Below are 55274 nucleotides of genomic sequence, written 5' to 3' on the forward strand. Positions count from 1 at the left end.
CCATCACAGTTGATCGGCCCCGGAGCTCCGGTGGTGCTGTAACGTGGTGGGGTCGCTGGGTTTACAGTCTTGGGAGGGATTCGAAGTGGCTAAGAAGATCATCGCACTCGTCGTGGTTGCCGGTGCGGTCCTGTTCTTCGTGAAGCGCAGCCGTTCGGCCAAGGCCGATGCGGACCTGTGGCGCGAGGCCACCGCCCCCACCGACTGATCTCGCGGGCGGCTTGCCGCCCCGGATCTTCGGGGACGTAGCTCAATTGGCAGAGCACCGCCTTTGCAAGGCGGGGGTTAGGGGTTCGATTCCCCTCGTCTCCATCTGCTTTCACTGAAGCCCTGTTCGCCGCCGCAGCGAACAGGGCTTCAGTGTGTTTGCAGCAGACGTCACACGTTGGTCAGCGACTTCTTCGACGACTTGCGGAGTTGGTCGATGCTCCACGCGCCGGCGCCTGTGAAGACCAGCAGCAGGAAGGTCCACGAGTAGACCGCTGCCAGCTCGCCGCCGTTCGCGATCGGCAGCAACGCCTTGGGCTGGTGCACCACGAAGTAGGCGTAGGCCATGGCGCCGGAACTGATCAACGCCGCCCACCGCGTCCAGAGGCCGATCAGGATCAGCGTGCCTCCGACCAACTCGATGAGGCTCGCGGGGCCGCCCGGCCACGAGAGCAGCGGCGTTCCCTTCATGACCTTCTGCACCCCGTGCATCACGAAGAGCAGGCCGACCACGATCCGAAACAGGGCTAAAGCCTGGTCACGTCGTTGCTCCAGAAACTGCATGGTGAGTGGTCCTTCCGGGCAGGGCGAAAGAAGTTGAACGATCATCTACTCTGCCGGACGGATGGCTTTCACGGTCTGGTTGACTGTTGCTCCTATGAAACGCGCACTGTTGCTGCCCTTGCTCGGCGTACTCGCCGCGTGCGGTGCGGAGGTCGTTCAGAGCACGCCGGTTCCCGCGCCTCAAAGCAAGCAGGCAACCGCTACGACCAGCGCCGCTGCGACCGTGCCGGCCGCGCCGCAGCCCGCGAAGGACGGTGCCTGTCCGTACCTGGCGACGACTTACGTGGCCGAGGCCAACGGTCAGCGTGTGCCGAAGGTGAAACTGTCAACGGACGAACCGCACCCGGCGTGCTTCTTCTACGCCAACGCGACTGAAATTCAGTTGAGCGTTCGTGTCTACGTCGGTGACGAGCGAGTCGCAAAGCTGATCGTGAACGAGGCGGCACCGGACGGGTCGCAGCCCGCGAGCTCACCTGCCGGATGGACCGGAGGGTACGTCAGCAACGACACCGGTGTCGTGTACGCCGTCTCAAAGGGCACTGCCGCCGTGGTCGTGACGAGCAACCAGAAGCAGTCGATCAAGGCTCGCCGCATCGCGGACGAGGCGATCAAGGGCCTCAAGCTCTGAAGACGCGCGAACGGGTGGTCTTCCAGACGGAAGACCACCCGTTCTGCTGTTTCTCGACCTACTTGACGGGTTCCTTCTGGGTCGGCACCTGCCCGTTGAGAACCGGCTCCGGCAGCGGGGCCTGCTCCTCGTCCTGCAGGTGGACCTCTTCCGGCCTGCGCGTCAACGCGACGTAGCCGGCCACCGCGGCCGCGATCAGGAGACCGACGACCCACGGCCACTTGCGGCTCTTCGGTGCGTCGGCGCCGAGCTTGCCCGCAGCCTTGCGGATCTCCTTGGCACGCGCCTTCGCGTCCTTGCGCGCGTGCTTGGCGGCCTTGCGAACTTCCTTGCGTACTTCTTCGGCCTTGCTCATGAGCTCAGCGCGCGTCTTCGCGCTCTTCTTGGCGAGGCGCTTGCGGGAGCGGCGGGTCTGCTTCTCCCAGTCCTCGGCCTTGCCCATGAGCGTGTCTGCCCGCTCGACGAGCGCGCCGCGAACCTGGTCAGCCGTGATGCCACGCTCCGCGAGCTTCACCTCAGCGGCGTGACCAGCGCGAACGACACCCTGACGCGCGGCCTTCAGACCGGTGCCGACAGCCTTGCCAACGGACTCGCCGGCACGGGTCATGACGTCCACCTCGTCCATTCTGTGCTCCACACGTTGTCGTCCGGTTATGTGCTGCAAGTACCCCATGGTGCCCCTTTCTGAACATCCCCGCCCGTGGATGGCACGATGGGGTGGTGGCTGACAGCAACGAATCCTTCGTCGGGACCAAGGTGACGGCGACCCTGCACACCACGCAGGGCGACATCCGTCTCAACCTGTTCCCCGACCACGCCCCCAAGACGGTGGCGAACTTCGTCGGGCTCGCCGAGGGCACGAAGAACTACACCGAGGCGAACGCGAGTGGCACGAACTCGGGCCCGTTCTACGACGGCACCCTGTTCCACCGCGTCATCGCGGGCTTCATGCTCCAGACCGGTGACCCGACCGGCACCGGCCGCGGTGGCCCCGGCTACCGCTTCCAGGACGAGTTCACCTCTGACCTGCAGTTCAACAAGCCCTACATCCTCGCGATGGCGAACGCAGGGCCGAACACCAACGGCTCGCAGTTCTTCATCACCGTGGCGCCGACGACGTGGCTGAACTTCAAGCACACGATCTTCGGTGAGGTCGCGGACCAGGAGTCGCGCGACGTCGTCGACGCGATCGGCAACACCTCGACCGGTGCGGGCGACCGTCCCGTGAACGACATCAAGATCGAGCGGATCACGATCGAACGCGCGTGAGCGACGCCCTCGTGCCACCGGACGGGCCGATCGGAGCGGAGCCGGAAACCCCGGTCTGCGCACGTCATTCCGATCGGCCCACCCGGCTGCGCTGCACCAGGTGCGACCGTCCGGCCTGCCCGGACTGTCTGCGCGACGCCGCGGTCGGCTTGCAGTGCGTCGACTGCGTGAACGAGGGCAAGCGCACGGTCCGGCGCGCGCGCACGATGGTCGGCGCGGAGCAGTCGGACGGGCGTCTGATCGTCACGCCGGTGATGATCGCGTTGAACGTGATCGCGTACCTGCTGACCGTGGCGCAGTCCGGCAGCCTGTTCACCAACCAGACCTCGGCGATCTTCCAGGCGACCGTGCTGGATCCCGTGCTCGCGGCGAACGGCGAGTGGTGGCGGATCCTCACGTCCGGCTTCATGCACTACGGGCTCTGGCACCTGGTGCTCAACATGGGCGTCCTCTACATCGCCGGGTACCACGTCGAACCGGAGCTGGGCAGGCTGAGGTTCAGCGTCGTGTACTTCCTGGCGCTGCTCGGAGGCAACGCGGCCGCGTTCTACTTCGGCGGCGTGTGCGACCGGCTGGCAGGCGCCTCCGGTGCGGTGTTCGGCATCATGGGCGCGCTGCTCGTGGTGTGGCGCCGCAAGAAGCGCGACATCTCCACGGTCGTCGTGATCGTCGTGATCAACCTCGTGTCGAACCTCTTCACCGACGCCTCACTGCTCGGGCACCTCGGTGGTGTCGTGGTCGGTGGGCTGGTGACGCTCGCGATGGTCAAGGCGCCGCGCGAGAACCGAAACCTCTACCAGATCGCTGCCGTGGTGGCGGCGCTCGTGCTGATCGGTGGCATGTTCGCGTTGCACGCGAACAGCCTCATGAACGTCGTCTGCCTCTAATTCACGGCCGCAGTGCGTGCAGCACGCCGGCGACTTCTTCCGGGTCGGCGCCGAGGTCCAGTTTCGTGAGCACCACGAGACGGTCGTCGGCGTCGAGTTCCAATGTCTGCTGTTCCCTGCCGAGGCGCCGGGTGGTCTGCAGCTTGACCTTCACCTCGTGCCACGGCAGCAGCGTCGTGCTCGCGATCCCGCGCACGGCGAGCCCGTTGACGTCGGCGGTGAGTCGCGGGCGAGCGATCGTCGCGAACGCCGCGAGGTAGCTGACCAGCAACGTTGCCAGTCCGACGAGGAGACGGCCCCCGTTGTCGTCAGCGAGGAACGTCGCGACGGCGAGCAGGAGGGCGAGCGCCCACGCGACGGCGACGAGCGGGGCGGGAGTCGACCAGGTGCGAGTCACACCGTCGAGTGTCCCGCATGAAATGTGGACAACTGAACGGGTCCGCATGAGGGGAAACCGACGCTTGTGCAATTTCGCGCAAAGTTGTCCACAGGACTTGTCCCCAATGGGGATGACTTACAGCCGTGTGCTTCGGTGACGCTCGGATGAACCAGGTGAACTCGGTGGAAACAAAGGTCGGCCCGGACGTGTGACGTCCGGGCCGACCTCTACGAACAGTGAGCTGATGAGCCTCGTGCGTGGCTACCGCCAGCGCATCGTCATGAGCAGACCGATGATCATCAGCGCGAAGCCGATGGCGAAGTTCCACGCGCCCAGCTCGAGCATGAACGGGATCTTCTCGGCCGCGATGTAGTTGACGACCAGCCACGCGAGACCGAGCAGCATGAAGCCGAGCATCACAACGACGTAGACCGGGTGAGACGGCCCCGCTGCCTTGACCTTGACCGGCGTGCGGCGGTCAGTGGGTGCGGTGTAGACCGCCTTCTTCCGGACCTTCGACTTGGGCATGCTGTCCTCGCCTGACGTGGATATCCGTGAGTGACGCTAGTTTACGTGCACTACTCGGGAGACACGTTAACGTAGCGAAGGTGGTCAGCGAACCACCTGGAAGACGCAGTTGTTTTCAGTTCACAGTCCGCGCGGAGGTTCTCAGGTGAACTCGGGACCGCAGCAGCCGCCTCCAAGGCGTCCTGCACCCCGTCGTGACGACCTGCAGCACGTGCGGGCCACACCGTCGCCGCGCCCGTTACCTCCGCCCGACGCGACCCAGTTCACCAGTGCATTCTCCGGCAGTCTGCCCCCTGCAGGTGCCCCGCCGCGCCGTCCACAAGGCCCGCCGCCGCAGGCCCCCGGCACGCCGGCGCGCGGAATGCCGCCCCAGGGCGTGCCTCCTCGCGGAACCCCTCCCAGGGGGATGCCGGGCCAGGGGATGCCGGCTCGGGGAATGCCGCCGCGTCCTCGCCCGGTCGATCCGCCCACCGAGGTGATCCCGCGCGTTGAGGACGACTACGACGACGAGTACTACGACGACGACTATTACGACGAGGACGAGAAGGACGCCCTGCCACCGGAGAGCCTCGGGCGCAAAGCGGTCCGCGGCGTCGGCGAGGCCCTCATCACGATGGGCCTGGTCGTGCTCCTGTTCGTCGTCTACGAGGTCTACGTGACCGACCTGCTCTCGGCCGAGAAGCAGCAGGACGCCACTGCCGCGCTCGACTCCGAGTGGAGCTCGAACACCGTCACGCCGCCCCCGGCAGACCCGAACCGCCAGTCGAAGCTGAACCTCATCGAGGGCAAGGCCTTCGCGAAGATGTACATCCCGGTCTTCGGCAGCGACTGGAAGTTCTCGGTGGTCGAGGGCACGACCGACAAGCACCTGGAAATCGGCCCGGGCCACTACAAGGACACCGCCCAACCGGGCGAGGCGGGCAACTTCGCCATCGCCGGCCACCGCGTCGGCAAGGGCGCGCCGTTCAACGACCTCGACCTGCTCGAGTCCTGCAACGCCGTGGTCGTGCAGACCCAGACCCAGTGGTTCGTCTACCGCGTGCTCCCGATGAGCAGCGAGGTGGCGGGCTGGGCCTCGAACCCGAAGGCGAAGCAACCGGCCTGCGCCGGCGTGGCCCCGCTCTCGACCACCCTCGGCGACGCCTACGCCAAGACCGTGGGCCAGGAGATCGTGCTGCCGACCCAGGGCGAGGTCATCGCCCCGATCCCGTACCAGACCGCCGCCGCGGTGCCCGCCGACAAGCAGGCCCGGCTGCTCACCCTGACGACCTGCCACCCGCGCTTCTCCGACCGGCAGCGCCTGATCGTGCACGCCATCGAGACCAAGAGCTACCCGGTGGCCGACGGCTTCGTGCCGCCAGAGATGACGGAGGGCTGATGTACGGCTGGATCTGGCGGCACCTGCCGGGCCCGCTGTATCTGCGAGTGGTCGAGGCCGTCGTGCTGGTGGTCGGCATCGTCGCCCTGCTGATGTTCGTGGTGTTCCCGTGGGCGGAGCCGAAGCTGCCGTTCAACAACGTCACCACGCAGTGATGCGGCTCGGTTTCGTTCGCAGGTTTGGGGCCGGTTTTCTAGGATCACGGGGCTGAGCTGCGGGCGGGACGCTTCACCGCCACCGAGGAGTTGCTTCGGTTCGTCGAAGGCCATCGGCTTCAGGCCCAGTTCGACGAGCATCTGCCTGATGACCAGGTCGGCGTCGTTCGCCTCCAGACGCGTGGGGGACTCGCCGGCGAGGTCGCACAACGCCGGTGAGCCGAACCCCGCCACCCGGGAGGTCGCAGGCGAGGAACACGGCCTGCGCCGGGTCGAGCGCGTACGTGACCCGGTCCAGGTCGAGGCGCAGCAAGCGGTCGCGGAGCTCGGGGTTCACCGAACCAGTGTCCGTGCCGCCGCGAGCGAAATGGTGAAGCCGCCACCGCGCCCGCGCGATGGCGGCTTCATCGGGGAACGGCCGTTCAGCCGTTCGAGATCGAGGTCATCTCCTCGCGCGACACGACCTTCACGCGCTCCCGGCCGTGCGCCGCGCCCAGGGCGATCTCGTGCGCGTCGAGCCGGCTCCAGCCCTCGTTCGTCACGAACGGCACGCCGCGCTGCGAGAGGAACTCGACCACGGCGGAAGGTGACGGCGAGGCACAGCGGGGGAGCGACGGGACGTCCTCGAGGAGGCTGGTGATGGTTTCCAGCGCGTCGCCCTTGGTGTGGCCGATCAGGCCGATCGGGCCCCGCTTGATCCAGCCCGTCGTGTACACGCCGGGCATCGGCACCTCGTCCAGGTCCAGCACTCGGCCGGCGAGGTGCGGGATCGTGCCGGACACGTGGTCGAACGGGATGTCGGTCAGGTGCGTGGAGAGGTAGCCGACCGCGCGGTACACGGCTTGGACGTCCCAGTCGGTGAAGACGCCGGTGCCGCGGACGTTGCCATCGCCGGTCAGCTCCTGCGTTTCGGTGCGCAGGCCCGTGACGTGGGACGTGCCCAGGACCTCCACCGGTGCCTCCAGGAAGTGGAGGTGCAGGCGGCGGGGGCGGGTGCCCTCGTCGCGGATCGCCCACTCCTGGAGGGTCTTCACGATCATCTCGACCTGCTTGTTCGAGCGGATCGCGGCCATGGAGGCCTCGTCGAACTCGATGCCCTCGGCGTGGACGATCACCTCGACGTTCGGCGAGTGGTCCAGTTCGCGCAGTTCCAGGGGCGTGAACTTCGCCTGAGCCGGGCCGCGACGGCCGAAGACGTGGACGTCGGTCACCGGTGACGAGCTGAGGCCCTCGTAGACGTTCTGCGGGATCTCGGTCACCAGGAGCTCGTCCGCGGTCTTGGCGAGGATTCGCGCGACGTCGAGTGCCACGTTGCCGACGCCCAGGACTGCCACCGACGTAGCGGTCAGCGGCCAGGTGCGCGGGACGTCCGGGTGGCCGTCGTACCAGGACACGAAGTCCGCAGCGCCGTAGCTGCCGGGGAGGTCGATGCCCGGGATGTCCAGCGGGCGGTCGGACGACGCGCCGGTCGAGAAGATGACCGCGTCGTAGAACTGGCGCAGGTCGTCGAGCTTGATGTCGACGCCGTACTCGACGTTGCCGAAGAAGCGGACCGACGGCTTGTCGAGCACCTTCTGCAGTGCCGTGACGATGCCCTTGATGCGCGGGTGGTCGGGTGCGACGCCGTAGCGGACGAGGCCGTAGGGCGCCGGGAGCTTTTCGAAGAGGTCGATCTGCACGTCGACGTCGGACTTGGTCAGGATGTCGGCCGCGTACACACCGGCTGGGCCGGCGCCGACGACGGCGACGCGCAAAGAACTCATGACACCTATTTTAGGGTAGCCTAACCTCAAGGAAGACGAGAGCTAACTCACTCGACTCGACCGACTAGGCTCTGTCCATGCGCGTGCTCGTGGTCGACAACTACGACAGCTTCGTCTACAACCTCGTCCAGTACCTCGCTCAGCTTGGTGCGGAGTGCGTCGTGCGGCGCAACGACGAGGTTGACCTCGACGAGATCGACGATGTCGACGGCGTGCTCGTGAGCCCCGGCCCCGGTACGCCGGAGCGGGCGGGCGCGAGCATCGACGTCATCAAGAAGTGCGCCGACACCGGCAAGCCGGTCTTCGGCGTGTGCCTCGGCCACCAGGCGATCGGTGTGGTGTGGGGCGGAACGGTCGACCGCGCGCCCGAGTTGCTGCACGGCAAGACGAGCATCGTCTTCCACGAGGGCAAGGGTGTGCTCAAGGGCGTGCCGCAGCCGTTCATCGCGACCCGCTACCACTCGCTGACGGTGCTGCCGGAGACGATCCCCGCGGAGTTCGAGGTCACCGGCAAGACCGAGACCGGCATCGTGATGGCCATGCGCCACAAGGAACTTCCGGTCGAGGGTGTGCAGTTCCACCCCGAGTCGGTGCTGACCGACGGCGGCCACCGGATGCTCGCCAACTGGCTCGCGGTCTGCGGCTTCGAGGTGCCGGAGGCCACGGTCGCGCAGCTCGAGACCGGCATGCGCACGCTCGCCGCCGCCGCCCGCCAGTAACGAAAAAGGGCGGCTTCCGCAGTGGAAGCCGCCCCGATTCGAAAACCCGCTACGTCGTCACGACGCCGAACTTGCCGATCGTCAGCGTCACGGTCGACCCCTTGGTGAACGGCTGACCCTTGCCGGGGTTCTGCGCGACCACCTTCTTGTCCTGCGAGACGTTGGTGACCGGCTGTTCCTCGATGTTGAGGTTGCCGTTCCAGCCCAGCGACCTGAGCTTGTTCTCGGCTTCCTTCTGCGACAGGCCCGTCAGGTCCGGCATCTCGAGCTGGTTGCCCTTCGAGACCCTGATCGTCACCTGCGTGTCCTTGGCAGCCTTGCTGTTGCCGGTCGGGTTCTGCGAAACGACCCGGCCCTCCGGCTGCGCGCTGTCGACCTGCTCGACGTTGACCTTGAAGCCGGAACCCTCGAGCGTCTGGCGCGCGTCGTTCACGTCACTGCCCACGACGTTCGGCACGTTCTGCTTCTCCGGTGCCTTGCCGAGCTGGATCGTGATCGTGCCGCCCTTCTTGAGCTTCAGGCCGTTCGCCGGGTTCTGGCTCGCGACCTTGCCGACCTTGGTCTGGTCGTCGACCTCGACGGCGTCGGCGCTCTGCTGCAGCTTGAAGCCGTTCGGATCCTTGTCCAGGATGGCCTGCGCCTCCTGCGGGGTCTTGCCCGTCAGGTCGGGCACGGTGCCCTCGCCGGGAGGCGCACCGATCGAGATGGTGACCGTCGAACCCTTGCTGACCTGGCTGCCCTCGGGCGGGTTCGTGCCGACCACCTTGTTGATCTGGTCGGCCGTGCACTTGGCGGCAGCGCCGTTCGGGCCGGGCTCGCAGGCGACGTCCTCGGTGGCGGCCACCAGGCCGGCCTTCTGGATCTTCTCCTTGGCGTCCAACGGGCTCAGGCCGACGATCGACGGAACGGGGACCTTCTCCGTCGCCTTGTTGCTGGTGTCCATGATGCTCGAGGTGATCCACGCGGCGAGGCCGAGCACGGCCACGCACAGGATCACCACGAGCGTGATCATGATGGCCTTCTTGCGCTTGGCGCGCCGCTCTTCTTCCTCGTCCGCGATCGGGTCGTAGTCGTCGTCCGGCTCCGACTTCAACGCCGCGGGACGGTGCCTGCCGCCACCACCACCGGAGATCACCTGCGTGCGCGGGGTGCGCGACGCCTGCTCGTTCATCACGGCGGTGCGGTCCTCGGCCGTCATCACGGCCGGCGCGGACGGACGCTGACCCGACAGCACGCGCACCAGGTCGGCCCGCATCTCCGCGGCCGACTGGTAGCGGTTCGCCGGACCCTTCGCCATCGCCTTCAGCACGATCGCGTCGAGCTGCGGCGACACCTTCGGGTTCAGCGACGACGGCGCCTTCGGGTCTTCCCGCACGTGCTGGTACGCGACCGCGACGGGGGAGTCGCCGGTGAACGGCGGCTCGCCGGTCAACAGCTCGAACAGCACGCAGCCGGCCGCGTAGACGTCGGACCGGGCGTCGACGGACTCGCCGCGCGCCTGCTCGGGCGACAGGTACTGGGCGGTGCCGATCACCGCGGCGGTCTGGGTGACCGCGGCCTGGCCGTCGTGTATCGCACGGGCGATGCCGAAGTCCATCACCTTCACGGCACCGGACTTCGTGATCATCACGTTGGCGGGCTTCACGTCGCGGTGGACGATGCCGTGCCGGTGGCTGAAGTCGAGGGCGGCCGAGACGTCGGCCATGACCTCCATCGCGCGCTTGCCCGACAGCGGGCCCTGCGTCTTCACGATGTCGCGCAGCGTTCGCCCGTCGACGAACTCCATGACGATGTAGGGCAGCGGGCCGTACTCGGTCTGCGTCTCGCCGGTGTCGTAGACGGCGACGATCGCCGGGTGGTTCAGCGCCGCGGAGTTCTGCGCCTCGCGGCGGAAGCGCTCCTGGAACTGGGCGTCGCGGGCGAGGTCAGCGCGCAGCACCTTGATCGCCACGTCTCTGCCGAGGCGGACGTCCCGCCCCTTGTGGACCTCGGACATGCCGCCGTACCCGAGGGTCTCACCCAGTTCGTAGCGGTTTGAGAGCAGTCGCGGAGTGCTCATCGGTGCTTCGTCCCGCTCCTAGTCGACGGTGTTCCCAGCTCGGTTCTTGTCTTGCTCATGGCGCGCACGTCACCTTCACCTGCGAGCCAGCCGGCACCCCGCCTGTCGGCGAGATGGCGGTGACCCTGCACTTCTTCAGGTCGCCCGGCGCTGTGCCCTGGGGGCTCTGCACCCTGGGATCCAGGCCGTGGCCGATCAGGTCTGTCTTGACCTCGTCGCCGGAACGACCGATGTAGTCGTCCTCGTCGACTTGCATCAGCGCGTTGCCCGGTATCCGATCAGCCGAGTCGGGCTTCCCCTGTCCGTTCGCCGGCGGGTTCACCGAGCTGGACGTGGTCGGTCGGTCACCTTGCCCGTTGCCAGTGTTCGGCTTCACTGCCCACTGCCACACGAGGACCACGCCGAGCACCAGCAGCACGGTCACCAGGAAAGCGACCATAACCCAGACGACGGTCCGGTTTCTCCCCGGTGGTGTCGGCATGGGGGTGAACGTGCCGGTCTGGTGCGCCGGTGGCATCGCCGGGTGGGTGCCGGGACGGCCCTGGTGGTGGGCCATCTGCGGTGGAATCGGCAGTGGCTGCGACACCTGCGGTGGCGGCGGAGGCGGTGCCACCTGCTGCGGCGCGACCTGGGGCATGGCGAACCCGGACGGCGTCGGCAGCGGCTGGCCCACCCGCACCGCGCTGACCGCGGCGGCGAACTCCCCACCGGTCCGGTAGCGCTGCCGCGGGTCCTTGACCAGCGTCGCCTCGATCAACGCACGGGCACCCGGCGGCACGTCCGGCGGCAACGGCGGCGCCATGTCGCGGATGTGCATCATCGCGACGGTCACGGCGTTGTCCGACAGGAACGGCCGGTGTCCGGCCAGGCATTCGTAGCCACACACGGCCAACGAGTAAACGTCGCTCGCCGGTTCGGCCTCTCCACCAAGAGCTTGTTCGGGCGCGATGTAGTGCGCGGTGCCCATCACCATGCCGGACCGTGTCACGGGTGCGGCGTCCACGGCCTTCGCGATGCCGAAGTCGGTGATCTTCACCTTGCCCGACGGCGTGACCATGATGTTGCCCGGCTTGACGTCCCGGTGCACGAGCCCGCGTTCGTGGGCGGCCTGCAACGCGTTGCCCGTCTGCTCCAGCAGGTCGAGCGTCACGTCGGCGGTCAGCCGGCCGCGCGAGATGATCGTCGCGAGCGGTTCGCCCTCGACGAGCTCCATGACGAGGTACGCGGTGTCCTCCGGTCCGTCCGTGACGGACGCGGTCTCGCCGTAGTCGTGCACCGACGCGATGCCGGGGTGGTTGAGCGACGCGGTCATCCGCGCCTCGGTGCGGAAGCGGTGCAGGAACTCGGGATCGCCGGACAGCTCGGCCTTGAGGACCTTCACGGCCACCCGCCGGTCGAGCCGTTCGTCGGCGCCTTCCCAGACCTCGCCCATGCCACCGACCGCGATCCGCCTGGTCAGGCGGTAGCGGTCGGCGAGGAGCTGGCCCGTGGTCAGCATCAGCGACCCGCCAGGTACGCGTTCATCACAGCGCGCCCGATCGGGGCGGCGACCTTGCCACCGGTGGCACCCAGACCGCGGTCGCCGCCGTCCTCCACGATCACCGCGATCGCGATCTCCGGCTTCTGCGCCGGCGCGAACGCGATGTACCAGGCGTGCGGCTTGGTCTTCAACGGGTCGTTGCCGTGCTCGGCGGTACCGGTCTTCGACGCCACCTGGACGCCGATGCCCTGGCCACCGGTGTTGATCTCCGACTGGATCATCATGTCGCGCAGAGCGGTCGCGTTGTCCTTGCTCATCGCGGTCTCGACCTCGTCGGGCTCGGTGTCCTCGATCCCCTTCAGGTCCGGGCCGAGGATCTTCGACACGAGGTACGGCTGCATGCGCTTGCCGCCGTTGGCGATCGTCGCGGCCACCACGGCGTTCTCCAGCGGCGTGATCTGCACGTCGCGCTGGCCGATGCCGGTCTGGTAGAGCGCCGCCTCGTCCGGGATCGCGCCGAGCGTCGAGGTCTCGACGGGCAGCGGCACCTTGAGACCGGGGTCGTTGAAGCCGAACTTCTCCGCCTGCCTGCGCAGCTTGTTCGCGCCGAGCTGGCCCGCCATCTCGCCGAACGCCGTGTTGCACGACTTGGCGAGCGCGGTCTCCATCGACACCGTCTGACCGGGGCCGCACGGGGTGCCGTTGAAGTTCGGCAGGTCCGTCTGCGTGTTCGGCAGCTTGATGGTGCCGGCGGCGGTGTACTGCGTGTCCTTGTTCTTGCCGTCGGCGAGCGCGCCCGCGGCGACGATGACCTTGAGGGTCGAACCGGCCGGGTAGAGGGCCTGCGTCGCGCGGTTGACCAGCGGGTCGTTCGAGCCCTCTGCGTTGAGCTGCTTCCACGCGGCCGCCTGCTCGTCCGCGTCGTGGCTCGCGAGCAGGTTCGGGTCGTAGGACGGCGTGCTCACCATCGCGAGGATCTCGCCGGTGTCCGGCTTGATCGCGACCACCGAGCCGGTGAAGCCCTTGGAGGTCAGCTGGTCGTACGCGACCTGCTGGACCTTCGGCTGCAGGGTGAGCTGCACGTTGCCACCGACCGGGTCACGACCGGTGATCAGCGCGGAGATCCGGCGCGCGAACAGCCGGTCGTCCGAGCCGTTCAGCAGGTCGTTCTCGGCGCGCTCCATGCCGGAGGTGCCGTAGGTGACCGACAGGTACCCGGTGACCGGCGCGTACGCGGGGCCGTTGCTGTAGGTGCGCAGGAACTTGAGACGGTCCGTCGTCTCCTTGACGTCCGCGATCGTCGTGCCGTCGGCAGCGATGATCAAACCGCGCTTGCGGGCGTACTCGTCGAGCAGCACCCGGCGGTTGTACGGGTTCTTGCGCCACTCGTCGGCGTTGATGACCTGCACCCACGTGGCGTTGCCCAGGAGCAGCAGGATCATGACCATCATGGCCATGCCGACGCGGCGGAGCGGTGTGTTCATTTGGGACGCTCCACCATCACAGTGTGCTGGTCGGCGATAGCCGGTTGTTGCGGTTTCGGCTTGGGAGCCCGCTGTGGAGCCCGTGCCGAGGCAGAAATTCGCAGTAGCAACGCGACCAGGATGTAGTTCGCGAGAAGCGACGAACCGCCGTAGGACAGGAACGGCGCGGTGATACCCGTCATCGGGATCAGCTTGGTGACACCACCGACGATGATGAACACCTGGAAGCAGAGCGCGAACGCGAGACCGCCGCCGAGCAGCTTGCCGAAGCTGTCGCGCACCGAGATGGCTCCGCGCAGACCGCGCAGAGCGAGAACCATGTAGACGAGCAGCACTGCGGCGAGGCCGACGAACCCGAGTTCCTCACCGATCACGGCGGTGATGAAGTCCGAGTTGGCCTCGGGGATCATCTCCGGGCGGCCGGCACCGAGGCCGGCGCCACCGATGCCCCCGGTCGCAAGGCCGAACAGCGACTGCGAGATCTGGTAGCCGCCGCCGATGGGCAGGTCGTACCGCGCGATCGGATCCTGCCAGTTCGCCACGCGCTGTTGGACGTGGCTGAAGAGTTTCCAAGCGATGACCGCGCCGACGGAGAACAGGCCGACGCCGAGCACGACCCATGCCGCCCGTTCGGTGGCGATGTAGAGCAGCACGAGCACGATGCCGAAGAACAGCAGCGATGAGCCGAGGTCCTTCTGCAGCACCATGACCGCGACCGTGACGCCCCACGCCGCGAACAGCGGTCCAAGGTCACGCGCACGCGGCAGATCCATGCCGAGGAACCGGCGGCCTGCCGTGGTGAAGAGGTCCCGCTTCGACACCAGGAACGCCGCGAAGAAGACCATCAGCAGGACCTTGGCGAACTCACCGGGCTGGATGGACAGCGGCCCGATGCGCAGCCAGATCTTCGCGCCGTTGATCTCGGGCGCGATGAAGCCCGGCAGCACACCGGGCAGCATCAGCGCGACGAGACCGATGAGGCCGAACGTGTAGCCGAACCGTGCGAGCGTGCGGTGGTCCGACAGGAACTTCAACGTCGCCGCGAACAGCAACAACCCGATCGCGGTCCATATGACCTGCTTGAACGCGACCGGTTCCCAGGTCGAGCCGTCCAGGTACTTGACGCCCTCCAGGGCGAGGTCGATCCGGTGGATGGTCACCAGACCCAGCCCGTTGAGCAACGCGACGCACGGCAGGATCACCGGGTCCGCGTACGGCGCCCACCTGCGGACCGCGAGGTGAGCACAGGCGAAGAGGCCCAGGTAGGCGAGTCCGAGGTAGACGATCCTCATGCTCAGCGACCGCTCCTGGTTGAGTTCGACCAGGATCAGCGCCAGCGTCACGAGACCGGCTGCGAACGACAGCATCACCAGCTCGGTGCCGCGCCGCGTGGGCGGTCGCAGTCCCGGCGACGTGTTCGTCGCCACCGACGCGCCTGGCGAGCCTTCCCCGGTGGGGACGGGCGAGCTCAACTACGGACCCTCCCGGCATTCCACGCCGACCTTCTGCGCGGTCGAGGAGGGCGGCGTCTCGGTGGGCCCGGTCGTCCCGGTGTCGGGTGAACCGTTCGCAGGCGGCGGGCTCGTCGTCGTGGGGGTGGTCGTCGTCGTGGTCGTGGTGGTCGACGTCGACGACGTGTCCTTGCACAACGGCAGGATGTACTCGGTGCGCAGCAACCTGACCGCGGCGCGCGCGCCGTCCAGGCCGTTGTCACTGCGGATGCCCGCGGTGATGGTCTTGCGGCCGGCTTCCTGCAGGTCCTTCAACGTGATCGGGCTGCAGCCCGTCGACCCGGGCGGGCACGAGTCCTCGACCTTGGACGACAGCTTGAAGCCGAGCACGGTGCCGTTGAGGCCGCGGAAGATCGCGACCTGGCCGTCCTCGGTGGCGCCGACGTAGTACTGCGTGTTCAGCCACAGCTTGCCGCCGACCGCCACGACGGCGGTCAACAGGAGCAGCACGAAGATGATCGCGAACGCCTTGAGCGCGTTCCTCTTCTTGCGCTTCGGGTCCTGCGGCGGCGGAGGTGCCTCCACCCGCTGCGGCATCGGCGGGCGTTGCTGCGTGAGCGCGCTCGCCCGCGAGGCCGCGGAGTCCGGCGGGGTGTTGTGCTCCTCGCTGCCATCACCGGCCGCGCCGCCGAGGATCGGGTAGTCGTCGCCGAAGTCGACGTCCTCGACGTCCGCCACGATCACCGTGACGTTGTCGGGTCCGCCGCCCTTCAGCGCGAGCTCGATCATCCGGTCCGCGCACGACTGCGGGTCCGGGATGCGGATCGCCTCGTCGAGCGTCTCCAGGCTCACGACCCCGGACAGACCGTCCGAGCAGAGCAGGAACCGGTCGCCGACGCGTGCTTCGCGCACGGTGAGGCTGGGCTCGAAGTCGTGGCCGGTGAGCGCACGCAGCAGCAACGAGCGTTGCGGGTGCGTGGCGGCCTCGTCCGGCGTGATCCGGCCCTCGTCGATCAACGACTGGACGAACGTGTCGTCGTGCGTGATCTGCGCGAACATGCCCTCCCTCAGGAGGTACGCGCGCGAGTCGCCGATGTGCACGAGCCCGAGGCGGTTGCCCGCGAACAGGATGGCCGTGAGCGTGGTGCCCATGCCCTCCAGATCCGGGTCGCTCGTCACGAGCTCGGAGATGGCGCCGTTGCCGGCCGCGACCGCGTCGCGGAGCTTGCCGAGGAGGTCGTCGCCAGGCTCGTCGTCGTCGACGTGGGCCAGCGAGGCGATGACCACCTTGCTCGCGACTTCACCGGCGGCGTGGCCACCCATGCCGTCGGCGACTGCGAGCAGGCGAGGGCCCGCGTACACGGAGTCCTGGTTGTTGGAGCGAACCAGGCCCCTGTCGCTGCGGGCCGCGTATCGAAGAACCAAGGTCATGAGCGCAGCTCGATCACCGTTTTGCCAATGCGGATCGGGGTGCCGAGCGGTACACGCAGGGGTGCGGTGACCTTGGCTCGGTCTAGATAGGTGCCGTTCGTGGAGCCGAGGTCCTCCACGTACCAGTCGGTACCGCGCATGGACAGCCTCGCGTGCCTGGTCGACGCGAAGTCGTCGTCCAGGACGAGAGTGGAGTCGTCAGCGCGGCCGATCAGGATCGGCCTGCCGTCGAGCGAGATGCGGGTGCCGGTCAGCGCCCCGTGGGTGACCACGAGTTGCCGAGGCGCCTTGCTTCCCCTCGCCGACTTCTCGGACCTCCGGAAACCGGGCAGACCTGACGCCCGGAGCCCTGAGGCTGCGTAGAGATCAGAGCGGACCACACGTAGGGCGGCCAGCACAAAGAGCCAGAGGAGCACGAGAAAGCCCGCTCTGGTCAGCTGCATCACCAGCTCTGGCACCGGTTGTAACCGCTCCTGCCTTGAGTTGCTTACCGACGCCCGTATCGACCTCTAGCCCGCGGTGCGGAAGACCAGTGACGAGTGGCCGATGCGGACGACGTCGCCCTCCGCGAGCTGCCAAGTCTGCACTGGCGTGCCGTTCACCGTGGTCCCGTTGGTCGAACCGAGATCAGCGAGCATCGCATTCTGCCCGTCCCACGAAATTTCCAGGTGGCGCCTGGAGACTCCCGTGTCCGGGAGGCGGAAGTCGGCTTCCTGCCCACGTCCTACGACGTTTCCACCCTGCTTGAGGTTGTACGTGCGGTTGGAACCGTCGTCGAGGTGCAGGGTGGCGTTGAGCTGGCGGTTGGCGCCCTGGGTCGCCGGCGGGGCGTATCCGCCCTGGTTGTAGCCCTGGTCGTAGCCGCCCTGCTGGCCGTAGCCCTGCTGCTGGCCGTAACCCTGGTCATACCCGCCCTGCTGGCCGTAACCCTGGTCGTAGCCGCCGCCCTGCTGCTGCCCGTACCCCTGGTCGTAGCCCTGCTGGCCGTAGCCCTGCTGCTGGCCGTAGCCCTGGTCGTAGCCGCCGCCCTGCTGGCCGCCGCCGTAACCCTGGTCGTAGCCCTGCTGCTGGCCATAGCCCTGGTCATAGCCCTGCTGGCCGCCGCCGTAGCCGCCGCCCTGCTGGCCGTAGCCCTGGTCGTAGCCCTGCTGCTGGCCGTAGCCCTGGTCGTAACCCTGTTGCTGGCCATAACCCTGCTGCTGGCCGTAGCCCTGCTGCTGGTCGTAGCCCTGCTGGCCGTAGCCGCCCTGACCATAAGGGTCCTGGCCGGGCTGGCCCTGTCCTTGTCCGTAGCCGGGTGGCTGGCTCATGGATCGGTCTCCTGCGGTGCGAGGTGGTGCTGACCGTCGGCTGGCCGCTTTCACGTCGGGGTCGACGGACGAGCTGGTTCGGAACTGTCCGGTGTGCAGCGCCTCGGAGCGCTCCAGGGAGACTACGACGTCACCATAGGTATCCCATCCGGACTCGGCCAGGTGCTCTCGCAGGCCCTCTGCGAGAAGCTGGGTGATGCGTAGTTCATCCTGCTCGTCGCCCGCAAGACGCTCGTGGTCCTGGGCTCCGAGCAACACCTTGTAGTGGTTGGGGGCTAGCAGTCTGCCACCCGCGAGCTCGCGGATGTTGCTGTCACCCTCACGTTGCAGCGCCTGTGCCACCTCTTGGGGCACCACGTTGCCGCCGAACACGCGCGCGAAGGTGTTGCCGACCAGACCCTCCAGCTTGCGCTCGAAGCGTTGCAGGCCCATGTCAACTCCTTCCGCCCGGACTCCGCTCCTGTACCGATCGTATCCGGGTACGACGACGCCTACAGGGGTCGATTAGGAACCTGGTTTGGACGCGTGCTAGTGTTCCCAACGTCTCCAGGGGCAAGTGGCGGAATGGCAGACGCGCACGGTTCAGGTCCGTGTGTCCGAAAGGACGTGGGGGTTCAACTCCCCCCTTGCCCATCGAAAGACAGAAGGAACCCCTCTCGCGGAATCGCGAGGGGGGTTCTTTCGTTGATCGGCAGTATCGGATTCCTTGATCCAACAGGTGATGTCTGTCACTCGTTCGGGGGTCGGCATGTGGGCGATAGCGGCAGCGGACTTCGGTGCTCCGCTCGAACTCGTGGAACTTCCGGAGCCCTCGGCGGGACCCGATGAGCTCGAGGTGAGGTTGTTCGCCGCGAGCGTGAACCCGTTCGACCGCAAAGTCGTCGACGGGATGCTTCGCGGTTCCACTCCGCACGTGTTCCCTTTGGTTCCTGGAACTGATGGGGCAGGTGAGGTCGTCGGTTCCGGAGAGAGGATTTTCGGCACGTTCTTCCACCACCCCGTCGGGGTCGGAACATACGCCGAGTACGTCACAGTTCCGGCCGGGAACACGTTGGCTCCGTTGCCGGACGACCTCGATCCCGCCGTCGCGGCCGCATTGCCGACCGCCGGCATGACGGCGTTGCAGTTGGTCGAGTCGCTGGGTGACGCGGAATCCGTGCTGATCGTCGGGCCGAACGGCGGTGTCGGGTCGTTCGCCGTGCAGATCGCCCGCGCGGCGGGCAAGCGGGTCATCCCGATCGGCCGTGGCGACTCCCTCGTCGAGGCCGACGCGCTGATCGACCTCGTGAGCGCCGACCGTTCGTCGTTCGAGGCGAACGCGCGGTACGCGCCGTTGGCCTTCAACACCAACTACGTCTCCAGCGATCCGGCGCAGAACTTCGGCATGAAGGGGTCGCGGGAAACGTTGGTGCGGCTCGCGTCGATGGTGCAGGCAGGAGACCTCGAAGTCCCGATCTCCCGCCGCGTGCCCCTGCGCGAGGCTGTTGATGTTTTCGCAGGTCGTGGGCCCGGCAAGACCGTGATCATCATGTAGGTGGTCGTTCTGACGCGGTGAACGGTCGGCGGACGGTGACCGGTACCGCTGACCGGCATTTCGCGCCCACGCCTGGAGCACCCACTCTGAGCAGGTCTTTTGGTGCGTCCATCCGGATTAACGTCACCCAGACGGCAGCACCGTAGGACCGAACTCCTCGTGCCGTTCTTCGACCGGTCACCGACCGGTCGGCGCCGTCGATCGCAGGGGGTGGTTTGACCTGGGGGCGGGCCGCACGCTTCCTGCTAATCCTTATCCAGAGCACGAGTCGAAACGCGGCGGATCGCCCGCCGCGGGTGACGAGGAGGCACTGGCGTGAGCAGCACCCCAGCAAGGATCGCGGCCCTCGACAGCTCGAACGGTTTGTCGACGACCGCGGTCCCGGTTCCGGAACTGCCCGCGTCCGTCGAGGAGTTGGCAGCCGCCGCGGCGATCCGCCTCGGCTGGCACGGAGTGGTCCTCCCCGAGATGGTCCTGATGGGCCGCAAGGTCGTCGTCGTGGCCGAGCTCCTGGCCGACGCCCACGCCGAGCGCGTGTGCGTGGGTGCGGGCCCCGAGGCCGACAAGACCACCGTCTCCACGTGGGTGTGGCCCGAGATGGAAGGCCGCGTCCCGCCGGCCGCCGTCCGCATCGTCGGCGTCCTGGCCGTCGCCCGCCACTGGCGCACCGCGCTCGCGTCCGCCGTCCCCTTCGCCCGCTACGGCAACGCCGCGGTCGTCCTCCCCGAGTCGGTCGCCTTCTCGCACGACTACCTGTCGAACTGCCTGCCGCGCGTCCGCCGCTACGGCGTCTCGGTGCTGCTGGCCGACGACGAGAAGGACCTCTCGGTCGACGTGTCGGGCCGCCAGGAGAACGTGCCGGCCGAGGACACCGCCATCACCCGCTGGGTCAACGAGCTCGTCTACGAGCAGGTGCTCGCCACCGCTTCCTGATCTACGGTCGGGCTATGCGAGTAGTCATAGCCGGAGGGCACGGGCAGATCGCGCTGCTTCTGGAGCAGCAGCTGGCCGCCCGTGGAGATACCGCGACCGCGCTGGTGCGCAACCCCGATCACTTCGCCGACGTGCAGTCAGCCGGAGCCGTTCCGGTGCTGTGCGACCTCGAGTCCGCTGATCTGGACTCGGTCGCCGCCTATTTGAACGGTGCTGACGCTGCGGTCTTTGCTGCTGGCGCGGGGGCTGGGTCTGGGGCCGCTCGCAAGGACACCGTGGACTACGGGGCTGCTGCTTTGTTCGCCTCTGCTGCTGTTGAGGCTGGGGTGCGGCGGTTCGTCCAGGTCTCGACGGTGGGCATCGAGTCGGCCGACTCGCCCTCGGTGGATCGTGAGTTCGCGGTCTACCTCAAGGCGAAGAAGCTGGCGGAAGAGGATCTTCGGGGCCGGGATCTCGATTGGACGATCCTGCGGCCCGGGCCGTTGGTGAACGACGCACCCACGGGTCTGGTCACGTTGGCCGCGCCTCGGCTGCCCCGTGCGTCGGTCACGCGCGCCGACGTCGCCGCCGTGCTGGCGGAGCTGCTCACCGCACCGCAGACGATCGGCAAGACGCTGGAGCTGACGAACGGCGAGACGCCGATCGCGGACGCCGTGCGCGTCGTGCTCTGAGAGTACGCGGGGAGCTTTCGTACTCTCCTGGAGTACGCGGGGGCCCCGCGTGCGGTCAGCCCAGCACGCGGTCCAGGTACGCGTTGCTGAAGGTTCTGTCTGGGTCCACCTCGTTGCGTACCTGCAGGAAGTCGTCGAAGTGCGGGTACAGCGGGCGGAGCTGCTCTGCGGTCAGGTCGTGCATCTTGCCCCAGTGTGGGCGGCCGCCTACGGAGGCGGCGATGCTCGCGTACGCGTCGAAGAAGGCCTTGTACTGCATGCCCAGGGCCTGGTGCATCGAGATGTAGGCCGTGTCGCGGCCGTTTGCTGTGGACAGCCAGATGTCGTCTGCTTGGGCCACTCGCACTTCGCAGGGGACGATCAGGGCGTCTCGGTCGCCCAGGCGGTTGGCGACTGCTCGGAGTTCGGCGATCACGTCCATCAGCGTTTCGCGGGGGATGGAGAATTCTGTTTCCACGAAACGGACTCGGCGTGGGGTCACGAAGACGTTGTGCGAGTAGTCCGAGTAGGAACGCTCGGAGATCAGGGAGCCGCAGAGTTCGTTCAGGCGCCGGGTGTAGCGGGGGAAGGTCTTGGCCACCTTGCACACCGCGCCGAACGCGGCGTTTTCCATCACCTCGTACTCCCACGCTTGGCGGAGTTTTGAGAGGGGGCGGGCCGGTTCGGGGATCCTGTTGTTGCGCTTGAGGATCACGCGGTCCGAGTGGGTGAACCAGTGGAACTCGACGTGGTCTTCGACGGCGCACAGGTCGTCGAACTGTTCCAGGACGGCGTCCAGCCTGCCTGGGGTTTCGGAGGCCTGGAGCACGAACGAAGGGACGCACTGGAGGGTGATCGTGCTGATCACGCCCAGGGCTCCCAGGCCCACGCGGGCTGCGTTGAAGAGGTCTGGGCGTTCGGAGCGGGAGCACGTCACCACCGAGCCGTCGGCCAGCACCAGTTCCAGCTCGGCGATGGTCGTGGCGAGGACGCCCAGCTTGGCGCCTGTGCCGTGGGTTGAGGTGGAGACTGCGCCGGCGACGGTTTGGGCGTCGATGTCGCCCAGGTTCGGCATCGCGAGGCCCAGGCGGTGCAGGTCGGCGTTCAACGCGTGCAGCGGGGTGCCCGAGCGGACAGTCACCAGGCCGGATTCCGTGTCCGCGCGCACGATTCCCGTCCAACGGTCGAGGTCCAGCGCTACTTCGGGCGCTACCGCGATGTCGTTGAACGAGTGACCGCTGCCCCGCGCGCGGACACGGCCGCTGGACGTGACCGCCGCTGCGATCTCATCCGTGCTCGACGGGTGAACGACGCGCGTAGGGGTGCACGAAGCCGTTCTAGCCCAGTTCGTCCACACGCCGAACCTCCACGAGAGAGTGTGACCTGCGAGTAACGTAAGTGAAAGCTCTTCACGTTTCAAGGGTTCACGACGTACCGTCAGAGCATGCGCAGAACTCGACTCGATGCCGCGACGAAGGATCTGGATCCTCCGTTCGCGATCGTCGACCTGGACGCCTTCGACCACAACGCGGCGGACCTCGCCCGTCGCGCTGCCGGTCATCCGATCCGGGTGGCGAGCAAGTCGATTCGGGTGCGCGATCTGGTGAGCCGGGCTCTGGAACGGCCCGGCTACTCCGGTGTCATGTGCTACTCGCTGGCCGAGGCGTTGTGGCTGTCCGAGCAGAACGTCAGCGAGGACCTGCTGGTCGCCTACCCGACGGCCGACCGGGCGTCGCTGCAGAAGCTTGCCGCGAATGAAACCGCACGTCAGCGCGTTACGATCATGGTTGACTCGATGGCGCACCTCGACTTCGTGGACGCCGCGATCGGGCCGCACTCGGACATTCGGGTCTGCCTGGAGCTCGACGTCTCGTGGCGGCCGTTCCCCGGCCTGCACATCGGGCCGCGCCGTTCGCCGATCCACACGCCGCAGCAGGCGAAGGCCCTCGCCGCGCGGATCACGCAGCGGCGCGGGTTCAAGCTGGTCGGCGTCATGGCGTACGAGGGTCAGATCGCCGGGCTGGGGGACAACCCGCCCGGTCAGCCGTTGCGTGCGCTCGGGATCCGGTTCATCCAGTCGAAGTCCGGGCCGGAGCTGATTCAGCGCAGAACCGCCGTCATCAGCGCGATCCGGCAGGTCGCTGACCTGGAGTTCGTGAACGGTGGTGGCACCGGCAGCCTGGAGCTGACCGGGTCGGACCCGTCCGTCACCGAGCTCGCGGCCGGGTCGGGGCTCTTCGGGCCGACGCTCTTCGACGCCTACCAGGCGTTCAAGCCGGAACCCGCGGCGTTGTTCGCGCTGTCCGTCGTGCGCAAGCCGAACAAGCGCACCGCGACGCTCTTCGCCGGCGGGTACATCGCGTCCGGCACGCCTACGCCCGACCGCCAACCGTCGCCGTACCTGCCGGCCGGGCTGAAGACGCTCGGCCTCGAAGGCGCCGGCGAGGTGCAGACGCCGGTCACCGGGAAGGCGGCGGAGTACCTGAAGATCGGTGACCGCGTCTGGATGCGTCACGCCAAGGCCGGCGAGCTGTTCGAGCGATTCGACGAGGTGCACCTGGTGCACGGTGACCGCATCGAGCGGACCGTGCCCACGTACCGCGGCGAGCGCCGGAACTTCGGTTAGGCCGGGAGCCGGGACTTCAGGTAACCCCTGACCAGGGCCCTCGCCTCGCCCAAGATCGCCTGGTCGCCCATCGCGGTCTTGCGGAACGCCATCTTCATGACGGCGTCGGCGGCCTCGACGGCGATCGCGATCGGCAGCTGGACCTCGGTCATCGGGATGCCGAAGCGGCCGGAGATCAGCTCGGAGATCTTGTCGGAGATGACGGCGTTGTTGTCGCGCCGCTCGTCGAGCAGCCGCATGTCCACGACGTCACCGAAGTGGAGCCTCCCGAACGCGGGGATCTCGCGGTGCATCGTCACGTAGACGTCGAACACCGTGTCCACGGCGTCCCACCAGTGCTCGAGTGTCGCCTGCTCGAGCCGCTCGGTGATGCCCTGGGAGAACCTGTCGACGTTGCGCAGCGTCAGCGCCTGCACGACGGCTCTCTTGTCCGGGAAGAACTGGTACAGCGAACCGACCGCCACGCCCGCTCTCTCCGCGATCAACGTCGTGGTCACGCCGTCGTAGCCGACCTCGTCGATCAGCGTCGCGCAGGCCTCGAGCATTCGTTCGACTCTCTTGGCGCTGCGCTGCTGAACGGGCTGGCGGCGAAGCGGGGTGGTGCTCGTCACGGCGACTCCCAGTAGTTCGGGTGCTTCCATCTTGCCTGTTGTACGGCTCTTTCACTTCCCTGAACCTGTCAACACGCCTACGATCCGAACAAGTTTCACATTTGGAGGATCGATGAGCGACTTCCTCTGGGGAGTGTCGACGTCCGCGTTCCAGATCGAGGGCGCGTTCAACGAGGGCGGTCGGGGCCCTTCCGTGTGGGACGAGTTCACTCCGGTACACGAAGGTCATGACGCCAGCGTTGCTTGCGATCATTACCACCGGTGGCGCGAGGACGTTGCGCTCATGACGCAGCTCGGCGTGAACGCGTACCGGTTCTCGATCGCGTGGCCGCGCATCCAGCCCTCCGGCAAGGGGCCCGTCAACGCCGAGGGACTCGACTTCTACGACCGCCTGGTCGACGCGCTGGTCGAGGTCGGCATCGCCCCGGTCGCGACGCTGTACCACTGGGACACGCCGCTCGAGCTCGAAGCCGAGGGCGGGTGGCTCAACCGGGACATCGCCGACCGGTTCGCCGATTACACGGCGCTGGTCGCGGACCGTCTCGCGGACCGGGTGAAGCTGTGGATCCCGATCAACGAACCCGCCATGGTGACGTTGCAGGGCTATGCGATCGGTGAACACGCCCCTGGCAAGACGCTGCTCTTCGACGCGTTGCCGACCGCCCACCACCTGAACCTCGCTCACGGCCGTGCGGTCGAAGTGCTTCGTTCGTTCAACGCACAGGCCGTTGGCACCGCGAACAACCACACGCCGGCCTGGCCCGCTACTCCGAACGACGTAGCAGCCGCCGAGGCGTACAGCGAAATCCACAACTGGTTGTACGCGGACCCACTTCTGTCGGGCCGATATCCGGACGCAGTCGCCGATCTCCTGCCAGTTCAGGACGGAGATCTGCAGGTCATCCACCAGCCGCTCGACTTCTACGGGGTCAACTACTACAACCCGACGCGGCTGAAGTCCCCGTCGGAGGGCAACCCGCTGCCGTTCGAACTCGTGGAGATCGACGAGTACCCGCGCACCGGGTTCGGCTGGCCGGTCGTGCCGTCCGGGCTTTCCGAGATGATCACGACGTTGCGTGAGCGGTACCCGAACCTGCCGCCCGTCCACGTGACCGAGAGCGGGTGCAGCTTCCCCGACGAGATCGCGGACGCCGACCGGATCTCCTTCCTCGACGGACACCTCAAAGCCGCGCTGGAAGCCGGTGTCTCCGGGTACTTCGTGTGGTCACTGCTCGACAACTTCGAGTGGGAAGCCGGATATTCGCAGCGTTTCGGCCTGGTCCAGGTCGACTACGAGACGCAGCGCCGCACGCCGCGCGACTCGTTCCACTGGTACAGAAAGGTGATCAGTGGTGAGTGAGGCACTCGCGGAGCCGGTGGTCCCGGTTCGCAGGAGCTGGATGGCCTTGCTGTTCGTCGCGAACCTCGGTCTGTGGCTCGCGGTCTACGCGCCGATCCAGATCCTGTTGCCGCGGCAGGCCGAACTGCTGGACAAGGCGAACAAGACCTTCGTGTTCGGCGTGGTCACCGGTGTCGGCGCGTTCGTGGCGATGGTGGGCGTGCCGCTCATCGGGTTCCTGTCCGACGGCACGACGTCGCGCTTCGGCCGCCGGCATCCGTGGACGCTGATCGGGTCGATCGTCGCGGCCGCCGGCCTCGCTGTTCTCGCCAGTGCGCAGTCGGTCCTGGTCATGACGATCGGCTGGTGCCTGGTGCAGGCGGGAGTCAGCAGCATGCTCGCCGCGCTGACCGCCGCCGTGCCGGACCGGGTGCCCGTCGTGCAACGCGCCAAGGTCGGTGGGCAGTTCGGCATCAGCCAGATGCTCGGCACCGTGCTGGGCGCGGTCGTCGTCACGGAGCTGGTCACCGACCTGGAGGCCGGCTACCTGGCCTGCGCGGCGATCGTGCTGGCCGGAGCGTTGTTCTTCGTGCTGAGGACGCCGGACACGCAGTTGGTCGTGAAGCCGGTGCGGCCGACGTTCTGGATCTCACCCCGTGAGCACCCCGACTTCGCGTGGGCGTGGCTCGGGCACTTCATGCTCAACGTCGGCAACGCGTTCGGCACGCTGTACCTGTACTTCTTCCTGAGCGACGCGGTGCACCACCCGTCTCCCGACCAGGGCCTGCTGCAGTTGATGGTCCTGTACGGGGTGGCGCTCACCGCAGGAGCGGTGCTGTTCGGCGCACGAAGTGATCGTTCTGGCCGTCGGAAGCCGTACGTGTACGGCGCGTCGGCGGTCATGGCGTTGGCGGCACTGTTGTTGGTGGTGTCGCCGACGTGGCCGGTGGCGCTGGTCGCCGCCCCGTTGCTCGGCGTCGGCTTCGGCACTTACCTGGCCGTCGCGATCGCGCTGCTCACCCAGGTGTTGCCCGCCGCGGCCGACCGGGCCAAGGATCTGGGCGTGATCAACGTGGCCAACGCGTTGCCGCAGGTCATCGCCCCCTTGCTGACTACGGTGATCCTCGCGAACCTTGGTGGCTACCGCGGGCTGTTCGCGGCGTCGGCGCTGGCTACCGTGCTGGCGGCGGTGTTGATGAGTCGAGTGCGATCGGTGGTCTGATGCAGCTGTCGGGCAAGAAAGTTCTGGTCACGGGAGCGTCCCAGGGGATCGGCGCGGAGGCCGCGTTCAGGTTCGCGGCCCACGGCGCGCACGTCCACCTTGTGGCCCGGAGCGCCGAACTGCTCGATCTACAGGTCAAACGGATCATCGAGTTCGGTGGCTCGGCGTCCGCGCACACGGCAGATCTCGCGGACGCCGCGCAGATCAGCGCGCTCGCCGAGGAGGTTCCGGCACCCGACGTGCTGGTCAACAACGCGGGCGTCGGCCGCTGGCTGTTCCTCGACGACACCTCAGCCGACGAACTGCAGACGATGACAGCCGTGCCGTACCTGGCCGCGTTGCTGCTGACCAGGGAGTACCTGGGCTTGATGCGTGCGCGCGGCTCCGGCTGGATCGTCAACGTGAACTCGCCGGTGTCGCGGCTGCCGATTCCCGGCTGCGTGGGCTACCAGTCGTCGCGGTGGGCTCTCCGCGGCCTGACCGCGTCGCTGCGGCTCGATCTGCGCGGCACGGGTGTCGGTGTGAGCGAAGTGATTCCGGGCAAGGTGTCCAGCGAGTACTTCAACAACAACCCCGGCGCCGAGGAGCGGATCCCGGCGATCGCTCGGTTGATCCCCACGGTGACGCCGGAGCGGTGCGCGAAGGCGATCGTCGACGCGGTGGAGAAGGAACGCGCCGAGCACCTGTTCCCGTGGCAGCTCAAGGCGTTCGAGATCTCGGGCCGGCTGTTCCCGGGCCTGACGTCGTACCTCACCTGGAAGACGGGCACACACCGCTGATCTTGTCGGTGTCGCTGAGTACGTTGAAACGCAGGGGTTCCCAGCTCGGGGGGACCCCTGCGTGAGCGTGGAAACGGCCCCTTGCCTGCGCGGGAGGTGCGGACAAGGGGCCGATGTTGGTGACCGCGGACCGATGCCGGTCGGGGAGGGAAGGTGCACGTCACCGGCCCGCGGGAATCTGTGGAGTTGTGAAGCTGACCGGGGTCCGCGATGTCGCGGTCGGGGGTTCGCGCATCGCGGACCACCGGTCAGTAGGCGGTTTGCAGACCTGGTCGTGTCGGGGGGACGCCAGGTCAGACGCAAACGCCCGTTAGTGGGCTCGAGCCACCGCGCGGCGGGTCCGGGTGACAGGAGGAGTCACCGGGGCCTCGCGCAGGTGGCGAGCCGGGCGCGGGGCGAGTCCGCCCGCAACCAGGTGTTCGTACGCGGCGCGCCACACCGAGCAAGGTGACTTCTGCTGGCGCCAACGGCCGGAGCACTCAGGGCAGTTGCCCTTCTCGTCCGGCTCGTGCGCTGCCAGCAGAGCACGCCATCCCTCGGTCAGCCGAGGGAGCTCGGATCGAGCCACCGACAGGAGGGACGGGGCGTCCGCGCGGCTCGCCAGCTCCGTGAGCAGGTCGAGGCGTTCCCACACAGCGTTGCGAAGAACCTGTCCGAGGATCGCGTCCATCGAAACGTCACCGTCACCTTTCCGCCTGGTCGGCGGCTTCGCGTAGCGCAGCCCTGAGCTGTACGAGCTGGTCGTGGGACAAGACTGCCGTCTCCCCGGGAGGTCCGACCAGAACCACTTGGCCCTGAACGACCTTCACGGTGAGCTGGCGGTCCCGGTCGACCACGTCGCCGCAGCTGATCTGCCACGTCCGACGCTGCCCGGTCGTGCCGCGCCATGTGGATTCGGTGTCACCCGTCTCCACAATGGAGGTGGAACTCGGGGAGGAGCTGTCCACTATCGGTCGTTCCTCTCCGTGCTCACTCGCTTACCGGAATCTAGATTGCGATGATTCATGCCGGAACGGGACGTCACAGCGCTGACCGGTGGAAGTCTTACGGTGAGCGGTAAGCGGTGTTCGGCAGGGCCGATCAGCCCTGCCGAAGAGGACTTCTCGGGCTCGGGGACCTGCCCCTAGTCTGCCGATGACGCCCAACGGACTGTGAGGGTGCGCGATGAACACCATGAGTTCCCAGGGCTCTCCGATCCCACCTGAGGTGTGGGACCACCAGGAGATGCGGGACGCACTGGCCCGACGAGAGATCAGCTCGGTCTACCGGCTGCTCCGACGGCACGGCGTGTCCCAGCGCCAGATCGCGGCGCTCACGGGCCAATCACAGTCCGAGGTCTCGGAGATCCTCAAGGGACGCCAGGTGATGGCTTACGACGTCCTGACCAGGATCGCCATTGGCTTGGGTGTCCCACGTGGATACATGGGTCTCGCCTATGACGAGACAACGGCAGTGAGGGTGGCCGCAACCGCGGACTCACCCCATCCTGAGGAGGACGAGTCGGTGAAGCGTCGGAAGTTCCTCGCGCACGCCGCCGCCGTGACAGTCGGCGCGGCCGTGTTCGGAGCGGACTCCGGGTCGTGGGTTTCTCACCCCACACAGACTCCGGCTCCGGGACGCATCGGCATGACCGATGTGCGCCAGGTCGAAGCGGCGACGCGGGCTCTGCGCGCCCTCGACTACCAGTACGGCGGCGGTTCCTGCCGCGACGCCGTCGTCGCCCAGCTGTCCTGGGGACAGCAGATGCTCGGTGCGAGCTCCACGGACATCGTTCGCCAGCGCCTCTACGTCGCGCTGGCCGACCTGCACAACCTCGCCGGCTGGACGTCGTTCGACACGGGCCTGATGGACTCGGCCCGCAACCACTTCGGTCAGGCGCTCGACCTCGCCAAGCAGGGCGAGAACGAGGCGCTGATGGCGAACATCCTGTACCGCATGGGCCGCGTGTACTTGCACCAGAACGCTCCTGACGACGCGCTGAAGGTGTTCCAGCTGGGTCAGCTGGCGGCGCAGAACTCCGGTTCCGAACTGGCCGTCGGCATCCTGTGCGCGAACGAGGCCTGGGCCTACGCGAAGATGGGCTCCGACGAGCAGGCGCTCAAGCTGCTCGGTCGCGCGCGCGACGAGTTCTCCCGCGCGAACGTCGCCGAAGCCCCCGCCTGGGCCAAGTTCTTCAACGAGATCGACCTGTCGTCCATGATCGGCACGGTGCACACGGAGCTGGCACAGACTGTGGATGCCAAGTACACGCGGACCGCCATCCCGGCGCTGTCCAAGGCGATCAACAACTTCGGTGACGAGTACGCCCGCAGCCGTTCGTTCAACCTGACCTCGATGGCGATCAACCACCTGCTCGAGGGCGACATCGACCACGGCGCCAAGATCGGCCGCCAGGCCGTGGACCTGTCGGAAAGCCTCAAGTCCGTCCGCACGAAGCAGCGCATGGAGCCGCTTCGCCAGGAGGCCGAGAAGCGTCGCAACAATCCCGAGGCCCGCGAGCTCGCGGACCGCGTCGCCCGCTTCACCGGTGCCGAGTCGGCCGCCTGACCCGATCTCGTTTGGGCCCCATAGCATCTCTTTCGGATGGTGTGGGACACGAACCGGTAACGCCAGGGCCTCCGCACACGAATGCAGCATCGACGGGTGTGAAATCCACGCCTAAGGTGCGGCAGGTCGGGGCGAAGGACGAGGTGCGGCGCGTGAGCCTTACTCGGAGGTGGCGTTCCAAGAGAGCGCTGCGGTCCGCGCAGTTGCTCGACGAGGTGGTGGACACCCAGTTGCCGCTGCTGGCGGCGTTCGACGAGGAGCGACGGCGCCGATCCGCCGACTACCTCGCGGAGCTCGTGGCGTTGGCGCAGGACTACCGCTACTACGCCAACGGCTGGATCGACAGCCGCGAGCTGGATCGTCGCGGTCAGCGGACGATGAACCGGCTGGCGCGCATGCGTGAGGAATCTTCGGCTCGACTGATCACCGATTAGTCCGTTCGTGCGCAGCTCGCCGCGTTGATCGGACCACTCACCGAGTGCGCGGATGTTTCACGTTGAACAATCACCACGGCACCGGTCCGCTGTGGTCGAACAGGCCCCCGGTCGGCCCGTCGTCGGGCAGGGTGGCCAGCCTGATCGCGACCCTGGCTCCCTCCGCGGGTGTGTCCCTTCCCTGGAAGCCGTTGAGGTCGGTCGCCACGTAGCCGGGACAGGCCGCGTTGATCTTGATGTTCGTGAGTTCCTTCGCGTACTGGACGGTGAGCGCGTTCAGGAACGTCTTCGCCGGCGTGTAGGTCCCGTTGACCTCGCCGAACTCCACTCCCGGCGTGGTCTGCAGGGTCAGCGACGCGAGGTGGCTCGACAGGTTGACGATCCGCGGCCGTGCGGAACGACCCAGCAGCGGCAGCACCGCGTTGGTGACGCGGAGGACGCCGACGACGTTGGTCTCCAGCACCTCCAGCAGGCTTTCCGGCGTGGCGGCGGACGGCGCCGCGGGCCAGACCCCGGCGATCGCCGCGTTGTTGACCAGCACGTCCAGGCGGCCGAACCGTTCCTCGAACAGCGCTGCCGCCGCCTTGACGCTCTCGTCATCGGTCACGTCCAACGGGACGGCGAACGCGTCGACGCCGTTCGCCCGCAGTTTCTCGGCCGCCTCCTCGCCACGTCCGGCGTCTCTCGCCCCGACGCCGACCGTCATCCCCAGACCGGCCGCGATCTCGTACCCGATTCCCTTGTTCGCGCCGGTGACCAGCGCGATCGTCTGTTCGCTCATGCACTTGATCGTGGTCCGGCACGCGTCCAGGACCAACATCACTTCGGTCTGGCAGCGATACCCGGCCGGTATCGATAGCGTGGACGCGTGGAGACCCGGGAGCTTCGGTACTTCGTCGCGGTCGCGGAGGAACTGCACTTCGGCCGGGCCGCCGACCGTCTCGGCATCGCCCAGCCGCCGTTGTCGCGGACGATCGCCCAGCTCGAGCAACGGCTCGGCGTCGCGTTGCTGACCCGCACCAGCCGCAAGGTCTCGCTCACGGAGGCGGGCGCGGTGCTGCTGGCCGAGGCGACGGCGATCCTCGGTGCGATCGCCGCGGCGGAGAGGCGCACCCGCACCGTCGACCGGCCTTCGCTGGTGCTGGCCGCCAAGGCAGGGGGCTCCAGCGAGCTGCTGGCGAAGCTGCTCGACGCCTACGCCGCCGAACCAGGCGCGGTCGCCGTCGACCTGCTGCTGTGCGAGGCCCACACCCGGCAACCGCTGCTCGACGGCCGGGCCGACGTGGCGATCATGCACGAACCGTACGACTCGACCGCGGGCCTCGACGTCGAGGCTCTGCGCACCGAGAGCCAGTTCGCGATCCTGTCCCGTTCGCACCCGCTGGCCGGCGCGGCGCAGTTGCGGATGGCCGACGTCATCGACCTGCCGGAGCTCGCGCGCTGGCCGGAGCCCGACGGCACCTACCTGCCAGGGCCCGGCGTGGAGGTGCACAACCTGACGCAGTTGTTCCAGATGATCGCGCTTGGCCGTGCCGTCGCGGTCATGCCGGAAGTCGTCCGCGCGGGCCTGCTCGAAGGCCTGGCCGCGGTACCGGTGGTGGACGCGCCGAAGGTGACCACGGTGATCGCCTGGCCGCCCCACAGCAGGTCGCGGGCCGTGGCCGACCTCGTCCGCGTGGCGACGGGGTTCAGCTGACCGGTGCGCGGCTGAGCACGACCGCGAGGCCGAACGCGACGCCCATGATCGTCACCTCCAGCACCGCCCACTGCACGATCGCGGTGACCTTGTGCTGCGAGATCTTCGGCAGCAACCGCCACCGGATGTGCGCGCCGAGCACCGCGATCAGCACCGCGCACACGAGCTTGCCGAGGAACAGCAACCCGTAGCCGGTCGTGACCAGCGACTGCGGGAACGGCACCACCGGGTTGAGGACCAGCTCCAGCAGCCCGTTGAACAGGCCCGTCGCCGTGACGACGACGAGACTGATGGTCGCGACCTTCGAGAACTTCGGCAGCGCGGCCGCGAGCAGCCCCTTGCGGTAGGCCACCAGCGCCATCAACGCGCCGAGCCCGCCCGTCCAGGCCGCGGCGCCCAGGACGTGCAGCTCCATGGAGACCATCGAGTAGTCGTGGTACTCCCAGTTCGAGGCGTGCCCGGTCACCGGGATCGGCAGCAGCCCGAACATCGAGATGAGGATGCGCAGCTCAGCGGGCACGGACTCGCCGCTGCGGACCGCCATCACGCCGACGACCAGGTACACGAACGCACAGGCCGCGCTGAACAGCAGGCCCTTCCCGGCGCCGACGGTCGCGATGTAGTCGACGGCGTTGCCGACGCTCACGTCGCTGCCCGGCCGCAGCTCGGCGGCCTGGAGCACGATCGCCAGCAGCGCGGTGACGACCCAGACGGCGGCGGCGACGACCGCGGCCGGCCGGGCGAGCCGCATGACCGGTTCGGTGTGCGTGGGCCGGTCGAAGCCGAGCAGCTTCGGCAGGATCGACAGCCCGACGACGATCGTCGCCGAGACGTCCAGCAGCACCCTCGTGATCGGCAGGCCGTACCGGACCGCCGCCCCGGCGTCCACGACCCCGGCGACCACGACGGGTGGTGCCAGCACGAGGCCGAGCGCGATGCCCGCGAGCGCGCCGAGGACGAGCCCGGCGAGCACGCGGTAGTGGCTGGGGGCGGCGGTCCGGACGTCGGTCATGCCTTCGTGCCCCCGCCGCGCAGGGCGAAGAACACGCCACCACCGAGCAGCACGACGGCGCCGACGATCCACACCCAGACGGGCAGGCCGCCCTGCGAGTGCGGGTCGGCACCCGAGCCGTCGTTCTCCGCTTCCACCCGCGGCGTGCCGGTGCCGTCCTTCGTGAGCGTGAACATCAGCTCACCGGAGACGGGGTGGCCGTCCGCGGACAGGATGCGGTAGCCGATCTTGTACAGCCCGGCCTTGCCGAGCGCTCCCACGGCCTGGGTGACCGAGGTGTCCTTGATCATCGGGTCGCCGGGGAGCTCGTAGTGGCCGCCACCGCCGTCGGTCACCGAGATCTTGTTGATGCCCTGGCCGCCCTGCACGTCCTGGTCGAACGTGAGCGTGACGGTCGACGGGCCGACCTCCAGCGAGGCCTTGTCCTTCGGATCGCTGCTGATCAAAGCGTTGTGCGCCGCCGCGGGGGCGGCCGTGACGAGCACGGCCGCACCTGCGATCAGGCACGCGATGAGCGCGCGCTTCATGCCTTGCGCCTGGAACGCAGGATGGCGCCGACGCCGAAGCCCAGGCCGAGCGCGCCGACGGCGAGACCCGCGCCACCGAGGTAGCGGGCCGTGTTGTCCGAGCTCGAGACCGCGGCCTCGTGCGTCTCGGTGCCGGTCGTGGCCGCGCCGTGGCCGTGGTCGTCCGAGGCGGCCTTCTTCGGGGCGAGCTTGAGCGCGGGCGCCGGGTGCTCCGGCTCCTTGCCGTCGGCGCCGGTGGACTGGCTCCAGTCCACGACCTCACCGTTCTCGTAGGTCTGCTTGGCCGGGAGCTCCAGCTTGTCCTTGCCCTCCGGCAGCGTGCCGAGCGCGACGAAGAACTCCTGGTACTCGTTGATCCCGATCTTCACGCCGGGGTCCGCGGTCCAGGTGATCGTCCGGAACGCCTCGGTGATCTCCTTGCCGCCGATCGTCACGGGCTTGTCGAGCTTGGCCTTGACGGCCTCTGCCTTCCAGCCCGGCAGCGGCTTGGTGCGCACCGAGGTGAGCGGGGTGTCCTGCGGAAGCGTCACTTCCAGCTTGATGGTGCCCGCGTTGTCCCGCTCGTTCGGGACGCGGAACGCGAACGTCGCGCGGCCGCCCTGGGTGAACTCCGACGGCTGGGCGCTGACGTGCGCCGATGCGATCGTCGGGGTGCCGAGGACGGCTAGTCCGGCCACGCCGAGGACGGCGAGCGCGCGCACGCCAAATCGATTTGTCGACATGAAGTTGTGGCTCCTGATTGCCAAAGGGATTGAGGGATTGAGTGATCAGGAGCCACAGGGCGGGCCGCGCAACCCGTTCGCACGTCTTAGGTCCGTGTGGTGCGCGCTGCGGACGTAAGGCGTGCTGGTGAACGCCCGCACCGGCTTGGTGACCGGCAGCGGCGTGAGCCTGCGGGGGATCAGGCGGGTGACTGCGGAGAACAGCCTGAACAGGGCGTTCTCCGCGTGGAAGAGGAGCAGGCCGGTCAGCGTCGCGGCGACGAGGTGCGCCACGAACATCTGCCCGGTCAGTGTGCTCGTGTGCTCGTGGTTGACCCACGTCAGCAGCAAGTGCTGCGCGAGCTGGGCCGTACCCAGCCCCGCGATGATCGAGAGCCTGCCGGTGCGCCTGTCGGCGAGGCTCGCCGCTGCGAACGCGATGAGCACCACCAGCGGCAGCGCGTGGACGAACTCCGACAGCTCTCCGCCGCCCAGCCCGTGCGCGGCGATCGTGAGCGCGGAAGAGGTCAGCGCGAGCGCGGCACCACGCAGGGTGCGCAACTCACTCGACCGTGTGCTCACGTCGGTGAGGGTAATCGGAGGAGTTTGGTTCGGTCTACGAGCGGGTAACTACGGCCGCATGCACAACCAATGCGACCAGCCGGGCCGTACCGACAGGGTCGTGTTCGGCGTTGCCGCTGGTCTGACGCTTGCGTTCGTGGCCTGGGGAATCGTCGGCACCACCAGTCTGGCGTCATTCTCGAAGTCGGCGCTCGCCTGGGTCATCCAGAACCTGGGATGGGCTTTCGTGATCTCGGCCTCCGGGTTCGTGGTCTTCGCCCTCTGGCTCGCGTTCAGCCGCTACGGCAAGATCCCGCTCGGCCGTGACGACGAGAAACCCGAGTTCAAGACCGTCTCGTGGGTGGCGATGATGTTCAGCGCCGGCATGGGCATCGGTCTCATGTTCTACGGCGTCAACGAGCCGTTGTCGCACTTCGTGAAGCCGCCGCCCGGCACCGACGGTGACCCGCTGGAAACCGCGATGGCCACTACGCTGTTCCACTGGACGCTGCACCCGTGGGCGATCTACGCCATCGTCGGCATCGCGATCGCGTACAGCAGCTTCCGCCGCGGCCGGTCCTCGCTGATCAGCGCCGCGTTCACACCCCTGCTGGGCCGCCGGGCCGCGTCCGGCTGGGGACGCGCGATCGACGTGATGGCGATCTTCGCGACGCTGTTCGGCTCCGCAGCCTCGCTCGGCCTGGGCGCGCTGCAGATCGGGTCGGGCCTGGAGGCCGCCGGCTGGGCGGGCGACGTCGGCACCGGCGTGCTGGTCGCCGTCATCGCGATCCTGACCGTGGCGTTCGTGGCGTCCGCCGTGTCGGGTGTCGCTCGCGGCATCCAGTGGCTGTCGAACATCAACATGGTGCTCGCGGTGACGTTGGCGCTGTTCCTGTTCGTCGTCGGGCCGACGGTGTTCATCCTGAACCTGCTGCCGACGGCTCTCGGGGACTACTTCCGCGAGCTCGCGACGATGGCCGGCCGGACTGCTGCCTCCGGTGGCGACGCCACCGAGACCTGGTTGTCCGGGTGGACGATCTTCTACTGGGCGTGGTGGATTTCGTGGACGCCGTTCGTCGGGATGTTCATCGCGCGGATTTCGCGGGGGCGGACGATCCGGCAGTTCGTCGCCGGCGTGATTCTGGTGCCGTCTGCCGTGTCGCTGGTGTGGTTCGCGATTCTGGGCGGTACTGCGATCTTCGAGCAGCGGCGGGGGATGGATCTGGCTGGTGCCTCTTCGCCGGAGTCCCAGTTGTTCTCGCTGCTGGGACAGTTCCCGCTGGCTGCTGTGGCCGGGGTTGTGGTGATGGTGCTGGTGGCGATCTTCTTCGTGTCCGGGGCTGATGCTGCTTCGATCGTCATGGGGACTCTGTCGCAGCGTGGGTCTATTCGGCCTACTCGGCCTGTTGTCGTGTTCTGGGGCGTGCTGACTGGGGCTGTGGCTGCGGTCATGTTGTTGGTGGGTGGGAGTAATGCGCTCACCGGGCTGCAGAACCTGACGATTATTGCGGCGTTGCCGTTCATGGTTGTGATGGTCGGGTTGTGTGTGTCGTTGGCTCGGGATCTGCGGTCGGATCCGATGATTCGGCGGGAGGAGCGGGTGGCTGAGGTGATGGAGGAGGTCACCGCGCACCTCGACCCCGGTCAGGTCGTCGAGGAGGCGGCGGTCAAGGCCGTCGCCGAGGTGACCGGGAAGACTCCCGAGGTCACCGCACGTTCAGGCGCCTGAGCAGTTCCTGCTCCAACACGTCCAGATCAGTTCCGACGGCCCGGTGTGCGGCTTTGCGCCGGGCCGTCGGCATGCGTTCGGAAGCCCGCACGGCGGCCAGCAACTGAGCCAGTCGCGCTTCTGTCTTCGTCACCCAGGCCGAATCGGACGAGCGCAAAGACTCCATGGAGTCCGAAAAGCCGACAATCCTGGCGTGGAGGCGGGCGCCGTAGCCCGAGTACTTGCCGATGTCGGCGACGTTGATGCCGAGGCGGCGGGCGCGGTAGCGGTCGTACTGTTCGCTGAGGATGCCTGCGCCTCTGGCCAGTACTGGAGCCAGGACCGGAATGAGCGCTGGGGCCACCACCTTTGCCACTCCGACCAGGTTCTTGGCCCTCTTGGGCGTGAACAGATGCCCGGTTTTGCGCGCCATTCGGGTACACCTCCTCCGTCAGGAGAAACTTACTGCCCAGGTTGCTTCCACATCCTCCCGACGCGCGACATACGCTGCATCCGTGACTTCCCAGGTGCAGCTAGACGCCGGCGTGGTCACTCGTTGTCGGCGGCGGGTGCACCTCGAAAACGATCCGGAGATGCGCGACGCTCCCAAGGCGGCGCCGGATCCGGCTTCGGAACAACGGAAAGCGGACGCGACGAACCATCGTCGTGCGGTGGCGGACGCGCTCGGGCGGCTGGTCGGGTCGGACCTCTTCGAGGTGCCGAGCGGGGCCGACGTGCGCAGTGCTGATCGGGAGCGGGTGACGCTCGCCGCCATGGAGATGGGGGCGCCGTACATCTGGGGGGCCGCGTTGCCGCGTGATCCTCGTGGTGGGCGACGTGGTGGGATCGATCTCCTGGTCAAGGACGCGACGGGATACGTGCCGGTGCTCGTGGTTCGGCACAAGATCACCGATCCTGGGCAGGGGGCCAAGACGAGTCCGTTGACCATGCCGTTGCCCGGGGGGAGCCGTACGGACCCGCACCGCAAGGTTCGGCCGCAGCCTCGGGACCAGCTTCGGCTCGCTCACGCGCAACGGCAGTTGCAGGCTGCGGGTTACGCGCGGAGTGGGCGGGCTACCGGTGGCGTGATCGGCATGGATGCGGACGTCGTGCTGTGGCACGACCTCGAGGCGCCGACCTGGCCCGGTGGGCGGACTGCGCTGGCCGAGTACGACGCTCGGTTCAGTGATCGGCTGGCTGTGGCGTTGGCGGCGGTGAACCAGAAGGACCCGTTGGCTCGGCCGTCGCGGATCGTGGACTGCAAGACGTGTCCGTGGTGGCCCACGTGCGACAGCGATCTCAAGCAGGGGCGGGACGTCAGCCTTGTCGTGCGCGGTGAGGACGCCGTCGCGTTGCGGAAGGCCGGGCTGTCCACTGTGGACGCACTGGCGGAGCTGGATCCCCTGGCTGACGGGCCCGTCCAGCTCGTCGGGATGCCGTTCGGGGATGCAGTGGTGCTGGCGCGCGCGTGGTTGCGTGATCTGACGTTGGTGCGTCGGGTGCCCGAGATGAACGTGCCGCGCGCGGACGTCGAGGTCGACGTCGACATGGAGAGCTTCGGCGATCTCGGTGCGTACATGTGGGGCTGTCTGCTGTCCGGGAAGGCCATCGACGAGGAGCACGGCTACCGCGCCTTCGTCACCTGGGACGCGCTGCCGTGCGACGACGAGGCTCGTTCGTTCGCCGAGTTCTGGACCTGGCTCACGGGCATCAGGTTGCGGGCCAAGGCGCGCGGGCTGTCGTTCCGCGCCTACTGCTACAACGAGCTGGCGGAGAACCGGTGGCTGCTGGCGTCGGCGGAGAGGTTCGCGGGCAAGCCCGGCATCCCGACGGTGGCGCAGGTCAAGGAGTTCATCGGGTCGGACTCCTGGGTGGACCTGTTCGGCATCGTGCGCGAGCAGTTCCTGTGCGCGCACGGCAAGGGGTTGAAGATCATCGCGCCGGTCGCGGGGTTCCAGTGGCGGGATCCGGAGGCCGGTGGCGAGAACTCCATGCGCTGGTACCGGAGCGCGGTCGGGATGAACGGCGACGCGCTCGACACCGAGCAGCGGCGACGGCTGCTCGAGTACAACGAGGACGACGTCCGGGCCACCCACCGCCTGCGCGAGTGGATGACCTCGGACGCCATGTCACGTCTGCCGTACGCGGGTGATCTCTAGCGAGGAGCCATGCGGAGAGCGCCGTCCATGCGGATGACCTCGCCGTTCAGGTAGTCGTGCTCGATGATCGAGAGCGCGAGCTGCGCGTACTCGGCCGGCTGGGCCAGGCGCTTCGGGAACGGCACGCCGGCGGCGAGGCCCGCGCGGAACTCGTCGGAGACCGTGGCGAGCATCGGGGTGTCGACGATGCCGGGCGCGATGGTGAGCACGCGGATGCCCACGCTCGAGAGGTCGCGGGCGGCCGGGAGGGTCATGCCGACGACGCCGCCCTTGGACGAGGCGTAGGCGACCTGGCCGATCTGGCCGTCGAACGCGGCGATCGACGCGGTGTTGATGATGACGCCGCGGGCGCCGTGCTCGAGCTCCTCGGTCTTGCCCATCGCGGCGGCCGCGAGGCGCAGGACGTTGAACGAGCCGATCAGGTTGATCTCGATGATCTTGCGGTAGAGGTCGAGGTCGTGCGGGCCGGTCTTGCCGACCGTGCGGGACGACGGGCCGATGCCCGCGCAGTTCACCGTGATGCGCAGCGGGGCGCCGGAGCCCGCCGCGGTGTCGACGGCGGCCTGGACCTCTTCGCCCGAGGTCACGTCGGCGGCCAGGTAGGTCACGCCCTCGACGGCCTCGGCCTTCTCGATGGCGCTGGGCAGGTCGAGCGCGAACACCTGCGCTCCACGCGCCGCCAGCGCACGTGCGGTCGCGCCGCCGAGACCGGACGCGCCACCGGTGACGATGGCCGCGGTACCCGAGATCTCCATGCCTTCATCCTCCTCGAAGCGAACTGCTCGCGAGGAGGTTAACGCTCGTTACCCCAAGAGTTGATACTGCCTCAACGGTCGGTCCAGTGGAGCAGTGCCACCAACGGCACCGCTGCCAGCAGCGCGAGCCCGATGAAGATCGTCGCGACACCCAGGATTCCCATGCCTGAACTGTGCCGTTCGAGGGTGTTCGAACACATCGGCCGCGCCGGTAGACCTCTGGTAGGAGATCCGTCACGGTCAGCTACGACGAAAGTCGTACGTGGTGGACCTGCGGATCGAGCCGATGGAACGGACTGCTCCATTCAGGGGTGGGTTATACGTCACTCGGCGTCACGCAATTTAGTTAGCGTCGCATACCTTTATGGGGTGTTCACCACGCGCCCCGAACTCGTCGGCACCTTCGGCATGGTCGGCTCGACCCACTGGCTCGCCTCGTCGGCGGCCATGGCGGTGCTGGAGGACGGTGGCAACGCCTTCGACGCCGCCGTCACCGCCGGCTTCGTGCTCCAGGTGGTGGAACCGCACCTCAACGGCCCCGGCGGCGAGGTGCCGATCATCTTCGCGGCGGCCGGCTCCGGTCCGCGCGTGCTGTGCGGCCAGGGCGTGGCGCCGGCCGGTGCGTCGATCGAGCACTACGCCGGACTGGGTCTGGACCTCGTGCCGGGCAGCGGGCTGCTCGCGGCGACCGTGCCGGGTGCGTGGGACGGGTGGCTCACCCTTCTGCGTGACCACGGCACCAAGTCGTTGCGCGACGTGCTCGACAGGGCGATCGGCTACGCCCGCGACGGCTTCCCGCTGCTGCCGCGGGTCGTCGACACCATCGAACTCGTCTCCGACCTGTTCCGCGACCACTGGACGACGTCGGCCGCGCAGTGGATGCCCGGTGGCGTGCTGCCCGTGCGGGGTGGCCGGTTCCGCAACCCGAAGCTCGCCGACACCTGGGAGTGGCTGCTCGCCGCGGGTGAGGCCGCGGGCTCCGACCGTGAAGCGCAGATCGAGGCCGCGCGCCGGGCGTGGTCGCAGGGGTTCGTGGCGGCGCAGGTCGACGAGTTCTGCCGGCGTGAGTTCCGGGACGACTCCGGCCGTGACCACGCCGGTGTGCTGACGGGCGCCGACATGGCGTCGTGGGAAGCGACCTACGAGGACGCGCTGGTCGTCGACTTCGACGAGTGGTCGCTCGTGAAGGCCGGCGCGTGGACGCAGGGACCCGTTCTGGCGCAACAGCTGCGGCTGCTGGAGGGTTACGACCTGTCCTATGTGGACGGCAAGCCCACCGCGGAGACCGTGCACCTGGCCGTCGAGGCCGCGAAGCTGGCGTTCGCCGACCGCGAGGCCTGGTACGGCGACGACCCCGGCGTGCCGCTGGAAACGCTGGTGTCGCGGTCTTATGCGACCGAACGCCGGGCGTTGATCTCCGACTCGGCGTCCTTCGAACTTCGTCCCGGTTCGCCCGACGGCCGGGAACCGTTGCTGCCCAAGCACATCATCGGCGGCCCGTCGACGTCGGTGAGCGACCCGACCGGTGCGCTCGGCGAGCCGACCGTCGCCCGCTCCGGCGTCACGCGCGGCGACACCGTGCACGTGGACGTGGTGGACCGCTGGGGCAACATGGTCTCGGCGACCCCGTCCGGCGGCTGGCTGCAGTCGTCGCCGACGATCCCGTCGCTCGGCTTCTGCCTGGGCAGCCGCGCCCAGATGTTCTGGCTGGACAAGGGTTTGCCGAACTCGCTGGCACCGGGCAAGCGCCCGCGGATCACCCTGTCGCCGTCCATGGCGTTGCGCGACGGCCGCCCGGCGCTGGCGTTCGGCACACCTGGCGGCGACCAGCAGGACCAGTGGCAGCTCGGCTTCTGGCTGGCGCACAGGGCGGGCCTGAACCTGCAGGAGGCGATCGACTCGCCGATGTGGCACTCGAACGCGTTCCCGAGCTCGTTCTACCCGCGCGCCTGGACCCCTGGCGAACTCGTCATCGAGTCCCGCGCCGGCGGGGACGTCCTGGCTGCGTTGCGAGCGCGTGGCCACCAGGTCGTGGACGCCGGCGAGTGGACCCTCGGCCGAATGTCAGCCGTGGCAAGGGATTCGGCCGATGGACTCCTGCGAGCCGCCGCGAATCCACGTGGCGCGCAGGGCTACGCGGTGGGCCGCTAGCCGCCGACGACGTGGCTGCCGTCGTGGATCATCTCCACGTTGGCGCCACCGAAGTTGTGCAGGGTGCTGACACCTGCCGCACCCGCGACGTCGCTGACCTTGCCGATCGCGTCGACCTGCGGCAGCTCCGGCGCCGGCAACGGGCTGGCGCTCGCGGTGCCTGCCATGGCCGCGATCGCACCGGCGGCGATACCCGCGGAAGCGACGATCTTCTTGATGCTCAAGGCGTTCCGCTCCTAGGAAAAGTGGAACGGCGCCCGATTCGAGGGGGAGGGAATCGGGCGCCGCCCCGGCCAGGAAGTACTGGTCAGATCAGATGCCGAGACCGGCCTGCGCGTTGGGCGGACCCTGCGGCTCGTTGAGGCCGAGGAGCGTGGCGGCGGGAACACCACTGCCACCGGCGTCGACGTTCTCGACGATCGCGTTCACGTCGAGGTCCTGCGCGTTGACGGCCTGGATCTTGCCGTTGACGTCGCTGGTGTCCACCGAGGCGAGGTCGCCAACGCTGGCGACGTCACCGAGCTGGCCGCCGAGGTCCGGGGAGGTACCGGCACCGACGCCGGCAGTGTCAGCGTGCGCGATGCCGCCCAGGCCGAGCATGACGGTGGCGCTGCCGAGGGCAACAGCGGCCCCCGTGATGGTCTTCCTGAGGTTCATGGGCGCGAACGTTTCGCGTCCGACCCCTCTACATCAAGCTGCGTAACTCAGGCGAGGGAACTTCTTCATCCTTTGGTGGGACGCCACTCCATCGCAACCGTGCAAACCCGCGCCCCGTCCCGCCACACGGAAATCGCGAACGTGCCCGGTTTCGTTTCGGTGCGCCGCAGGAAGTCGCAGGCGCATTCGAGGGTGTAGCGGCGGCGCCATTCCTCGCCTTCCTTTATGTACCAACCGTGATCCTGAACCTCCTCGACCTGCTCGAGGTCGAGCGCGCCGTCGGGCCGCCGCCGGCGGTACTCGATGCGGTGGAAGTGGTCCATGACCAGCACGGTCCTCACCGCACCCGGCGAGTGAGAATCTCAAATTCCGGATCTTGCCCGTAACGTTTGGGCCGTGGCTGAACCCACGTTCCGGCAGAGGCGCCTGGGAGAGGCGCTGCAACTGCTGCGCGAACGTGCCGGGATGAGCCAGAAGGAAGCCGCGGACCGCATCAGTTACAACGTGCCGAAGCTCAGCCGCATCGAGAACGGTCAGGTGCCGGACATCCACGCGTTGCGGGCGATGCTCGACATGTACGGCGTCATCGGTGATGAGGAAACGCCCTACATCGAGATGTGGGAGCTCGCCAGAGAGAAAGGTTGGTGGCGGCCCTTCGGCATCGAAGACCAGGGCTACCTCAGCCTCGAACACGACGCGAAGCGTGTCCGCGAGTTCCAGCTGGGGTTCATCCCGGTGCAGCTGCAGATCGTTCAGTACATGCGAGACGTCTTCGACGGCACCACGGTCAAGCGATCCAAGAGGTGGGTCGAGAACGACCTCCTCGTACGGCAACGCCGACAGCGCAGGTTGGTCGGTGACAATCCGCTCGAGTACCACGCCATCATCGCCGAGGCGGTCCTCCGGAACGTTGATCGCGCACAGTTCCTGCACCTCGTTGAAGCCGGCCGCCTGCCGAACGTGACCATCCAGGTACTGCTGGAGTCTGCGCGGCTGCACGATGGGTTGCTCGGTTCGTTCACGCTGGTGGATCTACCGTTCGCGGGAGACCCCCAAGTCCTCTACATCGAGCACATGGCCGGCTCGCTCCACATCGAGGATCCCGAGCGGCTGAAGACCGCTAACCTTGTCTTCAAGCACCTCTCGAAGTTGGCGTTGACCCCCGACGAGTCCGCCGCGTGGATCGAGAGGTCGGCTGCCGAGAGGTAGGTATGTGGCGCAAGAGCAGCCGTAGTGGTGGTGGCAGTAACGGCAACTGCGTTGAGATTGCTCTGAACGGCTCAACCGCGCGCGTGCGCGACTCCAAAAACCGGTCAAATTCCGCAGTCGCCGCGCCCGACTGGGCAGCGTTCATCACCGCCGTCAAGCGCGGCGACTTCGAAAACCGCTGACTCAGGCGATCGCGCCCGGCGGCAGCTTCAGCTTGAACGGCAGTGTCGTCACAACGGCCAAATCGGAAGCGGTCGCCTTCATCAGCGACGGCGCGTTCCTGGCACCCGGCTCAGGCAGGTCGAGCAGCCTGTCCACAGCCTCGACGAGCGGTCCTTCGTAGATCCACACGGCCTGGGCCGGCCGGGCCGAGTCGCGGACCGCGGGCAGACGTCCTGCGCGCGCTTCCGTCTCCGACCAGAACAGGATCGAGTCGATGAACCCTCTGCGCTGCTTGAACGCCATGATGCGGTCGAGCTGGCCGGCGTCGTCCCTCAGGTGGAGGAACTGAAAGCCGTTCTCGCGCAGCTCGATGACCTTGCTCAGTGCGTGGTCCATGGCGCACCTACCCCTGTGAGGTCCCCTTCGGGTGACTGATCAGTCATACGACCCGAAAGGATCGTACGGTAAGTCAACGTTCGTCCGTAAGACGTACTCCGAACGAGTATCTCAATTGGTGGACGTTTGTGGCTTAGGGTAATCACTAGCGTCCTTGTTGGGGGAAACGGCCAGGAGGGCCATTACGGTTCGCGTCAGGAACGCCAAACCGCCCAATGTGACTAATGTCACGCTGATCCACATGTGTCGCCTCCGAGTGGTGACTTACACAAGTAGTAGACGTGTAGCACTCACTCGGGGTTGCAGGTGGGACCGACTCACTGCGCGGGCCGATTTGTCGCCCGGTGGTCTCTTCGCTGACCGGCCTGTTCCTGCTTCGCGAGCAAGGACGCCACCGAGATGGCCTGGGTGGCGCTGTCCTCCAACCGGCGTCTGCGGCGCGTCTCGTCCGGATCGTTCGCCGGGTAACGAGGGAGCAGGGTGGTCTGCTCCTCGTCCGCCGGTCTCTCCACACGTGCGCGCAGCCGCGGCAGCTCCACGGTGACCTCGGCCGCGACGATCTCGGGTGAGGCGGGGGCCGGGCGTGCGCGGCGGGACAGCTTGCGGGCGAGGACGTGGCTCGGCTTCTCGACGAGTCGGTAGCTCACCTCTACGACGAGGAACAGCCCGATGACCGCCAACGGCATGGCGAGCCACAACGGCCAGCTCGGGCGCATGAGGCTCAGCAGTCCGAATGCAACCAGACCGTGCAGCAGGTAGATCGAGTAGCTGCGTTCGGACAGTGCGATCCAGATCTTGCGTTCGCGCAGTCTGGGCTCGGCGAACAGACCGACGAAGAAGCACAGGACGGCGATCATCAGCGCGAGGTTGTACGACGTGTCGAGACGGCCCATCTTCAGGTGGTCGGCGAGCACGTACAACGACCACGCGAGCCCGAAGTACAACCCGCCGAGCCACAGCGGGATGCGTTTCGTGGTGGTGGCCCAGATGATCTGGCCGATGAGCGGTATCGGCAGGTACGACACGTTCACCGCGAAGAGGGCCCACGACGCTCCGAACTCACGGCGCGACATCAGCACGATGAAAACGAACACGAGCATGATCGCAATCGCCAGCCAGACCTGGCGCTTCAGGACCGGCAGCAGCAGCACGAGCAGGACGTAGAAGATGACCTCGACGACGAGGGTCCAGGCCACGCCGACCAGAACGACCTGGGGCACGATCAGGTAGTTGATCACCAGTGCGTTGGTGATGATCGTCCACAGGGTGATGTCGTGGTTCTTCCCGACGACGACGGCGTGCGCGTCGGCGCCCAGTCCGATCACCAACGCGGTCAGCAGGACGACGAAGGCCATCGGGATGTACACGCGGACCGCCCGGTTCACGGCGAAGCGCCACTGGCCCTGCTTCATCGCGATCGGTGTCACGACGAAGCCGCTGACCAGGAAGAAGAACGGTACGGCGATCTGCCCGATGCCCTGCAGGCCCATGTGCATCGGGTCGCTCGTCAGTGCGTCGACGAAGCTGAAGACCGGCGAGTCGTCGCCCTCGACCTTGGCCACCCACTGCTCGGACAGGTGGCTGTACACGACGAGGAGCGCCGCGACCGCGCGGCCGATGTCGACGAAGGCGACTCTGGACTTGGCGGCGGGTTTTGCTTCAGTCAGCGGGATCGACCACCTCTGCACCGCCGCTGCTCCTTCTGCAGCACACCCTGTGTAACGAGCGGCGCACCAGGTGGATACGGTTCAGATCAGGTGGTTGACTTCCGCTTTTCCCACGGTCGCACGGCGTTGTTCGCCGGCATCTCCACGAGCCGGTGCAGGATCTCGGCCACGAGCGCGGTCAACGCGAGGCCCATCAGCGCCACGAGGTTCGGGTCCAGCACGCCCATCAGGGTGTCGAACAGCGGGTACATGCAACTCAGGTGCACCAGGTAGATGGCGTAGGTGCGCTTCGACCATCCACGGATGAACGCCGAACGCGTCACCGGGCCGGACGCGGACACCAGCACGATCGTCAGCAGCACGGCGATGAAAAGGGTGCGGGGCACCGAGTCGCCCTGGGACGTGTAACCGCCGACCTTGTCCGCCCACACGAACAGCAGGAAGTGCACGGCGCCGATGGCGGTGCCGGCGATCGGGTGCACCTTCTTGGAGTGCACCAGCGAGATCAACTGCCCGATGCACAGCACCGGCAGGTATGCGCCGAACTGGCCGATCTGGTGCGCGGTGTTGGTCGAGAAGCCGTCGGTGATCAGCAACGTGATGAAGCACAGCGGCACGGCGGCCAGCGGCGGGATCCACGGCCGGCGGCGCAGCAACGGGATGGTCGCCGCGACGTAGGCGTAGAAGACGATCTGGATGCTCAGCGTCCAGGTCACGGCGACCAGCGCGACGAACGGGTCCTGGAAGTAGTTGACCAGGAACATGCCGCTCACCATGTCACCGAAGGTCAGGTTCTCCTCCTTCGCGGACGAGACCTGGAACCCGAGGTTGATCAGCAACCAGACCAGCGGCGTGACCACCCACAGCAGCGGCACGAGCCGGACGACGCGGCGCCGCAGGAACTGCAGCGGGCGTTCCCGGTCGGCCACGTGCGTCACGACGACACCGCTGACCACCAGGAAGAGCGCCACGCCCATGAACGACAGGCGCGGGTTCAGGTGCAGGGTGCCGACGACGTACTGGTCGACCACGTGCGCCAGCCAGAAGTCCTTCTCCCGCAACGTGAACCAGGCGACCAGGTGGGTCAGCACCACGCAGACCGACGCGATGACGCGCAGCAGATCGAGCCCGTGCATGTAGCCGGTGCCGCCCTGACGTGGCGCCACGGGCACCTCTGGTTTGATCAACCTGTTGGTCATGACAGCCGCCTCACGGCGCGATGAGCACCCTCAGCGCAGAGGCCGGACAGCATCAAGGCGACCTGGATGGCCAGCACGAGTGGCACCCAGCCGCGTTGCAGGCCGAGCGCCGCGTAGCCGACCACCAGGATCGAGAAGAACAACGGAAGCGCACGACTCGCCAGCCAGCGCACCGGGTCCAGGACTGCGATCGCGGCGCCCCGCGGCAGCGCGATGAGCATGAACAACACCGCGTAGATCGCGCTCAGCGGATGCCACCAGCCGCCCAGTTCGGGGAACAGCCGGTCGTGCACGACGAGCAGCACCACTCCCGCGAACCCGAAGCCGACGCCGAACCTCGCGTTGAGAGCACCCGTCCGGAACGACCAGGCCAGCTCGCCGATGAGCAGCAACGGCAGGTAGCCGGCGATCAGCCCGAGCGCGTGCAACGCCGTCGGCGAACCGGATTCGTTCGCCCAGCCGCCGAGCAGGATCAACCCGCCGACGATCTCCAGTTGCACGACCATCGCAATCACCGGATGACGCCGCAACGGCCGTACGGCGAGTATCAGCAGCACGAACAGCACAGTCGCCGTGACTGGCACGTCCAGGGCCAAGAACGACTGCTGGCCGAAGAACCGCGGCAGCAGCAGGAGGTTCGTCACCACCGCCGCGAACGACAACTCGGCGTTAGCCGGATCCGTCAACGGAGTGGCTCCGAGCAGCACGAGCACCGTGCTGACCAGCACCGCACCCACCACCACCGGAGCAGCTGTACGACCCAGCCGCACAACGAGCTGTCGTGCCGTCAGCTTCGACGCCGTTTCCGAGATGGCATAACCGGCCACGAGCAGCAGCAACGCGACGCCGAGGAACCCGAAATCCTCACCGATCCCCGTCGTCTGGTTCACCCAGCCGCGGATCACGACCAGCAGTTCGGGCGACTCCTGGTACCTGCTGGTCCAGAGCCCGAACAGGTAGCTGTAGCCGACGAGGACGACCCCCGCCGCCGCGAGCACCGCCAGGCCGGGCACGCGTTTCGTCTCGACCATCTGCTCAACCATCGGCGGGCAGCACCTTCAGTTGCCTGGCCAGCAGACCGCCGAACCGCTCCGTCACGTCCTCGGCGGTCTTGGCGTGCAGCTCCATCCGCACCACCAGGTCGCCGTGCACGTAATGCGCCCGCGCCACCGGCTTGCGCTCCTGCGAGTCGCTCTTCCCCAGCAGCGGGAACACCTCGACCTGGCGTTCCACCGACGTGTTCGGTTCCGGATCGCGCCGCTCGAACCCCGCCTCGAACTGGAGGTCGTCGAGTTCGTCGGCCACCTCCACCGCCGCGGCCCGGTCCCGCATCTGGACGACGGCGATGATCAGCTTGCCCTCCGGCCGCCGCGAGGAGACGACCACGCGCGCCGCACCGGCGTCGCCCGACTCGTAGGTGTCGACCTCGGCCCGGCTCAGGAACTGCAGCTCCTCCACGTCCGTCCAGCTGCGGATGTACGCGTAGCTCTCCAGACCTGAGTCGAAGTCGGCGATCGCGAGCGGATCGGCGGCCAGACGGCCTTCCTCACCGGTGGGTGCGAGGTTGCGCGCGCTCGCTGGCAGCGGCTGGCCTCCCCAGATCAGCCAGCCACCGAAGGCGACACCCGCCAGCGCGACGACGACCGCAACCGCGCTCAGCAGCCGGGCGGGCGGTGCAGGCCGGGCGTTGCGGCGACCGTCCTCCACGCGGCCATTCCTTCCCCCAGACGACAAAACGGGCAGCGACCGCAGTCGCTGCCCGTCGATTGTCGCAGGTGGTTGCGCCAGATTTCCTAACTTTGCCCAGGTGAGCTGGGTCGCAGCCACAACGTCGCGAACCCGGACTCGGAGTTGCGGGCCTCGTCGATCAGGTCCGCGTCCGTGTGATCGCCACCGGCGGTGCCGTTCTCCCGGACCGGCGCCGGGTCGTAGCCGAGCTTGCGGTAGCCGGCGAGCACCTCAGCCGGATCGTCGCCGAGCTCCTCGATCGCCCGCGGGTCGAACTCGCACACGACGTGCGGCCGGTCCCGTTCCAGCACGGCGGTGAGCCCGTTGAGCGCGCGGTGGTCACGACCCTGGAGGTCGATCTTCACCAGCGAGATCCGGTGTGCCGTCACCTCGTCGCGCCCGTCGAGCCGGACCGCGGGGATCACCACACCGCCCGCCGTCGTGTCGGAGGCGTCGTGCGCCCGGTAGTCGCCGCTGTTGTCCTGCTCCTCCTGAACCAGGCGGATTTCACCGTCGGTGTCCCACGCCGCCATCGGCAGCACGGTGACCGGAGCCTTGTCGCCGATGTTCACCGAGAGGTTGCGCCGCAGGTACTCGACGTTGGCGGGGCTGGCCTCGACCGCGACCGCGCCCGCCATGCCCGACGTGCGCTGGAGCAGCCGCAGCGTGTGATAGCCGACGTGCGCGCCGATGTCGAGGAACGTGCCGTCACCGACCAGCTCGGCCATGAGGTCGGCCTCGCCGGGCTCCCACGAGCGGTGGTGTGCCAGCCACGGCAGCACCACTCCGTCCTTGGGCATGATCAACGTGCCCGCGTCGCACACGACCACGTCGGCGTCCGTCGGCACCGGCGCGTGCCGCAGGCGTTGCACCTGGTACACCGCCGCGACGTCCTCGACCACGTGCGCGAACCGCATCTCGTCGTCGTCCAGCCTGCGGTCGCGGGCGGCGAACATCTCGAACGTCTTGCGGTCGCTCGCTTCCAGTCGTTCCCAGAGCTTCGTCAGGCGCTCGTCGAGGGCGGAGGCGAGTTGCTCCTCGCGGTCCCGTTCGCGGTCTTCGGCCAGGTCGGCCAGGGTCTTGTCGATCCTGACCAGGTCCTGCCCGAGCTCGCGACCCTGGTCGGCGATCTCGGACACCTCGTGCTCGACGATCGTGAGGCGCTCGGTGTTCCGTTCGACCGCTTCCAGCCGGGCCATCATGGCACCGAGCGTGCCCTCCACGCCGTCGACGACCGCGCCGAGCACCTTGCGCTGGTGCACGTCGTAATGGTCGATCGAGCGCAGCACCGCGCGCCGCAGCACCGGTGCGAGCGGAATCCGCGAAGCCGTGTTCGCCTCTGCCCGCCACAGCAACGCCTGGCGGGAGTCGCGCAATGGTCGCAACGGGTCGTCGACCTGCTGACCGGAAGCCGTGACGTGCGGCGACTTCCAGCTCTGGTACGCGGCTTCGAGCTGTTCGCGCACCCACTTCGCCGCAGTGCGCATCGACCTGGTGCGCAGCACGTGTGCCCGTGCCGCACGTCCGCGCCGGGCCGCCTCGGCCGGGTTGTCCGCGACCTCGCGCATCGCGGCGGCGGCGGCGTCGAGGTCGGGCTCGGCCCAGAGCGAGTCCTCCGGGTACGGGTAGTTGCCCTTGCCGACCGGGACCAGCTCGTAGGGCACCGGCCAGCCGCTGCTCTCGTCGAGGAACTCCGTGGTGCTGGAGTAGTCCGTCGAGATGACCGGCAGCGCGCGCGCCATCGCCTCGGCGACGGTCAGGCCGAAACCCTCACTGCGGTGCAACGACACGTAAGCGGTGCTCGTCGCGTACAGGTCGTCGAGCTCGGAGACGGTCAGATACCGCTCGATGAGCTCGATCCGGTCGTCATCCGTGATCCGCACGCGCAGCTTCTCGGCGGTGTGCGGGTGCTTCGCGCCGTTGATCGCCTTCAGTACGAGTCGGACGTCGTCCCGACCCTCGAACGCACGCTGGAACGCCTCGACGACACCCCACGGGTTCTTGCGCTCACCGATGCTCGCGAAGTCGAACGCGAACAGGAACCGGACCTGCTTCGCGCTCGGCCGGCGGTCCGGCTCACCGGGGTCGCGGACCGGCACGGGGATCGTCTTGACCGGCACTGGCGAGTGCTTGGCAAGCGCTTCACGGCAGAAGTCGCTGACCGTCCACACCTCGTCAACCTCGCGGAACGCCGCGTGCATGTGCTCGGGGAAGTCCTCGAGCTCCCACGCCCACAGGCCGATCCGGTAGCGGTCGTGGCCGACCTGCGGACGGTGCCGCAGCACGACCTTGGTCTGGTCGGCGTTCACGCACAGCAGGCTGACGGGGAAGCGCGGCTCGCCGACCGTGTCCGGCTGGTCGAGACCCCTGCGGTTGGAGACCAGCTCGTCCTCGACGACGGACACGACGGGAACACCGCTCTCGTCGATCGCGTCGTGCACGATCCTGGCCATCTCGCCGACGCCGAGCTCGGCAGTCAGGTAGCCGACGACGTTGACGCCGAACTCGTCCTCGGGCTCGGTGAGCTCACGGGGTTCGGTCGGCAGCGCCCACACGGGCAGAGCCTCCTCGCGAATGCCGCTGGTGCGGCACCACGAGCGGAAACCCTCGGCGTCCGCGCCGTGCGGGTGCGGGAACGCCATCTGCAGATCGGCGCGCGACTCCCACACCGCAAGGGCGAGCCGGTTGAGCCCGCTGTCCTTCGGCGCGTTCTCCGGCAGCGCGGTCAGCCACTCCTTCAACGCCGCGTGGTGCTCGGCGTCGAACGCGTGCGATGGCGGGTCCTTCTTCTTGCGCTCCGCCTTCACCCACGCGTCGCGGAAGAGCGTCCGCATCGCCGGGGTGATCTTGGTGCCGTCCGCGGCCTTCGCGAAGCCGTAAGGGATCGACTCCAGCGTCTGCGCGTAACCGTTCGCCTTCAGCTTCGCGCCGTACGAGTCGCACAGCTGCCGCACGACTGGATGTTCGGACAGCAGCACACGAGGACGGAACGGCGCGTGGCTCGTCAGAATCCACGGGCGTTCGGGCCGGTAACCGCTGTAGTGGAAGAACCGCAACGGTTTCCCGCCCGCGGTGAACGTGCCGTCCTCTTCGCGCACCGGGCGTTCGTGGACGTTCCAGTACGCGACGTTGAATCCGGGGTCGCGCAGCACGGTGTTCGGGAACAGCGCCGGCACCTGGTCGACCCACCGCTGGTCGGTGAAGAGCTGCCGGTGCGGCGCGACGATCGCGTCGTGGCGCAGGCGTTCTGCCCAGAAGTCGAGGAATGCCTCCGAACCGGGACCCGTCGCGACGAAGCCGAGGTTGAAGATGCCGGACCCCATGATCGCGGCCTCGCTCGGCTCCTTGCCGTCACGGGGCAACGGCTGGAGGAAGTGCGGCGTCAGCACGATGCCGTGCGCGGTCGCCAGCTCCTCGAGCTCCGGCATCGGGGCGAAGACCTCGATGTCCGGGTCGATGTACATGACGACGTCGCTGGTCTTGCGCAGCTCTCGCAACAGGTACGGCTTGACGGCGGTGGCCAGCTCGGTGACCGAGTAGGCCGTCGCCATCCGGAAGTAGTCGTCCTGGTCGATCCCGGTAGTGCCGGGGCCGACGATCTTCCAGTCGTTGGTGTCGTCGGCCTCGTTCCACGCGGCGTCGATCACCGCGATCACGAAACCGTGGCCGGGGTGGTGCTTGAGGTAGGAGGTCGCGAGGACGCGGGCGGCGGGCAGGTAGTTCCGGGCCACCACCGTGCAGGCGGTGACCCGGTGCTGGTCACTCATCGGCAGACAGGGCCTTCAGCTGCGCGTCGAGGGACTCCTTGAAGTTCTTCTGCGCGTCGGCGAGCGTCTTCGACGTCATGTCGAGACGGACGATCAGGTCCTTGCTGCTGTAGTGACCACGCACGCGCGCAAGCTCCTGACCCTTCGCGTCCAGGTTGCCGGCCAGGACCCCGCCGGGCAGCCCGGTCGCCTCGGTCATGCCGTTGTTGATCTGGATGTCGTGCAGCTCCTTGGCCGCGGTCTTCGCGGCAGCCGCGTCCTTGGCCTGGACGATCAGCAGGATGCCCTTGGAGCCGTCGTCCAGCGTGAACTGGACGAGCTTCGTCTTGCCGGCACCCGCGACGTTGTAGGACAGGATCTCGCTGTCCAGCAGGTACTTCAGCGTCGGAACCGGTGTGAAGTCCTTGACCTGCTTGTTCTCCGACACCTTGCCGGGCAGCTTGCCGGCGGGCAGCGGGTCGGGCGGAGCGCTGGGCGTCGTGCTGGTCGACGTTGCGGAGTTGGTCGGCCCGGCGTTGGGGTCGGCGCCGCCGCGGCCCCACAGCCAGTACGCGCCGAAACCGAGACCCGCCAGCAGGAGCACGGCGAGGACGATGCCGATGATCTTGCCCTTGCCGCCGCCGCCACCGGACTCGTCGAAGACCTCGGGACCGTGGCTCCAGCCGGGCGAGGGCTGGTTGATCGCGTCGAAGTCGCCACCGATCCACGGCGGCGGGGCGGCGGCCTGCTGTTGCTGCTGCGGGCCGGGACCCCAGCCCTGCTGCGGCGCGACGGGCGCGACGAACTGCGTGCGCTCGGCGTCGGAGGAACGGTTCTGGGTGTTCACCACCTGAGTGGCGTCCGGGTTGTGGTTCTGCTGGGGCTGCTGCTGCGGCGGCATCTGGTTCGGGACCACCTGAGTGGCGTCCGAGTTCGACGCGCTCGGCGGCTTCGCCTCCCACTTGAACGGGGGAGCGAACGGCGCCTGCTGAGGACTCTGCGCGGGCGCACCACCCGCAGAACCGGAGAGAATCTCGTCCCGGCGCCGACGGTAGTCGTCAGCCGAGATCCGACCAGAGGCGAGTTCGTTGTCGAGCTTCTGCAGCTCGTCTTGCCAGGTCACCCCTGGCACCCCCTTCCGCGCGAACATGGACTCGGACATTGTGCCCGTGCCCTGTAATGCCTTCGTGCGGGCCTCTCAAGTCGTGACCTGGTTGTGGCGAGACACACCCGTGCATCTGCGGTGCGGTGTGGTTCGGGCGCAACAAACCGCAGGTGGGGGCTTCTTCGGAACCACCAAGAACCCTTACTGCATCAGCAGAAGATGAGTCCGCACGGCCTCGTGGTCGTGGTCGTGGTGGTGGGGCGCGGCCTCGTGGTCGTCGTGGCCGCGGGCGGTGGCGCCTGGGTTGTTGTTGTCACGGCCGGGGCGGTCGTCGTGGTCGTCGTCGTTGTCGTTGTCTTGGAAGAAGAAGACGGTGCGGACGACGAGGTGGACGACACGGTCAGTGACGGAACGTTCGTTTCGGTCGGGATCAACGAAGGGGTGTTGATGAGCGAAACGCGGGCCGGTTGGTCGGCTCCCGGCGGTGTCGGATCGCCCGACGCGAGCGATCCGACATGCGGTGCGAGCACGTAAAACGCGGCGACGACAGCACCCAGAAGCGCCCCGGTTGCGAGCCGACCCGGCCCACTCATCGCCGCCAACACTCGGATTGACTATCTCGTTCACTCGATTGGGTCAAGCAAAACGATGGTTTTATACTCAACTAAACCTTCGTAACGGTCACGCCGACCACGCCCTGTGACAACGGCGCGATCGCCTTGAAGGCCTTCGGGGTCAGGTCGATGCAGCGGCCGGTGATGAACGGGCCGCGGTCGTTGATCCGCACGGTCACGGTCTTGTTGTTGGAGCGGTTCTTCACTTTGACCTTGGTGCCGAACGGCAGGGTCTTGTGCGCGGCCGTCAGCTTGTTGGGGTCGAAGCGCTCGCCGCTGGCGGTCGTGCCGCCGCCGGTGTAGTAGGAAGCCTTGCAGGTCTCGGCAGAGGCCACGGGGGAGAAGAACACGGCGGTGGCGGCGAGGGAGGCCAGCGTGAGGCCGGCGGCCGCGAGAGTCTTGGGCATGGTCCTAGGAACTCAGCTCGCGGCAAAGAGACGCCTAACGCGCGCCTAACCCGGGAACTGTTCGGCCGCGGAGACCAGCAACTGCCAGTCGCCGTCGGGCAACGTGCGCAGGCGGTCGAGCAAAGCGGACATTCTGGACAGCAACGCTGGGTGATCGGTCCAGAACGAGGGATCTACTCTCAGTAGAGCGGCGAGCAGGTCGCCGGGGTAGAGCGCGACCGATCGCAGCGGGTCCCGCTCGACGTGTTCCAGCGCCAGCGGCACCGTCACGTCCAGGCCCACCTGATGCGTCACCAGCAGGTGCAGCGACGTCGGGGTCAGCTGTCCCACGGGCAGGTCGCGCAGTGCGCACAGGTCCCGGTAGAGCTGGGTGGACGACGAGTCGGGTCTCAGCCAGTCGTCGTCGCTCAGGTGCGCGAGCGTGCGGTCGCGGTCCACGCCCCCATGGTCCCTGCCCTGGGAAGAGCTAGCGTGCCGACTGAGGCAACGGTTCGGCATTGGGCGACTGCCAGCCCACGCGCACGAGCACCTCGCCCTCGTGCAGCAACGCCTGCGACGCCAGGCCCCACACGGTCGACGCCAGCAGCACCGAGCTCACCGCCTCGCCCAGCCGCAGCGGATCGTGCCCGATCAGCCGGACCAGCACGCCGTTGCGTCGCGCGATCAGTTCCAGGTCGCAGCTCTCGGCGCGGGCGGCGTGCAGCAGCCACGTCAGGGCCGAGTCGGGCACCTCGTCGGCCAGGAAGG

Annotated in this window: 57 protein-coding genes, 2 tRNA genes and 1 pseudogene (1 of these 60 only partly in view); 25 read left to right on the forward strand and 35 right to left on the reverse strand. The window is 67.8% G+C overall.

Annotation, left to right across the window (positions count from 1 at the left end; genetic code table 11):
* Positions 1–85 precede the first annotated feature (85 nt).
* Positions 86–205 (forward strand): annotated as a pseudogene (locus ACFOWZ_RS14545) (DLW-39 family protein); the annotation flags it as partial.
* 34 nt (positions 206–239) lie between these two features.
* Positions 240–312, forward strand: a tRNA-Ala gene (locus tag ACFOWZ_RS14550).
* Positions 313–378: 66 nt separating this feature from the next.
* Here ACFOWZ_RS14550 and ACFOWZ_RS14555 read toward each other — a convergent pair.
* Entirely contained in the window at positions 379–771 is a 393-nt protein-coding gene (locus ACFOWZ_RS14555; RefSeq protein WP_382372479.1) for a DoxX family protein, read from the reverse strand.
* Positions 772–865: 94 nt separating this feature from the next.
* Here ACFOWZ_RS14555 and ACFOWZ_RS14560 point away from each other — a divergent pair, with 94 nt between their 5' ends.
* Positions 866–1399 (forward strand): DUF2020 domain-containing protein, encoded by a 534-nt coding sequence (locus tag ACFOWZ_RS14560; protein ID WP_382372481.1) that lies wholly within the window; start codon positions 866–868, stop codon positions 1397–1399.
* Positions 1400–1457: 58 nt separating this feature from the next.
* Here ACFOWZ_RS14560 and ACFOWZ_RS14565 read toward each other — a convergent pair whose 3' ends face one another.
* On the reverse strand, positions 1458–2024 hold the full coding sequence (locus ACFOWZ_RS14565) for a hypothetical protein (protein WP_382372483.1): 567 nt from the start codon (positions 2022–2024) through the stop codon (positions 1458–1460).
* Positions 2025–2119: 95 nt separating this feature from the next.
* Here ACFOWZ_RS14565 and ACFOWZ_RS14570 point away from each other — a divergent pair, with 95 nt between their 5' ends.
* Together ACFOWZ_RS14570 and ACFOWZ_RS14575 are read left to right on the forward strand one after the other, a co-directional pair.
* Positions 2120–2668, forward strand: a complete 549-nt coding sequence (locus tag ACFOWZ_RS14570) for a peptidylprolyl isomerase (RefSeq protein ID WP_030465607.1) — start codon at positions 2120–2122, stop codon at positions 2666–2668.
* Positions 2665–3555, forward strand: a complete 891-nt coding sequence (locus ACFOWZ_RS14575) for a rhomboid family intramembrane serine protease (RefSeq protein WP_382372486.1) — start codon at positions 2665–2667, stop codon at positions 3553–3555. Before ACFOWZ_RS14570 ends, ACFOWZ_RS14575 begins: the two co-directional genes overlap by 4 nt.
* 1 nt (position 3556) lies before the next feature.
* On the opposite strand, the gene ACFOWZ_RS14580 is transcribed toward ACFOWZ_RS14575, so the two are convergent.
* Both ACFOWZ_RS14580 and crgA read right to left on the reverse strand, forming a co-directional pair.
* Positions 3557–3952 carry a PH domain-containing protein gene (locus ACFOWZ_RS14580; protein ID WP_382372488.1) on the reverse strand — a complete coding sequence of 132 codons (396 nt, stop codon included), beginning with the start codon at positions 3950–3952 and terminating at the stop codon, positions 3557–3559.
* A gap of 243 nt (positions 3953–4195) precedes the next feature.
* On the reverse strand, positions 4196–4462 hold the full coding sequence (gene crgA, locus ACFOWZ_RS14585; protein WP_030465604.1) for a cell division protein CrgA: 267 nt from the start codon (positions 4460–4462) through the stop codon (positions 4196–4198).
* Between the two features lie 475 nt (positions 4463–4937).
* Between crgA and ACFOWZ_RS14590 the strand changes: the two genes are divergently transcribed.
* Positions 4938–5840 carry a class E sortase gene (locus ACFOWZ_RS14590; RefSeq protein WP_382372491.1) on the forward strand — a complete coding sequence of 301 codons (903 nt, stop codon included), beginning with the start codon at positions 4938–4940 and terminating at the stop codon, positions 5838–5840.
* Positions 5840–5995 (forward strand): hypothetical protein, encoded by a 156-nt coding sequence (locus ACFOWZ_RS14595; RefSeq protein WP_169774241.1) that lies wholly within the window; start codon positions 5840–5842, stop codon positions 5993–5995. Before ACFOWZ_RS14590 ends, ACFOWZ_RS14595 begins: the two co-directional genes overlap by 1 nt.
* A 422-nt stretch (positions 5996–6417) precedes the next feature.
* Here ACFOWZ_RS14595 and ACFOWZ_RS14600 read toward each other — a convergent pair whose 3' ends face one another.
* On the reverse strand, positions 6418–7758 hold the full coding sequence (locus ACFOWZ_RS14600; RefSeq protein ID WP_382372493.1) for an FAD-dependent oxidoreductase: 1341 nt from the start codon (positions 7756–7758) through the stop codon (positions 6418–6420).
* 77 nt (positions 7759–7835) lie between these two features.
* On the opposite strand from ACFOWZ_RS14600, the gene ACFOWZ_RS14605 reads away from it, so the two are divergent.
* On the forward strand, positions 7836–8477 hold the full coding sequence (locus tag ACFOWZ_RS14605) for an aminodeoxychorismate/anthranilate synthase component II (RefSeq protein ID WP_382372496.1): 642 nt from the start codon (positions 7836–7838) through the stop codon (positions 8475–8477).
* A gap of 49 nt (positions 8478–8526) precedes the next feature.
* On the opposite strand, the gene pknB is transcribed toward ACFOWZ_RS14605, so the two are convergent.
* From pknB to ACFOWZ_RS14640, 7 genes are read right to left on the reverse strand one after another with little or no spacing between them, the layout of a single operon-like run.
* Entirely contained in the window at positions 8527–10536 is a 2010-nt protein-coding gene (pknB, locus tag ACFOWZ_RS14610) for a Stk1 family PASTA domain-containing Ser/Thr kinase (RefSeq protein ID WP_382372498.1), read from the reverse strand.
* A gap of 55 nt (positions 10537–10591) precedes the next feature.
* Positions 10592–12034, reverse strand: coding sequence for a serine/threonine-protein kinase (locus ACFOWZ_RS14615; protein ID WP_382372500.1), 1443 nt, complete (start codon positions 12032–12034; stop codon positions 10592–10594).
* Positions 12034–13500 carry a peptidoglycan D,D-transpeptidase FtsI family protein gene (locus ACFOWZ_RS14620; RefSeq protein WP_382372502.1) on the reverse strand — a complete coding sequence of 489 codons (1467 nt, stop codon included), beginning with the start codon at positions 13498–13500 and terminating at the stop codon, positions 12034–12036. Before ACFOWZ_RS14620 ends, ACFOWZ_RS14615 begins: the two co-directional genes overlap by 1 nt.
* Positions 13497–14972: an FtsW/RodA/SpoVE family cell cycle protein gene (locus ACFOWZ_RS14625; protein ID WP_382372504.1), complete on the reverse strand. Its 1476-nt coding sequence runs from the start codon at positions 14970–14972 to the stop codon at positions 13497–13499. Before ACFOWZ_RS14625 ends, ACFOWZ_RS14620 begins: the two co-directional genes overlap by 4 nt.
* Positions 14973–16382, reverse strand: a complete 1410-nt coding sequence (locus tag ACFOWZ_RS14630; protein WP_382372506.1) for a PP2C family protein-serine/threonine phosphatase — start codon at positions 16380–16382, stop codon at positions 14973–14975. It abuts the gene before it with no gap.
* Positions 16379–16840: an FHA domain-containing protein FhaB/FipA gene (locus tag ACFOWZ_RS14635; RefSeq protein ID WP_030465595.1), complete on the reverse strand. Its 462-nt coding sequence runs from the start codon at positions 16838–16840 to the stop codon at positions 16379–16381. Before ACFOWZ_RS14635 ends, ACFOWZ_RS14630 begins: the two co-directional genes overlap by 4 nt.
* A 51-nt stretch (positions 16841–16891) precedes the next feature.
* Positions 16892–18124, reverse strand: coding sequence for a DUF3662 and FHA domain-containing protein (locus ACFOWZ_RS14640; RefSeq protein ID WP_382372509.1), 1233 nt, complete (start codon positions 18122–18124; stop codon positions 16892–16894).
* A gap of 118 nt (positions 18125–18242) precedes the next feature.
* Between ACFOWZ_RS14640 and ACFOWZ_RS14645 the strand changes: the two genes are divergently transcribed.
* The 4 genes from ACFOWZ_RS14645 (at position 18243) to ACFOWZ_RS14660 (ending at position 20830) form a co-directional block, all read left to right on the forward strand.
* A tRNA-Leu gene (locus ACFOWZ_RS14645) sits at positions 18243–18325 on the forward strand.
* A gap of 88 nt (positions 18326–18413) precedes the next feature.
* Positions 18414–19226 carry an NADP-dependent oxidoreductase gene (locus ACFOWZ_RS14650; protein ID WP_382372511.1) on the forward strand — a complete coding sequence of 271 codons (813 nt, stop codon included), beginning with the start codon at positions 18414–18416 and terminating at the stop codon, positions 19224–19226.
* Positions 19227–19541: 315 nt separating this feature from the next.
* Positions 19542–20159: a hypothetical protein gene (locus ACFOWZ_RS14655; RefSeq protein WP_382372513.1), complete on the forward strand. Its 618-nt coding sequence runs from the start codon at positions 19542–19544 to the stop codon at positions 20157–20159.
* 14 nt (positions 20160–20173) lie between these two features.
* On the forward strand, positions 20174–20830 hold the full coding sequence (locus tag ACFOWZ_RS14660; RefSeq protein WP_382372514.1) for an NAD(P)H-binding protein: 657 nt from the start codon (positions 20174–20176) through the stop codon (positions 20828–20830).
* Positions 20831–20885: 55 nt separating this feature from the next.
* Here ACFOWZ_RS14660 and ACFOWZ_RS14665 read toward each other — a convergent pair whose 3' ends face one another.
* Complete coding sequence (locus ACFOWZ_RS14665; protein WP_382372516.1) at positions 20886–22166, reverse strand: D-arabinono-1,4-lactone oxidase; 1281 nt, start codon at positions 22164–22166, stop codon at positions 20886–20888.
* Between the two features lie 87 nt (positions 22167–22253).
* Between ACFOWZ_RS14665 and ACFOWZ_RS14670 the strand changes: the two genes are divergently transcribed.
* Positions 22254–23435, forward strand: coding sequence for an amino acid deaminase/aldolase (locus tag ACFOWZ_RS14670; protein ID WP_382372518.1), 1182 nt, complete (start codon positions 22254–22256; stop codon positions 23433–23435).
* Here ACFOWZ_RS14670 and ACFOWZ_RS14675 read toward each other — a convergent pair.
* Positions 23432–24076: a TetR family transcriptional regulator gene (locus ACFOWZ_RS14675; RefSeq protein WP_382372520.1), complete on the reverse strand. Its 645-nt coding sequence runs from the start codon at positions 24074–24076 to the stop codon at positions 23432–23434. The two genes, ACFOWZ_RS14670 and ACFOWZ_RS14675, sit on opposite strands and share 4 nt — an antisense overlap.
* Before the next feature lie 82 nt (positions 24077–24158).
* Here ACFOWZ_RS14675 and ACFOWZ_RS14680 point away from each other — a divergent pair, with 82 nt between their 5' ends.
* From ACFOWZ_RS14680 to ACFOWZ_RS14690, 3 genes are read left to right on the forward strand one after another with little or no spacing between them, the layout of a single operon-like run.
* Positions 24159–25406, forward strand: coding sequence for a GH1 family beta-glucosidase (locus ACFOWZ_RS14680; protein ID WP_382372522.1), 1248 nt, complete (start codon positions 24159–24161; stop codon positions 25404–25406).
* A 40-nt stretch (positions 25407–25446) separates the two neighbouring features.
* Entirely contained in the window at positions 25447–26607 is a 1161-nt protein-coding gene (locus ACFOWZ_RS14685) for an MFS transporter (protein ID WP_382372700.1), read from the forward strand.
* Positions 26607–27386, forward strand: a complete 780-nt coding sequence (locus ACFOWZ_RS14690; RefSeq protein ID WP_382372524.1) for an SDR family NAD(P)-dependent oxidoreductase — start codon at positions 26607–26609, stop codon at positions 27384–27386. The genes ACFOWZ_RS14685 and ACFOWZ_RS14690 overlap by 1 nt, the downstream gene beginning before the upstream one ends.
* A gap of 310 nt (positions 27387–27696) precedes the next feature.
* Here the strand turns inward: ACFOWZ_RS14690 and ACFOWZ_RS14695 are convergent, their stop codons facing one another.
* Positions 27697–28056: a hypothetical protein gene (locus ACFOWZ_RS14695; RefSeq protein WP_035909125.1), complete on the reverse strand. Its 360-nt coding sequence runs from the start codon at positions 28054–28056 to the stop codon at positions 27697–27699.
* Positions 28057–28550: 494 nt separating this feature from the next.
* Between ACFOWZ_RS14695 and ACFOWZ_RS14700 the strand changes: the two genes are divergently transcribed.
* Both ACFOWZ_RS14700 and ACFOWZ_RS14705 read left to right on the forward strand, forming a co-directional pair.
* Complete coding sequence (locus tag ACFOWZ_RS14700; protein ID WP_382372527.1) at positions 28551–29933, forward strand: helix-turn-helix domain-containing protein; 1383 nt, start codon at positions 28551–28553, stop codon at positions 29931–29933.
* Positions 29934–30031: 98 nt separating this feature from the next.
* Positions 30032–30367, forward strand: a complete 336-nt coding sequence (locus ACFOWZ_RS14705) for a hypothetical protein (protein WP_236703053.1) — start codon at positions 30032–30034, stop codon at positions 30365–30367.
* A 70-nt stretch (positions 30368–30437) separates the two neighbouring features.
* Here the strand turns inward: ACFOWZ_RS14705 and ACFOWZ_RS14710 are convergent, their stop codons facing one another.
* Positions 30438–31148 (reverse strand): SDR family oxidoreductase, encoded by a 711-nt coding sequence (locus ACFOWZ_RS14710; protein ID WP_382372529.1) that lies wholly within the window; start codon positions 31146–31148, stop codon positions 30438–30440.
* An 87-nt stretch (positions 31149–31235) separates the two neighbouring features.
* Between ACFOWZ_RS14710 and ACFOWZ_RS14715 the strand changes: the two genes are divergently transcribed.
* Positions 31236–32063: a LysR family transcriptional regulator gene (locus ACFOWZ_RS14715; protein ID WP_382372531.1), complete on the forward strand. Its 828-nt coding sequence runs from the start codon at positions 31236–31238 to the stop codon at positions 32061–32063.
* Here ACFOWZ_RS14715 and ACFOWZ_RS14720 read toward each other — a convergent pair.
* From ACFOWZ_RS14720 to ACFOWZ_RS14735, 4 genes are read right to left on the reverse strand one after another with little or no spacing between them, the layout of a single operon-like run.
* Positions 32056–33075, reverse strand: coding sequence for a copper resistance D family protein (locus tag ACFOWZ_RS14720; protein WP_382372533.1), 1020 nt, complete (start codon positions 33073–33075; stop codon positions 32056–32058). The two genes, ACFOWZ_RS14715 and ACFOWZ_RS14720, sit on opposite strands and share 8 nt — an antisense overlap.
* Positions 33072–33602: a copper resistance CopC family protein gene (locus tag ACFOWZ_RS14725; RefSeq protein WP_382372535.1), complete on the reverse strand. Its 531-nt coding sequence runs from the start codon at positions 33600–33602 to the stop codon at positions 33072–33074. Before ACFOWZ_RS14725 ends, ACFOWZ_RS14720 begins: the two co-directional genes overlap by 4 nt.
* The gene (locus ACFOWZ_RS14730) at positions 33599–34324 is read right to left on the reverse strand and encodes a YcnI family copper-binding membrane protein (protein WP_382372537.1); all 726 of its coding nucleotides are present in this window, start codon (positions 34322–34324) and stop codon (positions 33599–33601) included. Before ACFOWZ_RS14730 ends, ACFOWZ_RS14725 begins: the two co-directional genes overlap by 4 nt.
* A 45-nt stretch (positions 34325–34369) precedes the next feature.
* A complete protein-coding gene (locus ACFOWZ_RS14735; protein WP_382372539.1) occupies positions 34370–34885 on the reverse strand; it encodes a hypothetical protein in 516 nt (171 codons plus the stop codon).
* Positions 34886–34943: 58 nt separating this feature from the next.
* On the opposite strand from ACFOWZ_RS14735, the gene ACFOWZ_RS14740 reads away from it, so the two are divergent.
* Positions 34944–36593, forward strand: coding sequence for a BCCT family transporter (locus tag ACFOWZ_RS14740; RefSeq protein ID WP_382372541.1), 1650 nt, complete (start codon positions 34944–34946; stop codon positions 36591–36593).
* On the opposite strand, the gene ACFOWZ_RS14745 is transcribed toward ACFOWZ_RS14740, so the two are convergent.
* Entirely contained in the window at positions 36571–37005 is a 435-nt protein-coding gene (locus ACFOWZ_RS14745) for a DUF6474 family protein (RefSeq protein WP_382372543.1), read from the reverse strand. The two genes, ACFOWZ_RS14740 and ACFOWZ_RS14745, sit on opposite strands and share 23 nt — an antisense overlap.
* Before the next feature lie 82 nt (positions 37006–37087).
* Between ACFOWZ_RS14745 and ACFOWZ_RS14750 the strand changes: the two genes are divergently transcribed.
* On the forward strand, positions 37088–38731 hold the full coding sequence (locus ACFOWZ_RS14750) for a TM0106 family RecB-like putative nuclease (RefSeq protein ID WP_382372545.1): 1644 nt from the start codon (positions 37088–37090) through the stop codon (positions 38729–38731).
* Here ACFOWZ_RS14750 and ACFOWZ_RS14755 read toward each other — a convergent pair.
* Positions 38728–39486, reverse strand: coding sequence for an SDR family NAD(P)-dependent oxidoreductase (locus ACFOWZ_RS14755; protein WP_030465571.1), 759 nt, complete (start codon positions 39484–39486; stop codon positions 38728–38730). The genes ACFOWZ_RS14750 and ACFOWZ_RS14755 overlap by 4 nt on opposite strands.
* 369 nt (positions 39487–39855) lie before the next feature.
* Between ACFOWZ_RS14755 and ACFOWZ_RS14760 the strand changes: the two genes are divergently transcribed.
* A complete protein-coding gene (locus ACFOWZ_RS14760; RefSeq protein ID WP_382372548.1) occupies positions 39856–41637 on the forward strand; it encodes a gamma-glutamyltransferase family protein in 1782 nt (593 codons plus the stop codon).
* Here ACFOWZ_RS14760 and ACFOWZ_RS14765 read toward each other — a convergent pair.
* The 3 genes from ACFOWZ_RS14765 to ACFOWZ_RS14775 all read right to left on the reverse strand — a co-directional run bounded on the left by ACFOWZ_RS14765 (position 41634) and on the right by ACFOWZ_RS14775 (position 42626).
* Complete coding sequence (locus ACFOWZ_RS14765; RefSeq protein WP_382372550.1) at positions 41634–41861, reverse strand: hypothetical protein; 228 nt, start codon at positions 41859–41861, stop codon at positions 41634–41636. The two genes, ACFOWZ_RS14760 and ACFOWZ_RS14765, sit on opposite strands and share 4 nt — an antisense overlap.
* An 88-nt stretch (positions 41862–41949) precedes the next feature.
* Positions 41950–42294 (reverse strand): hypothetical protein, encoded by a 345-nt coding sequence (locus tag ACFOWZ_RS14770; protein ID WP_382372552.1) that lies wholly within the window; start codon positions 42292–42294, stop codon positions 41950–41952.
* Positions 42295–42359: 65 nt separating this feature from the next.
* The gene (locus tag ACFOWZ_RS14775; RefSeq protein WP_382372554.1) at positions 42360–42626 is read right to left on the reverse strand and encodes a hypothetical protein; all 267 of its coding nucleotides are present in this window, start codon (positions 42624–42626) and stop codon (positions 42360–42362) included.
* A 64-nt stretch (positions 42627–42690) separates the two neighbouring features.
* On the opposite strand from ACFOWZ_RS14775, the gene ACFOWZ_RS14780 reads away from it, so the two are divergent.
* A complete protein-coding gene (locus ACFOWZ_RS14780; RefSeq protein WP_382372556.1) occupies positions 42691–43503 on the forward strand; it encodes a helix-turn-helix domain-containing protein in 813 nt (270 codons plus the stop codon).
* A 2-nt stretch (positions 43504–43505) separates the two neighbouring features.
* Complete coding sequence (locus ACFOWZ_RS14785; protein WP_382372558.1) at positions 43506–43685, forward strand: DUF397 domain-containing protein; 180 nt, start codon at positions 43506–43508, stop codon at positions 43683–43685.
* Position 43686: 1 nt separating this feature from the next.
* Here ACFOWZ_RS14785 and ACFOWZ_RS14790 read toward each other — a convergent pair whose 3' ends face one another.
* The 7 genes from ACFOWZ_RS14790 to ACFOWZ_RS14820 all read right to left on the reverse strand — a co-directional run bounded on the left by ACFOWZ_RS14790 (position 43687) and on the right by ACFOWZ_RS14820 (position 53524).
* A complete protein-coding gene (locus ACFOWZ_RS14790) occupies positions 43687–44061 on the reverse strand; it encodes a hypothetical protein (RefSeq protein ID WP_030465567.1) in 375 nt (124 codons plus the stop codon).
* A gap of 317 nt (positions 44062–44378) precedes the next feature.
* Complete coding sequence (locus ACFOWZ_RS14795) at positions 44379–45749, reverse strand: acyltransferase family protein (RefSeq protein WP_382372560.1); 1371 nt, start codon at positions 45747–45749, stop codon at positions 44379–44381.
* Between the two features lie 65 nt (positions 45750–45814).
* Positions 45815–46927, reverse strand: coding sequence for an acyltransferase family protein (locus ACFOWZ_RS14800; RefSeq protein ID WP_382372562.1), 1113 nt, complete (start codon positions 46925–46927; stop codon positions 45815–45817).
* Positions 46924–47970 (reverse strand): hypothetical protein, encoded by a 1047-nt coding sequence (locus ACFOWZ_RS14805; RefSeq protein ID WP_382372564.1) that lies wholly within the window; start codon positions 47968–47970, stop codon positions 46924–46926. The genes ACFOWZ_RS14800 and ACFOWZ_RS14805 overlap by 4 nt, the downstream gene beginning before the upstream one ends.
* The gene (locus ACFOWZ_RS14810) at positions 47963–48634 is read right to left on the reverse strand and encodes a hypothetical protein (RefSeq protein ID WP_382372566.1); all 672 of its coding nucleotides are present in this window, start codon (positions 48632–48634) and stop codon (positions 47963–47965) included. Before ACFOWZ_RS14810 ends, ACFOWZ_RS14805 begins: the two co-directional genes overlap by 8 nt.
* A gap of 86 nt (positions 48635–48720) precedes the next feature.
* A complete protein-coding gene (locus tag ACFOWZ_RS14815) occupies positions 48721–52422 on the reverse strand; it encodes an FkbM family methyltransferase (RefSeq protein ID WP_382372568.1) in 3702 nt (1233 codons plus the stop codon).
* Positions 52415–53524, reverse strand: coding sequence for an SHOCT domain-containing protein (locus tag ACFOWZ_RS14820; RefSeq protein ID WP_382372570.1), 1110 nt, complete (start codon positions 53522–53524; stop codon positions 52415–52417). Before ACFOWZ_RS14820 ends, ACFOWZ_RS14815 begins: the two co-directional genes overlap by 8 nt.
* 225 nt (positions 53525–53749) lie before the next feature.
* Here ACFOWZ_RS14820 and ACFOWZ_RS14825 point away from each other — a divergent pair, with 225 nt between their 5' ends.
* A complete protein-coding gene (locus ACFOWZ_RS14825; protein WP_382372572.1) occupies positions 53750–54040 on the forward strand; it encodes a hypothetical protein in 291 nt (96 codons plus the stop codon).
* A gap of 130 nt (positions 54041–54170) precedes the next feature.
* Here the strand turns inward: ACFOWZ_RS14825 and ACFOWZ_RS14830 are convergent, their stop codons facing one another.
* The 3 genes in view from ACFOWZ_RS14830 to ACFOWZ_RS14840 are tightly spaced (at most 45 nt apart) and all read right to left on the reverse strand, a layout consistent with a single transcriptional unit that may run on beyond the window.
* Complete coding sequence (locus tag ACFOWZ_RS14830) at positions 54171–54527, reverse strand: septal ring lytic transglycosylase RlpA family protein (RefSeq protein ID WP_382372574.1); 357 nt, start codon at positions 54525–54527, stop codon at positions 54171–54173.
* 45 nt (positions 54528–54572) lie between these two features.
* Entirely contained in the window at positions 54573–54965 is a 393-nt protein-coding gene (locus ACFOWZ_RS14835; protein ID WP_382372576.1) for a contact-dependent growth inhibition system immunity protein, read from the reverse strand.
* 28 nt (positions 54966–54993) lie between these two features.
* Positions 54994–55274, reverse strand: partial view of a hypothetical protein gene (locus ACFOWZ_RS14840; RefSeq protein ID WP_382372578.1) — the 3' end only. It continues 349 nt past the right edge of the window; 281 of the gene's 630 nt are visible here — the last part of the coding sequence; its start codon lies off the right edge, out of view; its stop codon occupies positions 54994–54996.

Source organism: Lentzea rhizosphaerae (genome assembly GCF_042649515.1).
Taxonomy (GTDB): Bacteria; Actinomycetota; Actinomycetes; order Mycobacteriales; family Pseudonocardiaceae; genus Lentzea; species Lentzea aerocolonigenes.

Bases quoted from the DNA above. Each gene is read 5' to 3' on its own strand.
- ACFOWZ_RS14555 (WP_382372479.1), bottom strand. From the start codon at position 771: ATGCAGTTTCTGGAGCAACGACGTGACCAGGCTTTAGCCCTGTTTCGG.
- ACFOWZ_RS14560 (WP_382372481.1), top strand. From the start codon at position 866: ATGAAACGCGCACTGTTGCTGCCCTTGCTCGGCGTACTCGCCGCGTGC.
- ACFOWZ_RS14565 (WP_382372483.1), bottom strand. From the start codon at position 2,024: ATGGACGAGGTGGACGTCATGACCCGTGCCGGCGAGTCCGTTGGCAAG.
- crgA (WP_030465604.1), bottom strand. From the start codon at position 4,462: ATGCCCAAGTCGAAGGTCCGGAAGAAGGCGGTCTACACCGCACCCACT.
- ACFOWZ_RS14595 (WP_169774241.1), top strand. From the start codon at position 5,840: ATGTACGGCTGGATCTGGCGGCACCTGCCGGGCCCGCTGTATCTGCGA.
- ACFOWZ_RS14600 (WP_382372493.1), bottom strand. From the start codon at position 7,758: ATGAGTTCTTTGCGCGTCGCCGTCGTCGGCGCCGGCCCAGCCGGTGTG.
- ACFOWZ_RS14605 (WP_382372496.1), top strand. From the start codon at position 7,836: ATGCGCGTGCTCGTGGTCGACAACTACGACAGCTTCGTCTACAACCTC.
- pknB (WP_382372498.1), bottom strand. From the start codon at position 10,536: ATGAGCACTCCGCGACTGCTCTCAAACCGCTACGAACTGGGTGAGACC.
- ACFOWZ_RS14615 (WP_382372500.1), bottom strand. From the start codon at position 12,034: ATGCTGACCACGGGCCAGCTCCTCGCCGACCGCTACCGCCTGACCAGG.
- ACFOWZ_RS14620 (WP_382372502.1), bottom strand. From the start codon at position 13,500: ATGAACACACCGCTCCGCCGCGTCGGCATGGCCATGATGGTCATGATC.
- ACFOWZ_RS14630 (WP_382372506.1), bottom strand. From the start codon at position 16,382: ATGACCTTGGTTCTTCGATACGCGGCCCGCAGCGACAGGGGCCTGGTT.
- ACFOWZ_RS14640 (WP_382372509.1), bottom strand. From the start codon at position 18,124: ATGGGCCTGCAACGCTTCGAGCGCAAGCTGGAGGGTCTGGTCGGCAAC.
- ACFOWZ_RS14650 (WP_382372511.1), top strand. From the start codon at position 18,414: ATGTCTGTCACTCGTTCGGGGGTCGGCATGTGGGCGATAGCGGCAGCG.
- ACFOWZ_RS14660 (WP_382372514.1), top strand. From the start codon at position 20,174: ATGCGAGTAGTCATAGCCGGAGGGCACGGGCAGATCGCGCTGCTTCTG.
- ACFOWZ_RS14670 (WP_382372518.1), top strand. From the start codon at position 22,254: ATGCGCAGAACTCGACTCGATGCCGCGACGAAGGATCTGGATCCTCCG.
- ACFOWZ_RS14675 (WP_382372520.1), bottom strand. From the start codon at position 24,076: ATGGAAGCACCCGAACTACTGGGAGTCGCCGTGACGAGCACCACCCCG.
- ACFOWZ_RS14680 (WP_382372522.1), top strand. From the start codon at position 24,159: ATGAGCGACTTCCTCTGGGGAGTGTCGACGTCCGCGTTCCAGATCGAG.
- ACFOWZ_RS14685 (WP_382372700.1), top strand. From the start codon at position 25,447: ATGGCCTTGCTGTTCGTCGCGAACCTCGGTCTGTGGCTCGCGGTCTAC.
- ACFOWZ_RS14690 (WP_382372524.1), top strand. From the start codon at position 26,607: ATGCAGCTGTCGGGCAAGAAAGTTCTGGTCACGGGAGCGTCCCAGGGG.
- ACFOWZ_RS14695 (WP_035909125.1), bottom strand. From the start codon at position 28,056: ATGGACGCGATCCTCGGACAGGTTCTTCGCAACGCTGTGTGGGAACGC.
- ACFOWZ_RS14700 (WP_382372527.1), top strand. From the start codon at position 28,551: ATGAACACCATGAGTTCCCAGGGCTCTCCGATCCCACCTGAGGTGTGG.
- ACFOWZ_RS14710 (WP_382372529.1), bottom strand. From the start codon at position 31,148: ATGAGCGAACAGACGATCGCGCTGGTCACCGGCGCGAACAAGGGAATC.
- ACFOWZ_RS14720 (WP_382372533.1), bottom strand. From the start codon at position 33,075: ATGACCGACGTCCGGACCGCCGCCCCCAGCCACTACCGCGTGCTCGCC.
- ACFOWZ_RS14725 (WP_382372535.1), bottom strand. From the start codon at position 33,602: ATGAAGCGCGCGCTCATCGCGTGCCTGATCGCAGGTGCGGCCGTGCTC.
- ACFOWZ_RS14730 (WP_382372537.1), bottom strand. From the start codon at position 34,324: ATGTCGACAAATCGATTTGGCGTGCGCGCGCTCGCCGTCCTCGGCGTG.
- ACFOWZ_RS14740 (WP_382372541.1), top strand. From the start codon at position 34,944: ATGCACAACCAATGCGACCAGCCGGGCCGTACCGACAGGGTCGTGTTC.
- ACFOWZ_RS14745 (WP_382372543.1), bottom strand. From the start codon at position 37,005: ATGGCGCGCAAAACCGGGCATCTGTTCACGCCCAAGAGGGCCAAGAAC.
- ACFOWZ_RS14755 (WP_030465571.1), bottom strand. From the start codon at position 39,486: ATGGAGATCTCGGGTACCGCGGCCATCGTCACCGGTGGCGCGTCCGGT.
- ACFOWZ_RS14770 (WP_382372552.1), bottom strand. From the start codon at position 42,294: ATGAACCTCAGGAAGACCATCACGGGGGCCGCTGTTGCCCTCGGCAGC.
- ACFOWZ_RS14785 (WP_382372558.1), top strand. From the start codon at position 43,506: ATGTGGCGCAAGAGCAGCCGTAGTGGTGGTGGCAGTAACGGCAACTGC.
- ACFOWZ_RS14790 (WP_030465567.1), bottom strand. From the start codon at position 44,061: ATGGACCACGCACTGAGCAAGGTCATCGAGCTGCGCGAGAACGGCTTT.
- ACFOWZ_RS14800 (WP_382372562.1), bottom strand. From the start codon at position 46,927: ATGACCAACAGGTTGATCAAACCAGAGGTGCCCGTGGCGCCACGTCAG.
- ACFOWZ_RS14805 (WP_382372564.1), bottom strand. From the start codon at position 47,970: ATGGTTGAGCAGATGGTCGAGACGAAACGCGTGCCCGGCCTGGCGGTG.
- ACFOWZ_RS14815 (WP_382372568.1), bottom strand. From the start codon at position 52,422: ATGAGTGACCAGCACCGGGTCACCGCCTGCACGGTGGTGGCCCGGAAC.
- ACFOWZ_RS14830 (WP_382372574.1), bottom strand. From the start codon at position 54,527: ATGCCCAAGACTCTCGCGGCCGCCGGCCTCACGCTGGCCTCCCTCGCC.